The 57,671-nt window shown below is 50.1% G+C and carries 45 protein-coding genes and 7 tRNA genes (1 of these 52 running past the window's edge); 11 read left to right on the top strand and 41 right to left on the bottom strand.

Translation table 11 applies throughout. From position 1 onward, the window contains the following. The 3 genes in view from IC617_RS14855 to galU are tightly spaced (at most 50 nt apart) and all read right to left on the bottom strand, a layout consistent with a single transcriptional unit that may run on beyond the window. A protein-coding gene (locus IC617_RS14855; protein ID WP_191145772.1) for a UDP-glucose dehydrogenase family protein crosses the window boundary here: on the bottom strand, positions 1-1,206 show its 5' portion. The gene continues 132 nt to the left of window position 1, outside the view; 1,206 of the gene's 1,338 nt are visible here — the first part of the coding sequence; it begins with the start codon at positions 1,204-1,206; its stop codon lies beyond the left edge, outside the window. Between the two features lie 50 nt (positions 1,207-1,256). Further along, on the bottom strand, positions 1,257-2,273 hold the full coding sequence (gene galE / locus IC617_RS14850) for a UDP-glucose 4-epimerase GalE (RefSeq protein ID WP_191145771.1): 1,017 nt from the start codon (positions 2,271-2,273) through the stop codon (positions 1,257-1,259). A gap of 16 nt (positions 2,274-2,289) precedes the next feature. Next, the gene (gene galU / locus IC617_RS14845; protein WP_191145770.1) at positions 2,290-3,186 is read right to left on the bottom strand and encodes a UTP--glucose-1-phosphate uridylyltransferase GalU; all 897 of its coding nucleotides are present in this window, start codon (positions 3,184-3,186) and stop codon (positions 2,290-2,292) included. A gap of 266 nt (positions 3,187-3,452) precedes the next feature. On the opposite strand from galU, the gene IC617_RS19115 reads away from it, so the two are divergent. Then, entirely contained in the window at positions 3,453-3,752 is a 300-nt protein-coding gene (locus tag IC617_RS19115) for a ComEA family DNA-binding protein (protein WP_369410411.1), read from the top strand. 19 nt (positions 3,753-3,771) lie between these two features. On the opposite strand, the gene nlpI is transcribed toward IC617_RS19115, so the two are convergent. The 15 genes from nlpI to rlmE all read right to left on the bottom strand — a co-directional run bounded on the left by nlpI (position 3,772) and on the right by rlmE (position 19,433). Next, complete coding sequence (gene nlpI / locus IC617_RS14835) at positions 3,772-4,659, bottom strand: lipoprotein NlpI (protein ID WP_191145768.1); 888 nt, start codon at positions 4,657-4,659, stop codon at positions 3,772-3,774. Positions 4,660-4,754: 95 nt separating this feature from the next. Then, complete coding sequence (gene pnp / locus IC617_RS14830; protein ID WP_191145767.1) at positions 4,755-6,893, bottom strand: polyribonucleotide nucleotidyltransferase; 2,139 nt, start codon at positions 6,891-6,893, stop codon at positions 4,755-4,757. Between the two features lie 208 nt (positions 6,894-7,101). Further along, positions 7,102-7,371: a 30S ribosomal protein S15 gene (gene rpsO, locus IC617_RS14825; protein WP_087506777.1), complete on the bottom strand. Its 270-nt coding sequence runs from the start codon at positions 7,369-7,371 to the stop codon at positions 7,102-7,104. Between the two features lie 119 nt (positions 7,372-7,490). Beyond that, on the bottom strand, positions 7,491-8,438 hold the full coding sequence (gene truB / locus IC617_RS14820; protein WP_191145766.1) for a tRNA pseudouridine(55) synthase TruB: 948 nt from the start codon (positions 8,436-8,438) through the stop codon (positions 7,491-7,493). Further along, the gene (gene rbfA / locus IC617_RS14815) at positions 8,438-8,851 is read right to left on the bottom strand and encodes a 30S ribosome-binding factor RbfA (protein WP_191145765.1); all 414 of its coding nucleotides are present in this window, start codon (positions 8,849-8,851) and stop codon (positions 8,438-8,440) included. Before rbfA ends, truB begins: the two co-directional genes overlap by 1 nt. A 78-nt stretch (positions 8,852-8,929) precedes the next feature. Beyond that, positions 8,930-11,611, bottom strand: a complete 2,682-nt coding sequence (infB, locus tag IC617_RS14810) for a translation initiation factor IF-2 (RefSeq protein WP_191145764.1) — start codon at positions 11,609-11,611, stop codon at positions 8,930-8,932. Between the two features lie 30 nt (positions 11,612-11,641). Beyond that, positions 11,642-13,147: a transcription termination factor NusA gene (nusA, locus tag IC617_RS14805; protein ID WP_191145763.1), complete on the bottom strand. Its 1,506-nt coding sequence runs from the start codon at positions 13,145-13,147 to the stop codon at positions 11,642-11,644. A gap of 28 nt (positions 13,148-13,175) precedes the next feature. Beyond that, positions 13,176-13,631 carry a ribosome maturation factor RimP gene (gene rimP, locus IC617_RS14800; protein WP_191145762.1) on the bottom strand — a complete coding sequence of 152 codons (456 nt, stop codon included), beginning with the start codon at positions 13,629-13,631 and terminating at the stop codon, positions 13,176-13,178. 245 nt (positions 13,632-13,876) lie between these two features. Beyond that, positions 13,877-13,953, bottom strand: a tRNA-Met gene (locus IC617_RS14795). A 63-nt stretch (positions 13,954-14,016) separates the two neighbouring features. Continuing rightward, positions 14,017-14,102 (bottom strand) — tRNA-Leu (locus tag IC617_RS14790). Between the two features lie 8 nt (positions 14,103-14,110). Continuing rightward, the gene (gene secG, locus IC617_RS14785) at positions 14,111-14,443 is read right to left on the bottom strand and encodes a preprotein translocase subunit SecG (RefSeq protein WP_191145761.1); all 333 of its coding nucleotides are present in this window, start codon (positions 14,441-14,443) and stop codon (positions 14,111-14,113) included. A 139-nt stretch (positions 14,444-14,582) separates the two neighbouring features. Beyond that, on the bottom strand, positions 14,583-15,923 hold the full coding sequence (glmM, locus tag IC617_RS14780; protein WP_191145760.1) for a phosphoglucosamine mutase: 1,341 nt from the start codon (positions 15,921-15,923) through the stop codon (positions 14,583-14,585). Then, positions 15,920-16,732, bottom strand: coding sequence for a dihydropteroate synthase (folP, locus tag IC617_RS14775; protein WP_191145759.1), 813 nt, complete (start codon positions 16,730-16,732; stop codon positions 15,920-15,922). The genes glmM and folP overlap by 4 nt, the downstream gene beginning before the upstream one ends. 70 nt (positions 16,733-16,802) lie before the next feature. Beyond that, entirely contained in the window at positions 16,803-18,737 is a 1,935-nt protein-coding gene (gene ftsH, locus IC617_RS14770) for an ATP-dependent zinc metalloprotease FtsH (RefSeq protein WP_305080176.1), read from the bottom strand. A 63-nt stretch (positions 18,738-18,800) separates the two neighbouring features. Next, the gene (gene rlmE, locus IC617_RS14765) at positions 18,801-19,433 is read right to left on the bottom strand and encodes a 23S rRNA (uridine(2552)-2'-O)-methyltransferase RlmE (protein ID WP_191145757.1); all 633 of its coding nucleotides are present in this window, start codon (positions 19,431-19,433) and stop codon (positions 18,801-18,803) included. An 89-nt stretch (positions 19,434-19,522) separates the two neighbouring features. Between rlmE and yhbY the strand changes: the two genes are divergently transcribed. After that, positions 19,523-19,822, top strand: a complete 300-nt coding sequence (gene yhbY / locus IC617_RS14760) for a ribosome assembly RNA-binding protein YhbY (protein ID WP_191145756.1) — start codon at positions 19,523-19,525, stop codon at positions 19,820-19,822. An 89-nt stretch (positions 19,823-19,911) separates the two neighbouring features. Here yhbY and greA read toward each other — a convergent pair whose 3' ends face one another. From greA to yfcE, 8 genes are all read right to left on the bottom strand, one after another. Further along, on the bottom strand, positions 19,912-20,385 hold the full coding sequence (gene greA, locus IC617_RS14755; protein WP_191145755.1) for a transcription elongation factor GreA: 474 nt from the start codon (positions 20,383-20,385) through the stop codon (positions 19,912-19,914). A gap of 156 nt (positions 20,386-20,541) precedes the next feature. After that, positions 20,542-23,757 carry a carbamoyl-phosphate synthase large subunit gene (gene carB, locus IC617_RS14750; RefSeq protein WP_191145754.1) on the bottom strand — a complete coding sequence of 1,072 codons (3,216 nt, stop codon included), beginning with the start codon at positions 23,755-23,757 and terminating at the stop codon, positions 20,542-20,544. 21 nt (positions 23,758-23,778) lie between these two features. Continuing rightward, the gene (gene carA / locus IC617_RS14745; protein ID WP_191145753.1) at positions 23,779-24,906 is read right to left on the bottom strand and encodes a glutamine-hydrolyzing carbamoyl-phosphate synthase small subunit; all 1,128 of its coding nucleotides are present in this window, start codon (positions 24,904-24,906) and stop codon (positions 23,779-23,781) included. 230 nt (positions 24,907-25,136) lie between these two features. Continuing rightward, positions 25,137-25,946 (bottom strand): 4-hydroxy-tetrahydrodipicolinate reductase, encoded by an 810-nt coding sequence (gene dapB, locus IC617_RS14740; protein WP_191145752.1) that lies wholly within the window; start codon positions 25,944-25,946, stop codon positions 25,137-25,139. Between the two features lie 133 nt (positions 25,947-26,079). Further along, positions 26,080-27,429: an ATP-binding protein gene (locus IC617_RS14735; protein ID WP_191145751.1), complete on the bottom strand. Its 1,350-nt coding sequence runs from the start codon at positions 27,427-27,429 to the stop codon at positions 26,080-26,082. Beyond that, positions 27,426-28,094, bottom strand: a complete 669-nt coding sequence (locus IC617_RS14730; protein WP_191145750.1) for a response regulator — start codon at positions 28,092-28,094, stop codon at positions 27,426-27,428. Before IC617_RS14730 ends, IC617_RS14735 begins: the two co-directional genes overlap by 4 nt. Before the next feature lie 422 nt (positions 28,095-28,516). Continuing rightward, complete coding sequence (locus IC617_RS14725; protein ID WP_191145749.1) at positions 28,517-29,110, bottom strand: outer membrane beta-barrel protein; 594 nt, start codon at positions 29,108-29,110, stop codon at positions 28,517-28,519. A gap of 304 nt (positions 29,111-29,414) precedes the next feature. Continuing rightward, a complete protein-coding gene (gene yfcE / locus IC617_RS14720; RefSeq protein WP_191145748.1) occupies positions 29,415-29,960 on the bottom strand; it encodes a phosphodiesterase in 546 nt (181 codons plus the stop codon). A gap of 170 nt (positions 29,961-30,130) precedes the next feature. On the opposite strand from yfcE, the gene IC617_RS14715 reads away from it, so the two are divergent. Together IC617_RS14715 and IC617_RS14710 are read left to right on the top strand one after the other, a co-directional pair. Further along, entirely contained in the window at positions 30,131-31,882 is a 1,752-nt protein-coding gene (locus tag IC617_RS14715) for an autotransporter assembly complex protein TamA (RefSeq protein WP_191145747.1), read from the top strand. Further along, complete coding sequence (locus IC617_RS14710) at positions 31,879-35,613, top strand: translocation/assembly module TamB domain-containing protein (protein ID WP_191145746.1); 3,735 nt, start codon at positions 31,879-31,881, stop codon at positions 35,611-35,613. The genes IC617_RS14715 and IC617_RS14710 overlap by 4 nt, the downstream gene beginning before the upstream one ends. A gap of 15 nt (positions 35,614-35,628) precedes the next feature. Here the strand turns inward: IC617_RS14710 and IC617_RS14705 are convergent, their stop codons facing one another. Next, positions 35,629-37,041 carry an exonuclease domain-containing protein gene (locus IC617_RS14705; RefSeq protein WP_191145745.1) on the bottom strand — a complete coding sequence of 471 codons (1,413 nt, stop codon included), beginning with the start codon at positions 37,039-37,041 and terminating at the stop codon, positions 35,629-35,631. A 213-nt stretch (positions 37,042-37,254) separates the two neighbouring features. Between IC617_RS14705 and IC617_RS14700 the strand changes: the two genes are divergently transcribed. After that, complete coding sequence (locus tag IC617_RS14700) at positions 37,255-37,689, top strand: hypothetical protein (protein ID WP_191145744.1); 435 nt, start codon at positions 37,255-37,257, stop codon at positions 37,687-37,689. Here the strand turns inward: IC617_RS14700 and ggt are convergent. Next, positions 37,686-39,422 (bottom strand): gamma-glutamyltransferase, encoded by a 1,737-nt coding sequence (gene ggt, locus IC617_RS14695; RefSeq protein WP_191145743.1) that lies wholly within the window; start codon positions 39,420-39,422, stop codon positions 37,686-37,688. The genes IC617_RS14700 and ggt overlap by 4 nt on opposite strands. An 86-nt stretch (positions 39,423-39,508) precedes the next feature. Then, the gene (locus IC617_RS14690; RefSeq protein WP_191145742.1) at positions 39,509-40,147 is read right to left on the bottom strand and encodes a hypothetical protein; all 639 of its coding nucleotides are present in this window, start codon (positions 40,145-40,147) and stop codon (positions 39,509-39,511) included. A 173-nt stretch (positions 40,148-40,320) separates the two neighbouring features. Here IC617_RS14690 and IC617_RS14685 point away from each other — a divergent pair, with 173 nt between their 5' ends. The 3 genes from IC617_RS14685 to IC617_RS14675 all read left to right on the top strand — a co-directional run bounded on the left by IC617_RS14685 (position 40,321) and on the right by IC617_RS14675 (position 41,931). Beyond that, positions 40,321-40,566, top strand: coding sequence for a hypothetical protein (locus tag IC617_RS14685; protein WP_191145741.1), 246 nt, complete (start codon positions 40,321-40,323; stop codon positions 40,564-40,566). 63 nt (positions 40,567-40,629) lie between these two features. After that, positions 40,630-40,998, top strand: coding sequence for a dihydroneopterin triphosphate 2'-epimerase (gene folX / locus IC617_RS14680; RefSeq protein WP_191145740.1), 369 nt, complete (start codon positions 40,630-40,632; stop codon positions 40,996-40,998). 27 nt (positions 40,999-41,025) lie between these two features. Continuing rightward, positions 41,026-41,931, top strand: coding sequence for a TIGR01777 family oxidoreductase (locus IC617_RS14675; protein WP_191145739.1), 906 nt, complete (start codon positions 41,026-41,028; stop codon positions 41,929-41,931). Here the strand turns inward: IC617_RS14675 and IC617_RS14670 are convergent. From IC617_RS14670 to IC617_RS14660, 3 genes are all read right to left on the bottom strand, one after another. Further along, the gene (locus IC617_RS14670) at positions 41,928-42,986 is read right to left on the bottom strand and encodes a glycosyl hydrolase family 17 protein (protein ID WP_224746036.1); all 1,059 of its coding nucleotides are present in this window, start codon (positions 42,984-42,986) and stop codon (positions 41,928-41,930) included. The genes IC617_RS14675 and IC617_RS14670 overlap by 4 nt on opposite strands. Before the next feature lie 114 nt (positions 42,987-43,100). Beyond that, a complete protein-coding gene (locus IC617_RS14665; protein ID WP_191145738.1) occupies positions 43,101-45,581 on the bottom strand; it encodes an ABC transporter permease in 2,481 nt (826 codons plus the stop codon). After that, the gene (locus IC617_RS14660) at positions 45,578-46,270 is read right to left on the bottom strand and encodes an ABC transporter ATP-binding protein (RefSeq protein WP_191145737.1); all 693 of its coding nucleotides are present in this window, start codon (positions 46,268-46,270) and stop codon (positions 45,578-45,580) included. The genes IC617_RS14665 and IC617_RS14660 overlap by 4 nt, the downstream gene beginning before the upstream one ends. Here IC617_RS14660 and IC617_RS14655 point away from each other — a divergent pair. Beyond that, on the top strand, positions 46,269-46,892 hold the full coding sequence (locus IC617_RS14655; protein ID WP_191145736.1) for an arylesterase: 624 nt from the start codon (positions 46,269-46,271) through the stop codon (positions 46,890-46,892). The genes IC617_RS14660 and IC617_RS14655 overlap by 2 nt on opposite strands. Before the next feature lie 265 nt (positions 46,893-47,157). Further along, complete coding sequence (locus IC617_RS14650; protein WP_191145735.1) at positions 47,158-47,463, top strand: DUF3718 domain-containing protein; 306 nt, start codon at positions 47,158-47,160, stop codon at positions 47,461-47,463. Between the two features lie 60 nt (positions 47,464-47,523). Here IC617_RS14650 and IC617_RS14645 read toward each other — a convergent pair whose 3' ends face one another. Then, on the bottom strand, positions 47,524-49,539 hold the full coding sequence (locus tag IC617_RS14645; protein WP_191145734.1) for a methyl-accepting chemotaxis protein: 2,016 nt from the start codon (positions 49,537-49,539) through the stop codon (positions 47,524-47,526). 608 nt (positions 49,540-50,147) lie between these two features. Between IC617_RS14645 and IC617_RS14640 the strand changes: the two genes are divergently transcribed. Then, a complete protein-coding gene (locus IC617_RS14640; protein ID WP_191145733.1) occupies positions 50,148-50,489 on the top strand; it encodes a DUF3718 domain-containing protein in 342 nt (113 codons plus the stop codon). Positions 50,490-50,672: 183 nt separating this feature from the next. Here the strand turns inward: IC617_RS14640 and IC617_RS14635 are convergent. The 8 genes from IC617_RS14635 to IC617_RS14600 all read right to left on the bottom strand — a co-directional run bounded on the left by IC617_RS14635 (position 50,673) and on the right by IC617_RS14600 (position 57,386). After that, positions 50,673-50,748 (bottom strand) — tRNA-Ala (locus IC617_RS14635). A 9-nt stretch (positions 50,749-50,757) separates the two neighbouring features. Continuing rightward, positions 50,758-50,833 (bottom strand) — tRNA-Glu (locus IC617_RS14630). A gap of 95 nt (positions 50,834-50,928) precedes the next feature. Beyond that, positions 50,929-51,004 (bottom strand) — tRNA-Glu (locus tag IC617_RS14625). Between the two features lie 97 nt (positions 51,005-51,101). Further along, positions 51,102-51,177: transfer RNA gene (locus tag IC617_RS14620), tRNA-Glu, on the bottom strand. Positions 51,178-51,281: 104 nt separating this feature from the next. After that, positions 51,282-51,357, bottom strand: a tRNA-Ala gene (locus IC617_RS14615). Positions 51,358-51,509: 152 nt separating this feature from the next. Beyond that, on the bottom strand, positions 51,510-54,623 hold the full coding sequence (locus IC617_RS14610; RefSeq protein ID WP_191145732.1) for an efflux RND transporter permease subunit: 3,114 nt from the start codon (positions 54,621-54,623) through the stop codon (positions 51,510-51,512). A 2-nt stretch (positions 54,624-54,625) separates the two neighbouring features. Further along, the gene (locus IC617_RS14605; RefSeq protein ID WP_191145731.1) at positions 54,626-55,957 is read right to left on the bottom strand and encodes an efflux RND transporter periplasmic adaptor subunit; all 1,332 of its coding nucleotides are present in this window, start codon (positions 55,955-55,957) and stop codon (positions 54,626-54,628) included. Continuing rightward, a complete protein-coding gene (locus tag IC617_RS14600; protein ID WP_191145730.1) occupies positions 55,950-57,386 on the bottom strand; it encodes a TolC family protein in 1,437 nt (478 codons plus the stop codon). The genes IC617_RS14605 and IC617_RS14600 overlap by 8 nt, the downstream gene beginning before the upstream one ends. Positions 57,387-57,671: the final 285 nt, after the last annotated feature.

Here is a 57,671-nt window from a genome sequence, read left to right as displayed (position 1 = left end):
GTTGGCTGCGCGGAATACCTTCCACTCAGTACAAATCACCAAACAATCAGCACCTTTCAGCGCGGCGTCCTTGGTGCCGACAAGCTCCAAGTCGTCACGGGTGCCGTAGATGCGCTGCACTTCTTCCATCGCTTCTGGGTCAAAGGCTCGGACTTTAGCACCGGCCTGCCATAGCGATTCCATCAACACACGACTTGATGCTTCGCGCATATCGTCGGTGTTTGGTTTGAAAGACAACCCCCAAACCGCCACTGTTTTACCCGCTAAGTCGCCTTTGTAGTATTCATTCAAGCGTTTGAACAACACTTCTTTCTGGGCGTAGTTAACGTTTTCGACAGCTTTAAGCAGAGTTGACTCATAACCAATTGAATCAGCGGTGCGAACAAGAGCCTGAACATCTTTCGGGAAACAAGAACCACCATAGCCGCAGCCAGGATAAATGAAGTGGTAGCCAATGCGCGGATCAGAGCCGATGCCTTGACGGACTTTTTCGATATCAGCACCCAAGCGCTCCGCTAGGTTCGACATTTCATTCATAAAGCTGATTTTGGTCGCCAGCATACAGTTAGCGGCATATTTGGTCAGCTCAGCTGAACGAACATCCATGAAGATCATCCGGTCATGGTTGCGGTTAAACGGTGCATAAAGTTCGCGGATCAACTGACGGGCATTGTCATCATCGGTGCCGATGACGATGCGATCAGGTCGCATGCAGTCATTCACTGCAGCACCTTCTTTCAAGAACTCAGGATTTGAAACTACCGCGTAATCATGAGTCACGCCGCGTTGCTCCAACACCTCAGCAATTGCGGCTTTAACTTTGTCTGCAGTACCAACTGGAACAGTACTCTTGTCGAGCACCACTTTATAGCCATTCATGTGCTCGGCAATCGTGCGAGCAACGGCCAAAACATATTTTAAGTCCGCAGAGCCATCTTCATCAGGCGGTGTGCCAACAGCAATAAATTGCAATTCACCAAACTGCACCCCTTCTTTGGCATCGGTAGTGAAGTGCAATCGACCTTCTTTGTAATTGGTCTCAACCAGGGGCGTCAAACCCGGCTCATAAATTGGAATAATGCCCTTCTTGAGGTTGTCGACTTTGTTTTGGTCAACATCGACACACATGACTTCATGACCGAAGTCGGCCATAACCGCAGCCTGTACCAGGCCGACATAACCAATTCCAAAAACGGTGACTTTCATATTCAATCGCTCACTTTATAAAATTTATAATCTGGTTCAGCTGTGACTAGCTAGTCGCTATAACCATTCGGGTTATTCGACTGCCAGCGCCATGCATCTTCTGCCATTTCGGCTAACTCTCGTTTTGCCTGCCAACCAAGCTCAGCCGCGGCCAATGACGGCTCGGCATAACACTCGGCAATATCTCCCGGCCGTCTTGCAACCACTTGGTATGGGATAGCTACGCCACATGCTTTGGCAAATGCAGCAATCACTTCAAGCACCGAGTAACCGTTACCTGTGCCTAAGTTATAAATCACTAACCCCGGCGAAGTACTAAGTTTATCGAGTGCTTTGACATGACCTTCCGCAAGATCAACCACGTGGATGTAGTCGCGTACGCCGGTGCCATCTTTGGTGGCGTAATCATCACCAAAGACACTAAGCTGTTGTAATTTACCGACTGCAACCTGGGTGATATAAGGCGTTAGATTGTTCGGAATACCTGAAGGATCTTCGCCGATCAGGCCACTCTTGTGAGCGCCAACTGGATTGAAGTAACGCAGCAATGCGATATCCCAACTCGGATCGGATTTGGCGAAGTCGCTGAGGATTTCCTCAACCATTAATTTCGAGCGACCATAAGGGTTGGTCGCCGATGTGGGAAAACTTTCTAAAATTGGCACCGACGCAGGATCACCGTAGACGGTTGCCGACGAGCTGAATACGAGGCGTTTCACGCCAGCCTGCTGCATCGCTTGGCACAATGTTAAAGTGCCTGCGACGTTGTTTTGATAATAATCCAGTGGGATTTGTGTTGATTCGCCGACAGCTTTAAGACCAGCGAAGTGAATCACTGAAGCAATTTGGTACTGCGCAAACACCGCATCAAGGGCGGCTCGGTCGCGAATATCAACCTGATGGAATGGAATCTCATCAGCACCCGTAATTTGCTGAACCCGCTGCAACGATGTTGCACTTGAGTTGCATAAGTTGTCGACGACGATAGGCCGGTGACCGGCCTCGATTAATGCGATCAGGGTGTGGCTACCGATATATCCGGCGCCACCTGTGACCAATACGTCCATGTTAATGGCTCTCTAATTACAATTTAGCGGCAAAGTCTTTGACAAAGCTCGCGAACGATTCGCCGATATCATGATGGCGGATGCCATATTCCATATTGGCCTGCATATAACCCAGCTTACTACCACAATCGTGGCTACGCCCTTTCATGTAATAGGCGTTTACCGGCTCAACCTTCATCAAGGAGGCAATGGCATCGGTAAGCTGAATTTCACCACCGGCGCCCGGCGGTGTGTATTCCAGTAAGTCCCAGCACTCAGCGCTCAACACATAGCGGCCGACAACGGCTAAGTTGGACGGTGCGTCATCTGGATCCGGCTTTTCCACCGTTCCGATCATTTTGACCGATTCACCTGGTTTCAAGTCATAGCCACCCAGATCAACCACGCCGTAACTGCCAATACTTTCATGGGGAACGGCTTCCACCATGATTTGACTCGCGCCGGTTTCTTCGAACAAGCGGGTCATTTCAGCTAGGTTGTCTTTTTTCGGATCAGCATCGTACTTGTCGATGAGTACATCCGGTAGCACGACGGCAAATGGCGTTTCGCCAACCAGCGGCTTAGCACACAAAATCGCGTGGCCCAAGCCAAGAGCCGTGCCCTGGCGAACGTGCATGATGGTGACATCTGGTGGACAAATCTTCTGCACCTCGTCGAGCAACTGACGCTTTACCCGCTTTTCTAGGGTTGCTTCCAGTTCAAAGCTGGTATCGAAGTGGTTTTCGATGGAGTTTTTACTGGAATGGGTCACCAGCACGATTTCTTTGATCCCGGCTTTGATGCACTCTTCGACCACGTATTGGATCAGCGGACGATCGACAACAGGTAACATTTCTTTGGGGATTGCTTTGGTAGCGGGGAGCATTCGGGTGCCGAGGCCGGCGACAGGGATTACAGCTTTCCTGATTTGCATCTTGATATCCTTTCCTTACTTGCGGTCTTTCATTGTCCGCCCATCAACTGGCTTATTGGTCCCAATCGACAGCGCGATCACCGTACGTCAATACTTGCTGGAGCTAGGTTACACTGATTTCAAGGCAAGGTTAAGCCCCGACATTAGTCGATTTTCGGTGATATATGGATAAATTTGCCGGACTCGGCTTTTGCGTCTAAGTTAAATTTGTGTCGTGCAAACGACGCATGGATGACAATTTAATGAAATGCTTAAGGACAAGCACCATGAAAAAATTAATCGCAGTAACCATTGCGAGCGCGGCCTTGTGGCTAAGCTCACCAACCCTATCGAACGACATTGACACCAGCAGTGACTACCAACAACAGTTGCCAGCCGTCAATATCAACCATGCCGATGCCGAAACCATTGCTGATCGCCTGAGTGGCATTGGTTTGGTTAAAGCCCAAGCTATTGTCGATTACCGTCAACAGCACGGACCATTTCGCTCACTCGAAGAATTGACCATGGTCACCGGTATCGGTGAAGCCTTGCTGGACAAAAACAGAGCTTATCTGAGTCTATAAGCTTGTTGATTACCTGCCGTCAACCGGCGGCAGGCTCTTGTAACTTCTCTTGCGACAACCGCTTAAGTTCCAGCATGGCATAACGATGCTCAACAAAATCATAGACATTGGTTGCTAACGCCAAGCGGAAGAAATTACCGGCATAGATTGACTCATCGGTATGTGCGGCCAATTTACCGAGATAGAAATAGGCTTCGCAAAGGCGCTCGGCATACGCCTCTTCACTGCCAATGCCAACCGGCAAGGTGCGCATAAAATCATTGACGGAAATACGCTGCAAAAACAAATCAACTAAGTTGGTTGCCCAGTCATCATCCGATAGCTGCGCACGATGGCGAATAAGGTTGGCGTTCGCGGCTAACGGATCAACCTCGTATTCGGCCATGTAGAGCCACAAAACCCGATAGGGATCAGACTCCTGACGAAGGTAAAACTCAGTTAAATCTTCAACCGCTAAGGCGCTTCGTCCAGCATAATAGCGCGCAATACCACGGTTAAGCAGGGCATATTTGTGCTCAGGGTTCAACTCGATTGCAGAACCAAAAGCTTCAAAAGCCTCAACAAACTGCTCGCCTTGAGTGTAATGAATGCCAACAAAATTGTAGGCGTCGGCAAAATCGGCTTTCATCCGAAGTGCGCGGCTAAAATCGAGATGAGCCAATGCTTTTAAACCAAGAGAGTCATAGCGCACGCCGCGGTCATAAAACAAATGTGCTAAGCGGCCATCATCAACGTCGGACAAGCTAATAATTTCAGTCAGCTTGGCAATCGCGGCTTGTTGCTCAATACTGGGCTGTCGCGGCACCGCTAATAGCATTTCATGGGCTTGGGTCGGTTGCTTGGCGGTACTGGCACAACCGCTAATTACTGCCACAGTTGCCAGCAGTAACCACTTCAAATAAGACATATTTTCTGCCTGAATTAAAAAAGGCCAATCGAGGGATTGGCCTATTATTGCGGAATTACAAATCAGAGGCCAAAAAATATTGGCCTTTAACTGAATTATTCAGCTTCTGGTTGCTCGGCTACCGCTGCTGCCGGCTCTGCTGCTTTAGGCTCAGCAGGCTTGGCTTCTTTAATGCTCAAGCGCACACGGCCCTGACGGTCAATTTCAAGTACTTTAACATCGACTTGCTGGCCGTTTTCAAGGTAGTCAGTTACTTTCTCAATGCGTTTTTCGGCAATTTGAGAAATGTGTACCAGACCTTCTTTACCCGGCAGAATTTCAACGAAAGCACCGAAATCAACGATGCGAGTTACGCGGCCGTTATAAATGGTACCCACTTCGATTTCAGCAGTGATTTCTTCAATGCGCTTCAGAGCAGCTTTGGCAGCTAAGCCATCAACCGCAGCAACATTGATCGTGCCGTCGTCTTGAATATCAATGCTACAACCCGTTTCTTCAGTGATCGCACGAATGGTTGCACCACCCTTACCAATCACATCTTTAATCTTCTCAGGGTTGATCTTGATGGTGTGAATACGTGGAGCGAAGTCGGAAACTTCTTCACGGTGAGTGCCAATGGCCTCATCCATCACGCTCAAGATATGCAAACGAGCACCGCGTGCTTGGCGCAATGCAATTTGCATGATCTCTTTGGTGATACCTTCGATCTTGATGTCCATCTGCAAGGCAGTCACACCTTCGCTGGTACCGGCAACTTTAAAGTCCATGTCACCCAAGTGATCTTCATCACCCAGAATGTCAGACAGAACCACGAAGTCATCGCCTTCTTTCACCAAGCCCATGGCAATACCAGCAACCGATGCTTTAACCGGTACACCGGCATCCATCAGAGCCAATGAAGAGCCACATACAGACGCCATCGAGCTAGAACCGTTCGATTCAGTAATTTCAGACACGATGCGAACTGTGTATGGGAATTCGTCTTCATCTGGCATCACCGCGGCAACGCCACGTTTTGCCAAGCGACCATGACCAATTTCACGACGCTTAGGCGAGCCGATAAAGCCAGTTTCGCCAACACAGTACGGAGGGAAGTTGTAGTGGAACAAGAACTTGTCAGTACGCTCACCTGACAACTCGTCCAGAATTTGCGCATCGCGCTTGGTACCCAAGGTACAAGTAACCAAAGCCTGAGTTTCACCACGGGTGAACAAAGACGAGCCGTGAGTGCGCGACAAGACGCCAGTCGCAACATTCAAGGCACGAACCATTTCTGGGTCACGGCCATCAATGCGAGGCTCACCAGCGATGATACGTTGACGAACAACGTTCTTTTCAATTGAGTAAAGGATGTCACCGATTTCACCGGCATCCAATTCTTCGTCAGCTTCGGTCAATTGTGCAGTAACAGCTTTCTTGATTTCACCAACTTTGGTGTAACGCTCAGCTTTTTCAGTAATTTGGTACGCTTCAACAAATTGCGCTTCAGAAGCAGCTTTTACTTGGTCATACAGAGAAACGTTTTTCTCTGGAGCAACCCAGTCCCACTCAGGAGTAGCAACTTCGGCTTTCAATTCTTTAATGGCGTTGATTGCGGTTTGCAGTTGCTCATGGCCATAAACCACAGCTTCTAGCATCACTTCTTCTGGCAATACTTCTGCTTCAGATTCAACCATCAATACGGCTGATTCTGTACCGGCAACAACCAAGTCTAGCTTGGAGTTAGGCAACTCAGACAACAGCGGATTCAATACAAAGCTGTTATCAACATAACCCACACGCGCAGCGCCAATTGGGCCGTTGAATGGAATGCCTGAGATTGATAATGCAGCTGAGGTGCCCAGCATGGTGACGATGTCAGCTGGCACTTCAGGGTTTAACGATACGACAGTGGCAATCACCTGAACTTCGTTCAAAAACCCTTCTGGGAATAATGGACGGATCGGGCGGTCTACCAAACGAGCAATTAAGGTCTCGCCTTCGCTTGGACGGCCTTCACGCTTGAAAAAGCCGCCTGGGATCTTACCGGCTGCATATGCTTTTTCTTGGTAGTTTACTGTCAGAGGGAAAAAGTCTTGTCCTGGGTTGGCTTCTTTTTTACCAACAACTGAGACCAAAACTGATGTGTCATCCATGGTTGCCAGAACGGCAGCGGTGGCTTGACGTGCAATCACGCCGGTTTCCAGGGTCACTGTGTGTTGACCGTACTGGAATGTTTTTACAATCGGCTTCACGATTTATATTCCTGTTTGTCTTTTCAGATTTTTACTTTCAATTTTCGCCGCATAAGTATACTGGAATCCTCCCAATTGCCTAGCTTTCGGGCAATTATTTGGTACGCGCTGTGAAGCTGGTGTAGGCAGAAGTTTACGGAAGGCAATAAAAGTAGAAATGAGGCATTAAAAAAGGGGCTGAAATAGCCCCTTTTTGTTGAATCTTTGCTTAGCGACGCAGACCCAATTTTTCGATCAGGCTCTGATAGCGCTCTTGGTTTTTGCGCTTCAGGTAGTCAAGCAGTTTACGACGCTGGCTTACCATGCGCAGCAAACCACGACGGCTGTGGTGATCGTGGATGTGAGTTTTGAAGTGACCTTGCAAGTGGTTGATTTGAGCAGTCAACAATGCAACTTGCACTTCTGGTGAACCCGTATCGCCTTCGCCTTGAGCGAATTCAGCAACAATCGCTGCTTTCTTTTCAGTAGTTAGTGACATATCAGTCTCCTAAAATGTATAAAACCAGCGCCGATCACTAATTCAGCGGCTGGCAGAGGGCGCGTATATTACCGACTAAGTTAGCAAACAGCAAGCAATACCCGCCCACATCAACAAAGTTATTGCTGGCGAGCGCTAACAGGCACCACTAAACGCTTTGGCGCCAACTGACCTTCATCGGACACATCACCAACGCCGAGAAATTCGCCACTCTGTGATTTAATCCGAACTTGGCCCTGCGGGGCGGTAAATCCAACCTGCACCGTGCGGCCCTGTCGAACAAAGTCACAGCTTTGCGGATCGAGCTCAATTTCAGGCAAAGCAACAACCGGCGAATCCATCGGCAGCAACTGTTGATCTAAGAATTCACCCGCTGGCAATTCAGCATCATCAGCCTTATCACGCAATGCCTGCAATTGTTCCAGCGTCATCATTTGCTCTGTTGGGTAGTGAGCAACATGAGTCCGGCGCAGCTCAGCAACATGGGCCCCGCAGCCAAGTACTTCGCCTAAATCATCAACCAGGGTACGAACGTAAGTGCCTTTCGAGCAATGCACGTCCATGGTCAGCCAGACATCATTCAATGCCACTATTTCAAACGAAAACACATGAATCGGCCGCGCTGGGCGGTCAATGTGAATGCCTTGACGGGCGTAATGATATAACGGCTTACCTTCATGCTTGAGGGCCGAGAACATCGTTGGCACTTGCTTTATATCACCACGAAATTGCACTAACGCTTTTTCAACGTCTGCCTCAGTGACCGAAACCGGCTTTTCTGAAACTAACTCACCGTCTGCGTCAGACGTCGTCGTGCGCTGCCCCAAACGAGCAACGACACGATATTTTTTATCGGCATCCAGTAAAAACTGGCTGAATTTGGTCGCTTCACCCAAGCAAATAGGCAACATGCCAGTGGCCAGCGGATCAAGCGCGCCGGTATGACCGGCTTTTTGCGCCGCAAACATACCGCGGACTTTGATCATGACACCGTTACTGCTCATTCCGGTTGGCTTGTCGACCAAGATGACGCCATCGATCGGACGACCTTTTCTGCGTTTGGCCATTACTCCTTGCTGTCCCCAGCAGGTGCATCATCATCAGTGTTGTCGCCACGTTTGCGAGCATCTTCTTTGACCGCCGATGACACCACGTTGGACAGGCGCATGCCTTCGACTAACGAGTTATCGTAGATGAATTGTAGTTCCGGCGTCAGTCGCATTTTCACTTCTGAGCCCAGTAAGCTGCGGATATAACCAGCAGCCTCTTTCAATGCCTTCATACCGGTTTTGATGGCTTCATCATCATCAAATAAGAAGGTCACATAAACTTTGGCGTAGGCAAGATCGCGTGATACTTCGACATCAGAAACCGTCACCATGCCAATGCGGGGATCTTTGATCTCGCGCTGCAGAATCATCGCAATGGATTTTTTAACCTGCTGTGATACGCGATCTGTGCGTTTAAAAGCCTTTGCCATAAATAAAACCTCTCAAGACAAAAGCGGGGGCCTAAGCCCCCACTGTAATACTTGGTTTGAAACGATTGTGAAGGGCGATTACAGCGTACGCGCCACTTCCACCGTTTCGTAAACTTCAATCTGGTCGCCAACGCGAACATCGTTGTAGTTCTTCACGCCGATACCACATTCCATACCGTTGCGGACGTCCTGAACATCGTCTTTAAAGCGACGCAAGGATTCCAATTCACCTTCGTAAATCACTACGTTTTCACGCAGAACGCGAATCGGTGCAGAACGCTTGACGGTGCCTTCGGTCACCATACAACCGGCGATTGCACCCAGTTTAGGCGATTTAAAGACGTCACGAACTTCGGCCAAGCCGATGATTTCTTGTTTGAACTCAGGAGCCAGCATACCTGACATGGCTTGCTTGACTTCATCAATCAAATCGTAAATCACGCTGTAGTAACGTAAATCAACACTTTCCGCTTCAAGCAAACGACGCGCAGTCGCATCAGCACGAACGTTAAAGCCAAGTACAATGGCATTAGATGCCGCAGCCAAGCTAGCGTCGGTTTCGGTAATACCACCAACACCGGTACCAATGATCTTCACTTTCACTTCATCGGTAGACAGCTTCAACAAGGCATCAGTAATAGCTTCGAGAGAGCCTTGAACGTCTGCTTTCAGAACAATATTCAGCTCAGACACATCACCTTCGGTCATGTTGGCGAACATGTTCTCCAGCTTAGCTTTCTGCTGACGTGCCAGTTTCACATCACGGAACTTGCCTTGACGATAAAGTGCAACTTCACGAGCCTTACGCTCATCCTTAACAGCTGTCGCTTCGTCACCTGCAGATGGCACACCAGACAGACCAAGAATCTCAACAGGAATCGATGGACCAGCTGATTCAATCTCTTTACCGTTCTCGTCTCGCATGGCACGAACACGGCCATATTCGAGACCACAAAGCACGATGTCGCCTTTGTTCAATTGACCTTGTTGCACCAGAATCGATGCAACCGGACCACGACCTTTATCAAGACGCGATTCAATCACAATACCGCTGGCCATGCCGGTCGGTACCGCTTCAAGCTCAAGTACTTCAGCACACAGCAAGATACTTTCGAGCAGTTCGTCAACACCCGTACCCGCTTTTGCTGAGACGTGAACAAACTGGACATCACCGCCCCAGTCTTCTGGGATCACATCGTGCTGAGCCAACTCATTCTTAACGCGATCAGGATCGGCTTCTTCTTTATCAATCTTGTTAACAGCAACAACCAGCGGCACTTCGGCAGCACGAGCGTGCTGAATCGCTTCAATGGTCTGTGGCATCACGCCATCATCGGCCGCCACAACCAACACCACGATGTCAGTCGACTTAGCACCACGGGCACGCATGGCCGTAAACGCGGCGTGACCAGGAGTATCCAAGAACGTGACCATACCGTTGTCAGTTTCGACGTGATATGCACCGATGTGCTGGGTAATACCGCCCGCTTCGCCGTCGGCAACTTTCGCTTTACGAATGTAATCGAGTAGCGAGGTTTTACCGTGGTCAACGTGGCCCATGATGGTCACAACCGGCGCACGAGACGTTTTGTCACCTTGCGCCTCGGCTTCTGCCAATACGTTTACTTCGAGCTGATTTTCTTTAACCAGAACCACCTTGTGGCCCATTTCTTCAGCGACTAATTGTGCTGTTTCTTGGTCGATAACTTGGTTGATCGTCGCCATCACACCCATTTTCATCATGGACTTAATGACTTCACCACCTTTCACCGCCATTTTCTGAGCAAGTTCGCCGACGGTAATGGTCTCGCCGATACGGACATCGCGTTCCACTGGTTGAGCTGGCTTATTGAAGCCTTGCTGCAATGCTGAACCGCCTTTGTTGCCGCGACCACCGCGACGGCCGCGACGACCACCAGCGTTATCGTTGTCCACACCTTTGCGTTTCTTCGGACGGCGACGACGAGTTTCTTCTGAGCGATCTTGCTCGTCTTCCGCTTCCTGGGCATAGCGAGAGCTTGTTAAATGCACATCGGCATTTTCAGCTTCTTTCTGTTTGGCCTCTTGCTCAGCCCAACGAGCCGCGTTTTCTTCAGCTAACTTACGAGCTTCTTCAGCCTGACGAGCAGCTTCTTCTTCAGCCTTGCGGGCCGCTTCAGCTTCTTGCTTCGCCTTGATTTCTTCAGCTTCTTTGCGCGCTTCTTCGCGCACGCGCTCTTCTTCTTCACGCTTTGCTTTGGCTTCAGGCGTTTCGTTTGCTAACGCAGCTTGACGAGCGGCTTCTTTACGACGCTCCTCTTCTTCTGCTTTGGTTTTCGCTTCTGCTTCTGCCTTAGCTTGAGCTTCAGCCTTAGCCTTCGCTTCTGCCGCTGCCTTGGCTTCCGCTTCTAGGCGAGCTTTTTCTTCCGCTTCGCGCTGAGCTTGCTGCTCGGCTTCCAAGCGAGCTTGTTCAGCAGCCGGATCACGTTTGACATAAGTGCGCTTTTTACGCACTTCGACTTGAACCTGTTTGTTACGACCTTCGGAGCTTGTCACCTGCAAGGTACTTTTCTTGGTGCGGCGCAGCGTCATACGCTTGGGTTCCGCGTCACCTTCGCCACCGTGTTGCTTATTCAAATGAGCCAACAAGGTTTGCTTTTCATCTTCTGTGACCATGTCGTCCGCTTTTTTGCTGATGCCCGCTTCTTTAAATTGAGCAATCAAACGTTCAACATTGGTACCCACATCGGTCGCGAGCTTATTAATGCTTACTTCTGCCATGCTTCGCTGTTCTCCCGTTAATTTCTTTCTTTAGGCTTCGTCACTGAACCAACAAATCTGGCGAGCAGCCATGATCAGTTCACCGGCAGAAGTCTCATTTAAACCTTCAATTTCTGAAATATCATCAACACCTTGCTCGGCTAGATCTTCCAGAGTCACCACACCTTTCGCGGCTAAGCGGAATGCGACCTGGCGATCCAAGCCTTCTAATGCAAGAAGGTCCTCTGCAGGTTCAGCATTTTCTAATGACTCTTCATTAGCTAGCGCTTTGGTGGTAATGGCTGCTTTGGCGCGTTCGCGCAACTCTTCAACGATATCCTCGTCGAATCCATCAATTTCAAGCAGCTCATTGACAGGAACGAAGGCAATTTCTTCGAGGGTATTAAAGCCCTCATCAACCAGCACACCAGCAAACTCTTCATCAATATCCAGATCATTCATCAGTGCTTCGATGAACTTCTGAGATTCAGCTTGGTGCTTGGCATTCATGTCGTCTTGGGTCATTACATTCAGCTCCCACTCAGTCAATTGACTGGCAAGGCGAACGTTTTGACCATTACGACCAATGGCTTGCGCCAAATTAGAAGCTTCTACCGCAATATCAATCGAGTTGGCGTCCTCATCAACGATGATGGCCGCAACATCAGCTGGCGCCATGGCGTTGATCACGTACTGGGCGACATTGTCATCCCACAATACGATGTCAATGCGCTCACCGCCCAATTCGCCGGATACAGCTTGTACCCGTGAGCCGCGCATACCAACACAAGCGCCAACCGGATCGATACGACGATCGTTGGTCTTCACGGCGATTTTGGCACGACTACCTGGATCGCGCGCTGCGCCCAAGATCTCAATCATTTCTTCGCCAATTTCCGGTACTTCGACGCGGAATAGCTCAATCAACATTTCCGGCTTGGTACGAGAAACAAACAATTGCGCGCCGCGCGCTTCTGGACGCACTGCGTACAACAAACCACGAACCCGATCGCCTGGGCGGAATGACTCCCGTGGCAGCATATCTTCGCGGTACATGATGGCTTCGGCGTTGTTGCCCAAGTCCAAAATCACGCTATCGCGATTCACTTTTTTAACCACACCAGTGATCAAGTCGCCTTCTTGGTCTGCAAACTGCTCAACAACTTGCTGACGCTCAGCTTCACGTACCTTTTGGACGATAACCTGTTTGGCGGTCTGAGTGGTGATGCGGTCAAAAACGATTGATTCAATTTGTTCTTCGACGTAATCGCCTTCTTGCAACTCTTCGTTTTCCCACAGCAAACGAGCAACTTCCAACGAGTACTCTTTGGTTGGGAATTCAGAAGGCTGGTCATCGGCGATCACCAACCAGCGACGAAATGTTTCGAAATCACCGGTTTTACGGTCGATGTCGATGCGAACATCAATATCAGTTTCGTTCTTTTTCTTTGTCGCAGTAGCTAGGGCCGATTCAAGCGCCTGAAAAATCTTCTCTCGCGGCACTGCTTTTTCGTTAGAAACTGCATCGACGACTTGCAGAATTTCTTTGTTGTTCATTTATTAGACCTCTTCCTAACTACGCCGACTAAAACTTAGCAACCAGATGAGCTTTTTCGATATTGTCGATCATCAGCTCAACTTCGTGTTTAGCAGTTTCAACAACGGCCATGCCGTTATCGACTGCTTTAAGGATCCCTTGGAATTTACGTTGGCCAAACTGAGGCATGCGGGTCTTCACCGCAATCTCATGGCCAAGGTACATTTCATAATGCTGGGTTTTGTATAATGGCCGCTCTAATCCCGGAGACGATACCTCCAAGTTGTACTCAGAGCTGATTGGATCTTCGACATCCAACACCGCACTAGCCTGCCGACTTGCTTCGGCACAATCATCAACGGTAATGCCGTCTGGGCTGTCGATGAACAAACGTAATGTCGAATGCTTACCCGCTCGAACAAACTCCAACCCCCACAGCTCGTAGCCTAAGGCTTCAACTGCTGGTGTCAGCATGTCTGTGAGTCGAGATTCCAGTGTAGCCATATATCTCCCGGAAACAAAAAAAGGGCACAAGGCCCCAGTCAACAAGTCCCGGAGTACAAAAATTAACCGAGACTCACATAGCAAAAAGCCCCAAGTCACCCGGGGCTTAAGCTGCTTTACCCTTTCCTTCAAGGACGCTGCCCTTGACTGGAGGTGGTGCGGATTAATGTATTCCGCGGAGCTTATGAAGAGCTGAGCCTTGGCTCATAACTGACTCTTCATCCAAATGTTTCAAAGCTCAAATTTGGTTGCGGGGGCTGGATTTGAACCAACGACCTTCGGGTTATGAGCCCGACGAGCTACCAAGCTGCTCCACCCCGCGTCATTCGGGAACGAATTGTACTGAGTTGAACCGTGAGATTCAAGCCAACAATCCGTACTTAATTGGTGCCGAGAGCGGGACTTGAACCCGCACGTCCATAGGACACTACCCCCTCAAGATAGCGTGTCTACCAATTCCACCACCTCGGCGAAGAATTTTATTGCGGAATATCTGATTCCGGCGCAGATGCTGGTACGTCCTGCTCAATAACAACAGGAGCCGCATCAGTCAGGTTTTCCCATTCCTGACCTTGCTTAACGCGATTATTGGTGAGGTTACCAATGATCAGGCTAAGTACAAAAAAGATGGTTGCCAAAATACCGGTGGTACGAGTCAGGAAGTTGCCAGAGCCGCCAGAACCAAACAGGCTTGCAGAAGCACCCGCGCCAAAAGAAGCACCCATGTCTGCGCCTTTACCTTGCTGAATCAGCACCAAGCCAATAATGGCCAAAGCCACCAGCAGATAAACAATGATAATTAGTTCGTACATTCGTCACTCTCGAGCGCATTCTGCGCTGATTTGTCTCGTATTTATGCCCACCATCATCAGGGCGGGCGAGATATTAGCGAACCTGCTGCCAAGTTACAAGTTCATTTTCCTTGTTTTCTCTCGACAGCAGGTTAAGCGGTTATTCGCTAGCCAGTTTCACTTGTTCAGCAATGGCTTCTGCGCTGCTTTGCACCAATTCTTGGTTGTCACCTTCGACCATGACCCGAACGAGCGGCTCAGTACCCGATTTGCGCAACAGCACTCGACCGGTTCGCCCTAACTTTTCTTCAACATCAGCAACGGCTTGTTGTACCCGCTCGTCTGACAACGGATCGCTGCCCTCTTTGAAGCGAATATTAATGAGAACCTGCGGGAATTTTTCCATACCACGAGCCAATTCATGCAATGACAGCTCGGAATGGATGGATGCAGTCAACACTTGCAGCGCGGCAACAATGCCATCGCCGGTTGAGGTGCGATCAAGGCAAATAATATGTCCAGAGCCTTCGCCTCCGAAGAACCACCCCTTCTCTTGGAGCATTTCCATGACGTAACGATCGCCGACTTTTGAGCGAGCAAATGGAATGCCCAAAATCCCCAACGCCAATTCCATACCCAAGTTGGTCATTTGCGTACCAACAACACCACCTTTTAAACGGCCTTGACGCATGGCATCGCGCGCAATGATGAAAAGTAATTGGTCGCCATCGAGTACTTGACCGGTGTGATCGACCATAATGCAGCGATCACCATCACCATCCAATGCAATACCAACGTCGGCCTGCTCTGCCAATACCGTATCGACCAATAGCTGGGTATCAGTGGCACCACACTTGTCATTGATATTAGTACCGTTTGGTTTGACACCAATAGCAACCACTTCGGCTCCCAGTTCTCGGAACACCGCTGGCGCGATGTCGTAGGTTGCGCCGTTGGCACAATCGACGACAATTTTCATGCCCTGCAAATTCATGTAGTGGGGCACGGTACTTTTACAAAATTCAATATAGCGGCCAGCGGCATCTTCGATGCGAACCGCTTTACCCAAAGATGCGTTATCGACACAAGTCAGCGGTTTGTTCAGCTCGGCTTCGATTGCCAACTCCAAGTCATCATCCAGCTTGGTACCTTGGGCAGAGAAAAACTTAATGCCATTGTCGTAGTAAGGGTTGTGAGAAGCACTCAACACGATACCGGCTTCGGCTCGAAATGTTCGGGTCAAATAGGCAACGGCTGGCGTTGGCATTGGCCCCATTAGGTTGGCTTTTAATCCCGCTGCGGCAAGTCCCGCTTCCAATGCGGCTTCGAGCATGTAATTCGAAATACGAGTGTCTTTGCCAATCAGGACGTTTTTGGTGCCTTGCTTGGACAAGACTCGGCCGGCTGCCCAGCCTAATTTCAGGACGAAATCTGGGGTGATGGCGCCTTCGCCAACCCGACCGCGGATCCCGTCGGTGCCAAAATACTTACGTTCGCTCATGCTTTTTGCTCCTTGACGGCCTGCCACAATCGCAGGCTATCAGCTGCTTCTTTTACATCATGGACACGGAAAATATGTGCCCCTTGGTTCAAACTGATCATCATGCCAGCCAAGCTGGCCGCCAGTCTTTCATTTACGTCACGGTTCAGTAACTTACCGAACATGGATTTGCGCGATAAACCGATCAGCACAGGATAGCCCAAGGCCACCAACTCATCGACATGGGCCAATAACCGCAGGTTGTGCTCTAGGGTTTTACCAAAACCAAAGCCGGGATCGAGGACAATGTGCTCTGCAGGGATCCCCACTGCAATACAAGCTTGAGCGCGCTGTTGCAGGAACTCAGCGACATCTGTCTCTACCTGTTGATATTGTGGCTGTTGCTGCATGGTCCGCGGGCTACCTTGCATGTGCATCAAACACACAGGCACCTTGGCCGCAACCGCCGCCGCTAAAGCGCCAGGCTCCTGCAACGCACGGACATCATTGATCATGTTGGCGCCGGCGTTGACCGCTTCGGTCATGACGCGGGCTTTGATAGTATCAACGGAAATCGCAATATCGAAACGGCTTCGAATGGCTTCAATTACCGGAACAACTCGGTCTAATTCCTCTACCTCAGCTACCGCGTCGGCACCGGGACGAGTCGATTCACCGCCAATATCGATGATGTCAGCGCCATCCTTAATCATCTGCTCTGTTTGAAACAGCGCCGCATCCAGCGTATTAAACGAGCCGCCATCGGAAAAAGAATCAGGAGTGACATTCAGGATCCCCATGATCTGGGGTTGGCATAAATCAATGGTCATTCAGTGACAAATCTCAACGCTAATAAAAAGCCCCGCAAGCGGGGCTTTTTCAATGTGTTATTAGTATAGATTATTTTGCTTCGGCGTCTTCAGCGCCATCGGCTTTTGGCTCTTGTGGTTCATTGACATCTAATTTGGTGTCAGAATTACCACTCGAATCGGAGCCTGCCGAGTCGTTGTTGCTCCAATCCGCTGGCGGACGGACTTCGCGGCGAGCCATCAAATCATCAATTTGTTTCGCATCGATGGTTTCATACTTCATCAACGCATCTTTCATCGCATGCAAGATATCAAGGTTATCCTTCAGGATCTGCTCCGAGCGCTGGTAGTTACGATCAATCAATAATTTGATTTCCTCGTCAATCGCGCGGGCGGTTTCATCGGACATGTGCTTGACTTTAGCGGCCGTGCGGCCCAAGAACACTTCACCTTCTTCTTCAGCGTACAGCATTGGCCCCATCTTCTCAGACAAGCCCCACTGGGTCACCATCTTGCGAGCAATATCGGTTGCGCGTTCGATGTCGTTTGAGGCTCCGGTGGTCACTTTATCGTTACCGTAGATAATCGCCTCGGCAATTCGACCACCAAATAAGCTCGATACCATGCTTTCCAAATGCTGCTTGGAGTGGCTCACTCGGTCTTGCTCTGGCAAGTACATAGTGACACCCAATGCGCGGCCACGAGGAATGATCGACACTTTGTAAACCGGATCATGCTCAGGTACCAAGCGACCAACAATGGCGTGGCCGGCTTCGTGATAGGCCGTCATCGCTTTTTCATCTTCGGTCATGACCATCGACTTGCGCTCAGCGCCCATCATGATCTTGTCTTTGGCTTTCTCAAACTCTTCCATGCTTACTTTACGGCGGTTGCCACGAGCAGCAAACAGCGCCGCTTCGTTCACCAAGTTCGACAAGTCCGCACCAGAGAAACCCGGGGTACCACGAGCAATCACAGATGCTTCAACGTCATCAGCAATTGGCACTTTACGCATGTGAACTTTAAGGATTTGCTCACGGCCACGGACATCGGGCAAGCCAACAACAACCTGACGGTCGAATCGACCAGGACGCAGCAACGCTGGGTCGAGTACGTCAGGGCGGTTAGTGGCGGCGATGACAATAATCCCTTCGTTGCCTTCAAAGCCGTCCATCTCAACCAGCATTTGGTTTAGGGTTTGTTCACGCTCGTCGTGACCACCGCCGAGGCCTGCGCCACGTTGGCGACCAACGGCATCGATCTCATCGATGAAAACAATACAAGGTGCCGCTTTTTTCGCTTGCTCAAACATGTCACGCACACGCGAGGCACCAACACCAACAAACATTTCAACGAAGTCAGAACCAGAAATGGTAAAGAATGGCACCTTAGCTTCGCCAGCAATGGCACGGGCTAATAAGGTTTTACCCGTACCCGGCTGGCCAACCATCAAAATACCTTTCGGAATTTTACCGCCGAGGCGTTGGAACTTAGACGGATCTTTTAGGTAATCAACCAGCTCTGATACTTCTTCTTTCGCTTCATCAACACCGGCGACATCAGCGAAGGTGGTTTTGATTTGGTCTTCGCTCATGAGGCGCGCTTTGCTCTTACCAAACGACATTGCGCCCTTACCGCCACCGCCTTGCATTTGACGCATGAAGAAAATCCACACGCCAATCAGCAGTAGCATTGGGAACCAAGAAATAAAGATCTGAGAGATGAAGCTCGGCTCTTCTGGCTTTTTGCCGAATGCACGTACATCTTGTTTGATCAGGTCGTTTAGCAAGTCATCGTCATAAAACGGCATCACCGTTTCGAACGCTTCACCGTTGCGCTTGCTACCGGTGATGGTTTGACCGTCAATCGTCACTTCGCGAATATCACCGCGTCGAACGTCCTGCACAAATGCAGTGTAATCCAACTGTCCCGATGTGGATTCGCTGGGCGAAAAACTCTGGAACACGGACATCAGCACCACGGCGATGACTAACCAGAGAATTAAATTTTTCACCATATCACTCAAAGGAGTCTTCCTCTCTCAGCTACTTGTTTATTACGGCTTTCATTTAGGCCTAAGGACTAGAGATTACCGCAGTTTATATCCTGTCGCCACCATGAACACTTCTCTTGAACGTGACCGGGACGAATCAGGTTTACGAATTTTCACCGATTTAAATGACCGGCGAACCTCCGCTAGAAATTCATCAAAGCCCTCACCTTGGAAAACTTTAACGATAAAATTGCCGTTGGCGGCCAATACTTGGTGGCACATATCCAACGCTAGCTCAACTAAATACATGCGTCGCGGCTGATCAACACTGGGGTTGCCAGACATATTCGGTGCCATATCTGACAGCACCACATCGACCATGTCATCGCCAACTCGATTGAGCAATGCCGATAGCACGGCTTCCTCGCGAAAATCGCCTTTCAGGAATTCGACGCCAGCAATCGGGTCCATATCGAGAATATCGCACGCAATAACGCGGCCACTATCGCCAATTTGTTCAACACAAAATTGTGACCAACCACCAGGAGCGGCGCCCAGATCGACAACGGTATCACCACGGCGAATCACTTTGTCTCGTTGCTGAATTTCATCCAGCTTAAACACAGCTCGTGAGCGTAACCCTAGCTTTTGCGCTTCTTTGACGTATTTATCGTCAAAATGTTCTTTTAACCAACGCTTGCTACTGGCGCTACGTTTCTTATTCGACATGACAATTTTTAGTTTGTTGTAGGCTAAGTCAGGCAGATGGGGGTAAACTTAGCAGAATTCAAGTCCCTAACAGCGAAGAAAGCAGATTCATGCAACTTAGCAATAAGCAAAAACAATACCTTAAGTCCGAGGCTCACTCGCTCAAGCCTGTGGTCATGCTCGGCAACAACGGCCTGACCGAAGGCGTCATGGCAGAAATCGATTTAGCGCTGGCGCACCATGAACTCATTAAAGTGAAAGTTCTCGGTGAAGACAAAGCTGAGCGCCAGCTAATTTGCGACGCCATTTGCCGCGAATCAGGTGCCCTGTTGGTACAAATAATTGGCAAAGTTGCGATCTTCTTTCTGCAAGACCAAGACGAGTCAAAGTTCTCGTTACCAAAAGGCTAACGCGACGACTAGCTTACATTGGCGTCAGCATACAAAAAACCCGGCGATTGCCGGGTTTTTCATTTGTAAGCAAAAGTGAATCTGTGTCGTTAGACATACTTCACTTCGAGAATTTCGAATTCAACATCGCCGCCCGGTGTTTTGACTGTCACTTCATCACCTTCGGATTTACCAATCAAACCACGAGCAATCGGGCTGTTAATTGAAATCAGATTCTTTTTCAAATCCGCCTCATCATCACCCACGATGCGATAGGTGACTTCGGCATCAGTATCGATATTCAGCAAAACCACCGTGGCGCCGAAAATGACTTTGCCCGTTGCTTCCATCTTGCTGACATCAATGATTTGCGCGTTTGACAATTTTGCTTCAATTTCCTGAATTCGCCCTTCACAGAAGCCTTGCTGCTCACGAGCGGCATGATACTCAGCATTTTCTTTCAAATCACCGTGTTCACGAGCTTCGGCGATCGCTTCAATAATTTGGGGGCGACGGGTGCCTTTTAGGTAGTCCAGCTCTTCACGCAAACTATCCGCGCCCTGCACAGTCATTGGAATTTTCATATCTTCAAATACCACACTCTACGGCCAATCCGAGCCGTATTCTGATTCATAAAATAGAGACAAAAAAACCGCCTCTTACCATATGAAAAGAGGCGGCTTTTTTCAGCCGATTGGCCGATTCTATACTGAATCGGCAATCAAATCATCCGCAACTGCTCAGATCTGCTCGTGCAGCTCCTGAACAGAGCGAACAATGGCACTTGGATCAGCACTGTGGGCCATACAAGTTGCAAATGCACCGTTTAGCGTTGTGGTGTAGTTGACCTTGTGCTGCAATGCACCGCGACGCAACACTTTTGAGTCCTCAATCGCCTGACGCCCTTGGGTGGTGTTGACGATGTAGGAGTACTCACCATTCTTAATGCGGTCTAGAATATGCGGACGGCCTTCGTGGACTTTGTTGACCAAGCGGCAATTGATGCCCGCTTCACCCAGTACCACCGCAGTGCCGTGGGTAGCATCTAGCTCATAGCCTAACTCGACCAATTGCTTCGCTAGCTCAACAACGCGTTTCTTATCGCCTGGACGGACCGACAACAAGGCACGGCCTTGTTTTGGCACATCTTTAATCGAACCCAACTGCGCTTTGGCGTAGGCTTCGGCAAAGGTTTCACCAACGCCCATGACCTCACCGGTTGAGCGCATTTCAGGGCCAAGAATCGGGTCAACGCCCAAGAACTTGTTAAACGGCAGTACCACTTCTTTGACCGAATAATACGGCGGAATAATTTCTTCTTGGAAACCTTGCTCTGCCAGTGATTTGCCAGCCATCACACGGGCCGCCACTTTCGCCAAGGCAACACCCGTTGCTTTTGATACAAATGGCACCGTACGGGCTGCACGCGGGTTCACCTCAATCAGGTAAACTTCGTTGTCTTTAATGGCGAACTGAGTGTTCATCAAACCAATCACGCCCAGCTCAAAAGCCAGCTTCGAGACTTGATCGCGTAGAACCGCTTGGATTTCCGAACTCAGAGTGTATGGCGGCAACGAACAAGCTGAGTCACCGGAGTGAACACCGGCTTGCTCAATGTGCTCCATAATGCCGCCGATAACGACTTGCTCGCCATCACAAATGGCATCGATATCAACTTCAATGGCATCGTCCAAGAAGCGATCCAGCAGCACTGGCGATTCATTCGATACAGACACCGCTTCGTTGAAGTAACGGCGCAAATCTTGCTCATCAGACACGATTTCCATGGCACGGCCACCCAGTACATACGACGGGCGAACAACCAATGGATAGGTGATGCGTTCGGCTTCACGGACCGCATCTTCCAAATTCGTTACCGTGGCGTTTTCTGGCTGTTTTAGGCCTAAACGCTCAACCGCTTGCTGGAAGCGCTCGCGGTCTTCGGCACGGTCAATCGCATCTGGGCTAGTACCAATAATTGGCACGCCTGCAGCTTCAAGGGCACGAGCTAGTTTCAGTGGCGTTTGACCACCGTATTGAACAATCACCCCTTTGGGTTGTTCAACGCGAACAATTTCAAGCACGTCTTCGAGTGTTACTGGCTCGAAGTACAAGCGATCCGAAGTGTCGTAGTCCGTCGAAACTGTCTCTGGGTTACAGTTAACCATGATGGTTTCGTAACCGTCTTCACGCATTGCCAAGGCCGCGTGAACACAGCAGTAGTCGAACTCAATGCCCTGACCGATACGGTTTGGACCACCGCCCAAGACCATGATCTTATCTTTATCCGAAGGCTGTGACTCACACTCTTCGTCATAGCTTGAGTACATGTACGCCGTGCTAGTAGCAAACTCAGCAGCACAGGTATCGACGCGCTTATAAACCGGTTGGATACCTTCTTTCTTACGCAGCTTGCGCACTTCTTTTTCCGACACACCCAGCAATGCAGCCAAGCGCGCATCAGCAAAACCTTTACGCTTCAGCAAACGCAGCAAATCAGCATCCAAGCCAGACAGGCCAGCTTCAGCAACGCGAGTTTCAAGCTCAACCAATTCGTTGATTTGTACGAGGTACCAGCGATCAACCTTCGTCAGGTTGAACACGTCATCAACGGTGAAGCCATGACGGAAGGCATCGGCGATATACCAGATACGCTCAGCGCCGGCTTCTTTCAATTCGTACGTCAGGGTGGTTTTAGCTTCTGGATCGTCCAACGCTACAATTGGGTCGAAGCCGGTAGCGCCGACTTCTAAACCACGCAGTGCTTTTTGCAGCGATTCTTGTTGGTTACGACCAATGGCCATTACCTCACCGACGGACTTCATCTGAGTGGTCAGACGGTCATTGGCACCGGCAAACTTCTCAAAGTTAAAGCGAGGGATTTTAGTCACAACGTAGTCGATAGCTGGCTCGAATGACGCAGGCGTTGCACCACCCGTAATATCGTTAGCCAACTCATCTAAGGTGTAACCCACCGCCAGCTTGGCAGCGATTTTTGCAATCGGGAAACCAGTTGCTTTTGACGCCAATGCAGATGAACGGCTCACGCGCGGGTTCATCTCAATGATCACCATACGGCCATCATCTGGGTTGACACCAAACTGGACGTTTGAACCACCGGTTTCGACGCCGATTTCACGCAGAACAGCCATCGAGGCATTCCGCATGATTTGATATTCTTTGTCGGTCAGCGTTTGAGCCGGAGCAACGGTGATTGAGTCACCGGTGTGAATGCCCATTGGGTCGAAGTTTTCAATCGAGCAGACGATGATACAGTTGTCGGCTTTATCGCGAACAACTTCCATCTCGTACTCTTTCCAGCCAATTAACGATTCGTCAATCAACAGCTCGTTGGTTGGGCTCAAGTCCAAACCGCGAGTACAGATTTCTTCAAACTCTTCAACGTTATATGCGATACCACCACCAGTGCCGCCCATGGTGAATGACGGGCGAATAATACATGGGAAGCCGATGCGTGATAGCACGTCGTGAGCTTCTTCCATGCTGTGGGCAGTTTCTGCACGTGGCGTTTCCAGACCGATTGATTTCATTGCTTTATCAAAGCGGTCACGGTCTTCTGCTTTATCGATGGCATCAGCAGTTGCGCCAATCATGGTCACACCATACTTCTCAAGTACACCGTGACGGTCGAGATCTAAGGCACAGTTCAATGCAGTCTGGCCGCCCATAGTCGGCAGCACTGCATCTGGTTTTTCCTTTTCAATAATCTTGGCAACCACTTCCCACTGAATTGGCTCGATGTATGTGGCATCGGCCATTTCTGGGTCAGTCATAATAGTTGCAGGGTTCGAGTTAACCAAAATAACTCGATAGCCCTCTTCGCGAAGGGCTTTACAGGCCTGAGCACCGGAATAGTCAAACTCACAAGCTTGACCAATCACAATTGGGCCGGCGCCCAAAATCAGAATACTTTTAATATCCGTACGTTTTGGCATGTCTCGTTGTCTCGCTCGGTTTTAGGCGCGGGCCTGCATTAGTTCAATAAAGTGGTCAAATAATGGCGCCGCATCGTGCGGTCCTGGACTCGCTTCAGGGTGGCCCTGGAAGCTGAATGCAGGTTTGTCGGTGCGGTGAATGCCTTGCAATGAACCGTCGAACAAAGACACATGCGTGGCTTTAAGGTTATCAGGCAGGGTTTCTTCATCCACTGCGAAACCATGGTTTTGCGAAGTAATCATGACCACGTTGCGTTCCAGATCTTTTACCGGATGGTTGGCACCATGGTGACCAAACTTCATCTTCACCGTCTTCGCACCACTTGCCAGCGCCAGCAATTGGTGGCCCAAACAAATACCAAACACTGGGATGTCGGTTTCTAAGAAAGTCTTAATCGCTGCGATGGCATAATCACATGGCTCTGGGTCGCCAGGGCCGTTTGACAAAAAGATGCCATCGGGATTGAGAGCCAGCACTTCATCGGCAGGGGTTTGCGCAGGAACAACCGTGAGTCGGCAACCGCGTTCAACCAACATACGCAAAATATTGCTTTTTGCACCGAAATCGTAGGCTACGACGTGAAAAGCTTCGTTTTCTAGCTTGCCGTGACCTTCACCTAATTGCCACGTACTGTCAGTCCATGAATAGACTTTCTCGGTGGTCACTTCTTTTGCCAAATCCATGCCTTTAAGGCCTGGGAAACCTTTGGCTTCAGCTAATGCTGCTGCTTCATCGAAGCTATCCGCTGCCACAATACAACCAGCTTGAGCACCTTTCTCACGCAAAATACGAGTTAATTTGCGAGTATCGATGTCACAAATACCCACCACGTTACGGGCGCTCAGGTATTCGCTAAGAGTTTGTTCACTTCGGAAGTTACTGGCAATAATTGGCAAATCACGGATCACCAAGCCCTTGGCCCAAACTTCAGATGATTCTTCATCTTCTGAGTTGGTACCAGTGTTACCGATATGAGGATAAGTTAAGGTGACGATTTGGCGAGCGTATGATGGATCAGTTAAAATTTCCTGATAACCGGTCATTGAAGTATTAAAGACAACTTCACCGGTTGCCATGCCGTCTGCACCAATAGATGTGCCGCGGAAAATAGTACCGTCTTCGAGTACCAAGAGGGCAGCTTTAGCCAAGATAACCTCCACAGTTGTGGTCAGCTGTTCATGTCGTAGATAGAAGCGGCAGAACGCCTTATGACACTTCTATCTATCCCTCTTTGCCTTTGTGCTGGCAAATTGAACGCATTCTAGAGCAAAAACTGTTTGCCGTCCACGGCAATTTTAAAAAACTTCAATAAACGAAGCTTTCAAATAAAAAACGGCCCATTCGGGCCGAAATTTAAAATTAAGTTAACTAATAAAGCTTAATTCAGGCCGAGTACATCGAACATATCGTACAAGCCGGCATCCTTATCCATCAGCCAGCTAGCAGCGCGCATGGCGCCATTTGCATATGTTGCGCGGCTTGACGACTTATGGGTAATTTCAAGGCGCTCACCAATATCTGCAAACATCGCGGTATGCTCACCAATAATGTCGCCGGCGCGAACCGTAGCAAAACCAATGGTGTTACGATCACGCTCGCCGGTAATACCTTCGCGGCCATATACGGCGCACTCGTTGAGATCACGACCTAGGGTATCGGCGATCACCTGGCCCATTTTCAATGCGGTACCAGACGGCGCATCTTTCTTAAAACGGTGGTGGGCTTCGACAATTTCAATGTCGTGATCTGACATCACCGCAGCCGCTTGCTCAAGCAATTTAAACATCAGGTTCACCGCAACGCTCATATTCGGCGCCATCATCACCGCGGTGTCTTGGGCCATCGCTTCAATTTGTTGCTGCTGCTCTGCGCTAAAACCAGTGGTACCAATCACCAGCTTTTTGCCGTGCTCTTTACACCAAGCCAAATTGGCAAGGGTTGCCTCAGGAACAGTAAAATCAATCACCACATCGACTTTATCTTCAAGCCCTTGCAAACCCGCAGTCACCGGCACTTGGATCGCACCAAGACCCGCAAGTTCGCCCGCATCAACACCAATTAAACTGCTATCTGGACGCTCAAAAGCACCGCCAATGGCAACAAACTCTTTTTCGTGGCCAACTTCCAAGAGGGTTTTACCCATACGGCCCTGACAGCCTGCAATCGCTACGCGAACTTGATTGCTCATTGTTTCTTTCCTTTGTGGTGTTTGTTGGCCAGACGGCCTTGGGGCGGACAACTGTACTGGCTTCGTCGGCAAAAGCCAACTCTGGCCAGTACAATTATTGGGGTCTGTTACGCTTCGTCAGGTTGGTTTGGTGTTATTGATCCCACCAGCCTTCGACCGGTGGTAGCTCGATAACAAAGCAGGCACCTTCAAGCTCAGAATCTTCAATCCGAATTTCGCCGCGGTAGCTTTCAACAATATCGGCACAAACGGCTAACCCGATGCCCTGCCCTGTTGGTTTCTCATCTAATCGGACGCCGCGCTGGAACACTTGCTCGCGGCGCGATTCGGTCACACCCGGGCCATCGTCTTCAATTCGCAGTTGGACGCCACCATTGGCCAAGGGTAACTGACTGATGCGTAATTTGGAGATGGCATAACGGAAGCCGTTTTCCAGCAAGTTACCCATCACTTCCATCAGATCGTCACGCCCCATGGGGATCTCGTCATCTTTGGAAATGCGCTTATCCAGCTCGATCTTCTTGTCCGCGTATATTTTGTCGAGTAACTGATGGAGGTTATCGACAATCTCAAGTAAGGGGGTCGATTGCTTATTTAATGCCTGCTGGCCGGTCAAACCGCGTTTCAGCTGATATTGCACCATCGCGTTCATCTGACTCAAGTTGCTAAGCAGCTCAGTTTGAACATGTGGCGCAATTGAATTTTCCTGACATACCACATTCATCGCAGCGAGACGCGTTTTTAAGCTATGAGCCAAGTCATTCAAGCTATGGCGATAACGTTGCGAGCGATGAATATTTTCGCCCATCACACTGTTCAGGGCCGTCACTACAGGCTTTAACTCATAAGGATAGGATTCGTTAAGGGTGACTTGTTTCTGCTCAGAGACTTGCTGAAGCTCGGTTTCCAGCGTTTTTAGCGGCCGCATTGCCCAACGAAACGTCATGTACAAGGCGACTCCGGCGGCGACCAAAAACAAGATCACGGTGATCAGGGCTTTTTCCACCGATTCGGCGCGCCATTGCTCGTAAGCCTGGCCATCACGCAGCGCGACAAAGTCACCGCGGATGCCGTTAAAAGTGCCCGATAGGACATGGGCGAAGAACAATTTGTTGTCATCAACTCGCACCGGAATGGTCAAGGCGCTACTACTTTTACCCTGAACTTGTTGGCAAAGTGCGTTCAATTCGAAGGCTTTGGCCTGCACAGACTTCCAAATCACTTCGCCATAATCATCACATAAGGCGCCCATATAGCCTTGCAGCGGCATTTTCTCTGAAACCGTGTTTTCAAAAGAAACGCCTTGAGTCACCATGGTTTCAATCACCATCGGCAAGCGCTCAAGCAGGTCGCTACCGTACTCCAACTCCAAACTTTGTTGCTTGTCGTTGTAGTAAACGTTGGCCAGCGCTAACGTCACGGCAGTGATGATCAGCATCGAAACGAGAAAGTTTCGAAACCACAAAGATCCATTTGTTTTCATGTATTTATTAACCGATATCCTTGACCACGAATGGTACTGATAGGGACTTCAGGTAACACATTGGCAAGCTTTTTACGCAATCGACTAATCAATACCTCAATGGTATTGGAGTCGCCATCTCCGTCTCGATACAGGGTATCAATCAAGCGTTGCTTGGATACCACTTGTTCAGGATGACGAACAAAATACTCCAAAATTTGATATTCGAATGCAGTCAACTCCAGTACGTTACCGTCGACCGAAACCTCTTTGGTTAACAAGTTTAACGTAAAGCCAGCACAATTTACTTCTGCTTTTACATAACCAGCACTGCGGCGCACCAAAGCGTTCAGTCGCGCCAGTAACTCCGGCACTTCGAATGGCTTCACTAAATAGTCATCGGCGCCAGCATTGAGGCCATCAACTTTGTCTTGCCAATTGGCGCGAGCAGTTAAAATCAGAACAGGGAACGGGCGCTCTTGAGCGCGGAATTTTTTGATCAATTGAATGCCGTCGCCATCGGGTAAACCCAAATCGACAATCGCTAACTCGATCGGGTACTGCTCGGCGAAAAACAATGCATCTTTGACCGTGGTCACGGCATAGACCTGATTGCCAGCGTCCTGCAATTGCACAGTCAGATGGTGATTTAAAATTGGATCGTCTTCTACTACCAGTATGAGCATGTTCTATAAACCTTTTGTGTTACAGCGGCGACTGCAGCAGGTCAATCAGCAGAATTGCGTCATTGACAAGGTTAGCTTAAAAGGCAACCTCCGGCAGCTGGTGTCTTGAGCCTGTTGGTCGAAACGTCGCAATAAGCCATTGCAATGAGCCGTTAGTTGGCTAACTTAACTCGAACCATATTAGCGATTCAGACTGAACAGAAACTGAACTTTTTTTCAGCAATTCGGAGACTTAGAGAGCAAGCTTTAGGTGCAGTCGCAAGCCGCTTATAGTGCCGCATGGCACATCCATAAAACTAGCGATTTGGTGAGAATATGAGGAGAAATGAGCGCCCGCTCGCATCCATGCGAATCGACACGGTTGAACCGGGTTGATTGGCATCAACCGGCTCAACAGAACAAGAGAGTATTAAGTGATAGGCTTAGAAACGGTAGTTGACGCCCATGAATACCTGCTCGGTCCGGTCTAATTCAAAATTTTCACCGGTATTGGCATTGGTGCCGGAATAGTCTTGTTTCAGATAACGATAGCCAATCTCTGTTTCCCAACTTTGATTGATACGATAGTTCAGACCCGCCTGAGCACCATAGACAAAATCATTGGAGCTGCCAGCACCGGTGTAACGGGTATTGGCCATACCGGCGGTGACACCACCAAATGCTCGCCATTTGTTGTCATCAGTCAGGCTGTACATGTAGTCGTACGACGCCAAAATGTTTTTCTGTTTGTAATCACCGGTTTTACTGCCACCATCAGCTTCGGTGTAAGTCATCGTGGTCCGATGCTGGTCATTGTCGCCAAAATAACGACCCGCTTTTACTTCATAACCCCAGTCTCGATCCTTTTGATCAAACGAAGATGTATCGGCTGGTACAGCGCCCGGTGTTTGTTCACTTTTAGACATTTGCTTATTGATGGCACCACCGACAAACCAGTCATTGGTTGAATCGTTGGCAAGCACAGGAGCGGTGAGCAAAGACGCTGGAACTAAAGCCAATAGAGTTTTCTTATTCATAATTATTCCTTTCGAGGAGTTTTGTTAACGCGCCGCTAAGCTATCAACCAATGCTGAACCGAAACTGAATAAGAAACTGCCCAAACAAACAATTAACAGATTGAAAAACAGTACAAAAACAAAAAGCCCGGCTATTGCCGGGCTGACTAAAAATAAGTCCAATTCTACTATTCGAAGGGGAGGGATTACTGCGTTTCTAAGCGAATCAAACCTGCAAATTTGATGGCTCTGTGAAAACAGTGATTACATCTTATGACAGTTAACTTAACCGAAACTGAACCATTGTCAGCCGCCATCATCTCGTTCATGCTGGCCATCGACATGATTTCAATACCTCACCTGAATCCAGCTCAATGACACGAAACGATTTCCCGTCATAATGGCCCAAACTCGCTGGATGACCGCCTTTGGGTATGGTGATTGAGCCTGGGTTAAACAGCAGGACGCCGTCCTGATGCTCAGCCAATGGCAGATGAGTATGGCCAAATACAAAGCCTTCACCAGCCGCTAACGGCGGTAACTGCTCAGGATTATAGGTGTGGCCATGACTCAAACACAGACGCTTGCCGTTGATAATAAGCCAGTTGTATTCAGCCAATAATGGAAAATCGCACAGCATCTGGTCCACTTCGCTATCGCAATTGCCGCGAACCGCCACAATGCAGTCGGCATATTGGTTGAGCCTTGCTGCTACCGCCGCTGCCTGATAACCGTCAGGAATTGGATTTCTTGGGCCATGATTAAGCAAATCTCCCAGTAAGATGATTTGCCTAGCTCCGAGCGAAGCTTTGTAAGCAAGGGCCTTATCCAGCGCAGTAATAGAGCCATGGATATCGGAAATAATGAGCATGAGATTGGCCTTTCATCGGACAGATTTCAACGCCGGGCATCATATACCATATCGATATCGACATTTGCCTTGTCAGCGCAAACTCAGCGCTGATTTTTTCATCACGCGAACAAGGCAAATGTGGATATGGGTTGATATACTGGTCGCAACCCATTGGATTCGGAATCACCGTGCAGTTTCGACGTTTACTTCTTGTGTTCGCCAGCTTTTGGCTTGCCCTGCCTGTTCAAGCAGCCAATTTGTCCTTAGTGATTGATACGCCAACAAAAGAACAAAGAGATAATATTACCGCCCACCTCGGTCAACTGCCGGATACCGAGCAACACCGCGCAAGTTTTGTCTTCAACGCCGAATCTGCCACCGAAAAAGCGCTGGCTGCGTTGGGCTTTTATTCGCCCGTTATCGATCTCACCCTTGATAAACAAAGTGAACCGTGGAAATTATCCATTCAAGTGGATCCGGGCCCAGCCACCAAATGGAATCAAATCGATATTCAGATTGTTGGCGATGCCACTCAATTGGAAGAATTTCAGGGCATTGCCTTGCTCGAGGGGTTAATACAAGGTGAGCGCGTCATTCACAGCCACTATGACCAAACCAAAAGCCAGTTAATGGGTCAAGCCTTGCAGCTGGGCTTTTTTGATGCAGCCATGGTCACCGCTCGACTGGAGATAGACCGTAAACGCCACCTCGCCAACGCCGTGCTGCACTTTAAAAGCGGCCATCGTTATCGATTTGGTGACATTCGCTTTGAAGGTTCCGATCTTGAACCTGAGCTGCTGCAGTCGATGCTGAATTTCAAATCAGGCGACCCGTATAACATCAACCGCGTCACCCGTTTAAACCGCGCATTAGTTCGCAGTGGCTATTTTAGTGCGGTCAAAGTACTGCCTTTGGTTGATCAGCGGCAAGATGGCGAAGTGCCGGTACTCATCGACTTAATCCCAGCGAAAAGCCATAGCTTTAATGTGGGTGTTGGCTATGCGACGGATACCAAACAGCGGGTTTCATTCACCTGGCGCACTCCACAAATTAACCATTGGGGGCACTCGCAAGAGACTAAAATCGAATACTCTGATGTTAACCCCTATGCTCGGTTTCTGTACAACATTCCACTCAGCAATCCCAATAACGATATTCTGCAATTTGGTCTGGGCCTTGAAAGCAATGAGTATGCCGACATTGAGAGTGAGCTTCGCCACGCTCGGATCGGCAGAAAAACCATTCACGATGGCTGGATCCGGCAATATTACGTACGCCACCTAGATGAGCGCTGGGATATTCTTGAAGACAGCCAGAAAAGCCAATTCATTATGCCAGGCGTCACTTGGTCAAACACCAAACGTCAGGGCAATCCGGTCGATCCAGAAGCCGGTTTTCGCCAGTATTACTTATTGGAAGTGGCATCGGAGAAACTGCGCTCCGACGCTAACATTGCCCGGTTTGTCGCCCAACTCAAATGGCTCGATCGATTTGCCGAAAACCACCGCGTCGTCGCCCGTACGAATCTCGGCGCCAGCTATTTCGAAGATAAAGATCTGAGTGATGTGCCACCGTCACTGCGCTTTTATGCCGGTGGTGACGAGAGCATTCGTGGCTTCGGCTATCAATCACTGGGGCCAAAAATTAATTACACCGACGAAGAAGGCAATCAGAAAAAACTCACCATTGGCGGCCGCTACATGGCCACCGCGAGCCTTGAATACCAATATTATCTTAACGACAGCTGGCGAGTAGCGGCCTTTACCGATGGCGGTAACGCTTTTGACGATTTGGAAGAAACGGTTGATTGGGCCTACTCCGTTGGTGGCGGCATTCACTGGCTGTCGATTGTGGGCCCAGTCAAGCTCGATGTTGCCAGAAGCATTAGCAAAACCAATCCACAGTGGCGTTTGCACATCAACATCGGAGCAGAGCTATGAAGTTCAGCAATCTGCTGCGTTGGTTGGTGTACCTGCCCATTGGCTTACTGTTGCTGGTGGCCATTCTGGTCGCTACCGAATTTGGTAGTCGCCTGTTAATTCAAACCGTTGATGGCATGGTGCCCGGTCTCGAAATGGACTATAAATCGGGTCGCCTCAATAACCGCCTTGCGCTGGCAAAATTTTCTCTTGAGCTTGATGACCTAACAATCAGCGCCAGCGATATCGAAGTGGCATGGAACCCTTGGTGCACATTGACCCATAGTTTGTGCATTCACGATGCCAACGCCCGCGACTTTTCGTTAATCCTAATCACTGAAACGGAGACCGATAGCGAATCTGCTGAATCTGACGATGAGCCATACACATTGGCGCTGCCATTTACTATCGATGTCCGCAGTGCTGCGGTGGCCCAAGGCAAAGTCATCGTTGATGACATTGTCATTCAATGGACCCAAGGTGCCGCTTCGGTTTACCTGCAAGACGATCGGATTGATGTCCGCCGCGCCCATTTCAAGGATGGCCTGGTGCATGTCGATGCGGACGAGTCAGCGCCGGCTCAAACGGAAACAGCTCAGGCTGCCAGCTCAGCGTGGCCGTTCAGTCAGCTCGATGACACCCGGATCCCACTCAAACTATTGGTCAATAACGCCGTTGCCGAGCAATTCACCTTTGCTTATCAAGACTGGTTAAGCGAATCTTTCAGCAATATTTTTATCGATGCCAACTGGCAATTTATTGATGTCCAGATTGAGCGAATTGGCTTTGAGCATCAGCCCTATGGCGTTGTCGAGTTGCACGGCGATGCCCAGCTTGCTCACCCCTACCCCATGCAATTGGATGTGACACTGGAGCCACAACAAGCACCACTGTTTGCCAATCTTAAAGGCAGTCGCTGGCAAGCAACAATCGATGGCGATTTAGAAAATCTAGTGTTGGCAGCCAGTGAGCAGCAACGCTTGTTCTGGCAAATTAATGGCGATGTTGCGCTGGCCAACCCTGATATGCCATTCCACCTAAGTTTGGCTGGCAAACAGATGATCATGCCCGATGAGCTTACCGAGGTATTGCAATACCAAACGGTTTCGGCCAGTGCTCAGGGTAATCGTCATCAGCAAGAGTTTGAAATTCAGGGCCAGATCGACACCGAGTTTGAGCAACTGCCGATCAAGGTTCAGATCACTGCATCAGGCCAGCATGGCGATCAGCAACTGACGTTGGCGAATTTACAAATCACCGATCTGCTCCATCAAGGTAGCTTGTCTGGAGACGCCACCCTTGATTACCGCCAAGGATTAAGCTGGCTGCTCAATGGCAACTTTGAGCAACTGCGACTACCGCAATGGCAATTGCCGGACACGCCGGTGATCTCTGGCGATATTAAGCATTCAGGTCGTTGGCATGAGCACCAATGGCAGCTTGATTTCACGCCCATTAATATCAACGGCGATTACCTCGACATGCCGGTCTCGCTGCAAGGTAAGCTGAGCGTCAACAACAAATTGCAAGGCTATGCCGATGATGTCTCAATCGAAATCGCGGGCTCGCAATTGCAGTTATCAGGCAGAGTCGATGAACAATGGCAAGTCACAGGGAAACTACTTGGCAAGCAGCTCAACCGTTGGCTAGAGGGGGCCGTCGGCACCATCAACAGCGATATTGAGATCAACGGTCGCTACGATGATCCGCACATTGCCATCAAAGGTCAGCTAGAGCGGTTTGGTTATGACCAATCAATCCAAGCTGAATCGGCGACCATTGCAGCAAGTTACCGGCCGCTGAGCAATCATCAGCATCAGTTTGAGTTGGCGATGCGCGATACCGAACTCGGTCACCTTGAAAGCGAGCAAATCACCCTAACCAGCGCTGGCGATCTCAGTCATCATCAACTCAAACTCAGTGGCGCGGGCGATTTCATCCCGCACGTCGAATTGCAAGGCGGCTGGTCCGAGGCCGAGCAAAGCTGGACCGCTCAGTTACAAGCCGCGGATTTTGTCACCACAGCCGGTCACTGGCGGCTCGATCAGCCTGTCGATCTGCACTTTGGCCTTGCCCAGCAACAATTTGATATCGGCAAGCACTGCTGGCAAGCGCGCGACAGCTCGGTTTGCCTGCGCCAACCAGCAACACTGGGGCAAACCGGCCATGCCGAGTTGTCGATTGATATTTCAGGCCACGATTTAACTCGCCAGCTACTCCATCAGGACTATCAAGTATCGGGTCATTTGAAAGGCGAGCTCGACGCGCATTGGCGGCCAGAACAACGCCCCAATGCCGAGTTCCAGTTGACTTCCCAAGATTTGACCATGGCCTTTCATAGTCAGGTCGACAGCGATCAGCAGCAAGTCGACATCGGTCAATTAGATATTTCTGGAGCAATCGATGATCGGCAAGCCAAGGTCAAATTAGAACTGCACACTGGCCATGGCGCCAACTTATCGTTTCATGGCAGTGTTCAGCATGACGATACGGCCCTTGCCGGTCAGCTGTCGGTGTCATCCTTTGAGTTAGGCCATTTCAAGTCATTGCTTCCTGATATCGAGCGCGTAAAAGGCTTTTTAAATGGTCAGGCAAGCATCGCCGGTACCCTCAGCGATCCACTGATTGAAGGCGAATTTAACCTCAATGACGGCGAAATTGTGCTGCTGTCCAACCCGACGCCAATCGACAGGCTCAATCTGTCATTACAATTCAATCAGCAGCAAGCCAATCTCAATAGTCAGTTTCACCTTGGCAAAAATGCCGCCTCGCTGACCGCAGCTGCCAATTGGCGTGATCAGTTCACCCTGACATCGCGTTTTACTGGCGACAAGCTGGCGGTACTGTTGCCACCGGAATCCAGCTTGGTGTTAACTCCAGACCTCCGCTTCGATTTTGCCTACGGTACTCCTGCGCTGACCGGCACCATCGCCGTTCCCAAGGCCGAGATTGTATTCCGCAGTCTGCCCGATACCGGCATTGCGGTCAGTGACGATCAAGTGTTTATTGATCAAATTGATCCCCAAAGCCGCGCCGACGCTAACCTCAACGCCAAAATCAATATCGCGCTTGGGGATGATATTCGAGTCAATGCATTGGGCTTTATTGGCCGTATTGGAGGCCAATTGGAAGTGATTAAGCAGCCCAATGTGCCGGTGCAGCTATATGGCCCAATTGAGTTAACCAATGGTCGCTATCGTGCTTATGGTCAGCGGCTGGACGTACAATCGGGCTCGGCGGTTCACTTTAACGGCCCACCCGAATTAGCAGCATTAAATATTCGAGCAGCGCGCGAAATCAAATCCGCCGATGTCATTGCTGGGATCCACGCCACCGGCACAGTGAAACAGCCGATTATCGCGTTTTACTCCGATCCGGCGATGCAACAGCAAGAAGTGCTGTCCTACATCATTCGCGGTCGCGGCTTGGATTCAGATGATAGCAATAGCACCATGGCGGCGGCCACTGCACTGGGCGTTACCGCCGCTTCCTCGCTGGGGATCACCAATTCGATGGAGCAAATTACCGGTATCCAGCAAGTATCATTGGATACCGAAGGCGAAGGCGATGAAACCCAAGTCACCATTAGTGGCTACGTTGGTGAACGATTATTCTTGAAATACGGCATGGGCGTATTCGAACCCATTAACGAGGTCACGGTGCGATTCTACCTCCTCAACCAACTGTGGGTCGAAACAGTGTCTGGAATCGAAAACTCAGCTGACTTGTATTATTCATTCTTCATTGAGTAAGACCAATCCAGCTCGCTATTGAGCTGGCCAACTGGGCAGCACCACTACATCCGGCGTCGTTTTGCCGCCGAACAAATAGCGTTGCAACAACTGATAACAATCGCGATCAAATGACGGCTCAGGCGCCTGCTCTGGCAGCCATTGGTAAAACGCCTGCTCATCATTCAAGGTGACCAAATGGCACCATTGCCAAATCACATGAAACTGACGAATATCGCTAAAACTATCGTGTTCGCGAATACCGATGGGGCCATCCCAAGGCCAACTCTTAAGCTTTAATCCTTGCATCGCCAGTGTTACCCGGGTGTTGTAAGCAAGAACTTGTTCTTGTTGCTGACAAGCGCCTTTGCACTGCCCTAACTGCGCTTTAAAGCAAGCGCCTTGGCTTTGCTCAAGACCACACAAGGCAGGGCAAAGTTGATAACTTTTGACCAAGCCATTGAGCGCTTTTTCCGCTTCTTTCTTGGTTTTAAATAAACCGTAATGGGCTGGCAAATCACTCATATCGATATGGTGCTCAATCGACGCCGACAAATAACCATGCTGATTGGTTTGCAAGCGAATCGTTTTTAACTCTTTGGCTGCGCGGCTGCGGCGGTTGTGAATCGGTTTGAGGGTTTTGATTTGCTGCAATTCAAGCAGTTGCGCACCTAAATCTCCGGCGGTCTGGGTGTAATCAATATCAAAGATCTGTTGTGACAATTGCTGTGATTTATGTAGCCGATGGTCGTCTTGGAAATGACTGGTCACGCGCTGATAAATATTGACGCTTTTACCGACGTACAGCAGCGCACCTTGCTCACCCCAAAATCGATAAACACCAGGGCTAGTGGGCAGGCTATCAAAGATGTCTGGTGGCAGATTTGGCGGAATCGTCGGCCGCAGGATGAGTTTTTCGACTTGCTCGGAAATCCGCTCGGCGCCAAATTCGGCGATTAAGTGTTGATAGAACATCAGCGTGGCTTCGGCATCGCCCATCGCTCGGTGACGCGCCGAGCACGACAAATTATGGCGCGCAATCAACTGATCGAGACCATGCTTGCGATGCTCCGGATACATCGCCCGAGACAATTTCACAGTACACAAATTGCGAGCATGCCAAGCCCGATCAATCCGCCGGAACTCGTTTTTCAAAAAGCCGTAATCAAAGCGAGCATTGTGTGCAACAAACACCGCATCCGCCAGTTGCTGCTCGATCTCATCTGCCAGTTCAGCGAAAGTCGGCGCATCGGCTAGCATCTGATCAGTTAACCCCGTTAAGCGCTGAATAAACGGCGTCAGCGGCTGTTGTGGGTTCACCAAAGACGACCAGCGACAGACTTCTTCGCCATTGGCGATGCGGATCACGGCAATTTCAGTGATCCGATCTCGTTGTGCAACACCACCTGTGGTTTCTAAATCGACAAAAACTAAGTCCGAACTTGCCATGATATCTCGTTACGGTGAGCCCTGCGCAAAGAATACTGTATAAACACTGTATAAATCCAATCCATCTCGATATTTAACTGCGCTTGCCTGTCGCCCCCCGCAAGCAATAATTAGTGTTGTCAGGCGATCGTCAGTTGCCAAATAAACTACTATTGAAATACGCCCAGTGGCTGGGTATGGTTTTGCCATCTAATTCCCAATGAGAATAATTCCATGTGGCTTCGAGTCGTCACTTTTACATTAGCAGTTCTGGCCTTGGTGGGTTGTCAGGACAAGAAACCGCAACAAGATCCTGAGGATGTCGCGGTGGCATTTTTCAGCGCCATCTATGTTGAAGCAGACTTGGAAAAAGCAAAGAAATTATCAGGCCCCAAACTAGCGGAATTGCTCGAACATTACCGCAACATGGAAGCCATCAAACGCCATGTGGTTGGCATGGAAATGGTTAATCCAGAAATTGAAGTGAAAAACAGTAGTGCTGACTTCTTTCGCCGTTTAGATCAAGACGTTTGGGTTGAGCTTCACTTCACCTCAAAAGTCGGTCGCAGCACCATTATGGACGTCCGTGTCGTTCATTTGTCGCAGCAATTTGCCGACTCTTGGGTGGTCGACAAAATCGATGCCGACCCATTCGCTACCAATGGCTAGGGGCTGTTAGACAATCCCAAGGCCAATCCTTCGCGGCGCGGATCAGCGCCGCCAAGCCAGCCCTTTTCAACCCGTTGAATACCGTGCAAACCAGAATTCAAGTCGCGCTGCTGCAATTCATAACCCATTGCTTGCAGTTGCGAAACGGTTTGCGCTGACCAAGCGCCCTTTTCCAACGCCAGATAATCGTTTCGATGAGTCACTTTCGGCAGATTAATCGCCTGTTGAATATCTACCTTGCTATCGAGCACGGCAATTAAAGTCTGAGCAACATAATTGATAATGCGGCTGCCGCCAGGCGAGCCAAGCACCATATCCAGCTTACCCGCCTTGTCAAACACCATCACCGGTGCCATCGAGCTGCGCGGCCGTTTACCAGCAGCCACCGCGTTTGACACCAGCGCACCGTCTTTTGTTGGCGCAAATGAAAAGTCGGTCAGCTGATTGTTGAGCAAAAAGCCATTGACCATCAACCCCGAACCAAACGCCATTTCAATACTCGTGGTCATCGACACGGCATTGCCCTGCGCATCAACAATGCTCAGGTGCGAGGTGCTGGGTAATTCCGGTGAGACGCCAGCCGCACGCGGCGCGCTGATAACATGACCCGCTTGCGCCTTGCCCATGTCTTGATCTGGCTGAATCAGAGCGCGCCGCTTGCCAATGTAGCGCTCAGCCAACAGCTCAGCGATGGGCACTTTGACAAAGTCTGGATCGCCGATATAGCGATTACGATCGGCAAATGCCAAGCGCGATGCCTGAGCAAACTGATGCACCGCAGCAACGTCGCCAGAAGCAAACGCACTCATGTCGTGCTGCTCAATCAACTTCATTAATTGAGCAACTGCGAAACCACCGGAGCTTGGTGGCGCCATCGAGCACACTTGATATTGATGATAACCGGTACACAATGGCGCTCGATATTTGGCTTCATAACTTGCCAAATCAGCGGTTGTCAGATCGCCAGGGTTAATCGCTGCTTGACGCACCGCCGCGACTAACTGCTCGGCCAATTTGCCATGATAAAAAGCCTGCGAGCCTTCAGCGGCAATGGTTTTCAGGGTCGCGGCCAAGTCAGGATTTTTCAATAACTGGCCGTTTTTGAGTGGTTCACCGCCGGGGTAGAAATAGCTGGCGGCAGGCTCCAATTTGGTCAAACCAGGGTTGTAACGTTTTGCCAGTAAGCCAGCGAGGCGCGGCGAGACCTCAAAACCATGTTCAGCCAGCGCGATCGCCGGCTCTATCAGTCGCGACCACGGCAGCTTGCCGCTGCGTTGATGGGCTTTGGCCATCATTGCAACAACGCCCGGTACACCAACCGACTGGCCGCCGACGAGCGCGTCAATCCAGCGTTTTGGAGTGCCGTCGGCTGCTAAAAATCGATCGGCTTTGGCAGCGGCTGGAGCCGTTTCGCGGCCATCAAAGCTAAGCAGTTGCTGTTGCTGCTGATCGAACAATAACATGAATGCGCCACCACCAATGCCGCTTGACTGGGGCTCCACCAGCGTCAATACAAACTGAGCCGCAATCGCTGCATCAACCGCTGAGCCGCCTTCTTCGAGCATTGCCAGCGCCGCTTTGGAAGCATGGGGATTGGCGGTCACCACCATGGCCTGATTGGCAAATACCGCCTGATGTTGACTGACAGCGGTGGTGACTTCCGGATCAAGAATGGTGTCGGCGTAAACGCTCGGCACCATGAGTAACAGCAGCCCAAACAGAGCATTGATCATGGTGTTACGTGATGTCCTGAACGATATTTTAACTGGCGTTTTCGGCCAAACTTGAAGCAACGGCTTATTCATTAACATCAATCGCCTTATTGCTGCTTGGCTTTTTTATGATGAGCAATAATGGCTTGCTCAAGACGCGCGATCTCTTGCTCCGACAACTCACCCGATTCAATCAAGCTGGCAATGTGCTCCACATATTGATGCTGCATTTTGGCTAAAAAGCCCTGCGCCTGTTGTTCGGCTTCAGCAGCCATAGCAGCGGCATCGTCGCTTAGCTCTCCCATATTTTGTTCGAGCTTGCGTTGGTATTCATCGCCATGCTGCTGCAATTCTTGCTGCAAATCCGACAAATCTTCACCGAGTGATTTCAGCAAATGGTCGAGCGCATCGACACTGCGACTGAGACTTGGCGAAATTGGCTCTGGTGGTGGCGGCTCAATGCCTTCAAGCATTTCGATCACCTCTAAGCGTAACTCCCGGGGTAGCGGAGCCAACGACTTAGCCAGTTCATCGCGGTCGCCTAATACACTCGCTGGCAACTCAAACTGATAGCTGTTCTGGGATGACACAACCTCAATCACCATCTGTTCTGATTTGGGAAATTCAACGGATAGATTGGTCAATGTTTCTGGCTCTGAGCAACCAACAAGAGCGCTAATAACAACAACGAATGACAGCGTTTTGGCATGTTGCCAAGCTGACTGAAAAGCATTGAATGGATTCATAAAGGGTCCTGATTTAGCCACTGGCGGCAACAAGGTGATGTCGACTCAGTATACCTATGGATGTTTCTCTACCCAACCGTCATCAAGTGTTAGCGAGCAAACAAACTATGCATCTGCGGCTGTCATTTGATAGGTTATGCCAATCCATCATAAAACTGCTCAGGGAAGAAATTATGTCTGGTACTACTCTTGCGTTTTTGATTGTTGTCACCGTGGTCTTTGGCGGCGGCATCTTGCGCCTAATCGAGAAGCAGATGCGCTTTAAAGACGCGCCAAAGCTCAAAGAGCTCGAAGCAAAACTCACCGAAATCGAGCAAACCACCATCGCCAGTTTGCAGCAACGGATCCAAGTGCTGGAAAAAATCGTAACGGATGAAGGATATGAGTTGCGCAAAACCATTAACAAGCTGGATCAATAGCATTGGTTGAGGCCGCTCAATCTTCTCGTCTAATCACGATCCAGCACACACTAAGGACTAACTATGCAGGGCGCCATTGCCACCATTCGGATTAAAAATCTTCGACTTCGTACCTACATCGGCATCAAACAAGAAGAAATTGAAAACAAACAAGACGTGGTTGTGAACGTCACCATCAACTACCCAGCAGACAATGCAACCGAATCAGACAACATGGATGATGCCCTCAACTATCGCACCATTACCAAGAAAATCATTGCCTTGATTGAATCAAACCGGTTTTCGTTGCTGGAAAAATTGACCGCCGATGTCCTAGCCATCGCCACCGAGCATGCTTGGGTGGAGAGCGCATCGGTGGAAATCGACAAGCCCCATGCGCTGCGATTTGCCGATTCCGTTTCGATGAGCTTGAGTTATCACAAGCCCAAATAACATAACCACCAGCGGGGGTAGCAAACCATGCGTATTTTAGTGACAGGCGGTACCGGATTTATTGGCCAACATCTGATTGCTAAGCTACCCCAAGACAGCCAGATCACCGTGCTTAGCCGCCGCCCTGAACACGCCAAACAACTATTCGGAGCGAGAGTAACGGCACTTCAAGCGTTACCAGAGAGTGGTGAATTCGAGCACTATGATGCGGTCATCAACCTTGCCGGCGAGCCCATTGCCGATAAGCGCTGGAGTCCACAGCAAAAACGTAAGATCTGCGATAGCCGCTGGCAATTAACCGAACAGCTCGCCAGCGCGATTGCCACATGCACCAATCCGCCAGTATTCATCAGTGGCTCTGCCATCGGCTTTTATGGCGATCAACAGCAACGACCAATTGACGAGTCAAGCGACATTGACCAGCACACTCTGACCGACGATTTTGCTCATCAGGTTTGTGCTGAGTGGGAGCAACGCGCCAATCGCGTCAGCCAGCACACTCGAGTCTGCATCGTCCGCACTGGTATTGTATTGGCACCCGGTTTCGGCGCTTTGAAAAAAATGCTCCCCGCTTATCGGTTGGGGCTTGGCGGCCCAATGGGATCGGGTCAGCAATTTATGAGTTGGATCCACATCGACGATATGGTCAATTTACTGCTGTTTCTGCTCAACAATAATGAGGCCAGTGGTATCTACAACGCCACCGCGCCCAATCCGGTCAGCAATCGCCAGTTCAGCAGCCAATTGGCAGCGACGCTCCATCGCCCCCATTTGTTTTTTACCCCAGCATTTGTTCTCAAGTTGGCTTTTGGCGAAATGGCCAACTTGCTACTCACTGGGCAACAAGTAAAGCCAACGCGATTACTCGACGCTGGCTTTCAATTTCAATTTGCTGATTTAACTGACGCGCTGGAGGATTTACTACGCCACTAATCGCGTTCGGCTAGTGTTGGGAAATAAGCGGCCACCGCTTGTTTAGGGGTTCGGTCAGAGCGGAAGATGCCCCAGTTTTTCTCCGCGATGCCATCGGGTTTGTCCTCACCACCCTTCCATTTTTCATCAAATGCTTCAAACAGAAACGAGGCGATTTGACGCTGCTCTAGCCAAGCAGTGTACTCTTGCAAAAAGACCGCTTGCGCCCGTTCGCTGGCCTCTCCGATGATTAAACGCTCATCGCCATTGCTCGAAATTGAACTAGTCGCCCAACCCGATTCGCCCAGCACGATTTGCTTATCAGGGTAGCGAGCCTGAATATCATCATAGATGTTGGCCGTCCAACTGACTGCATTGTCCAACGTCTGCGAGTTCCACATGGCATAAGCGTGCAGGACAATGAAATCCAACTCCGCGGCAATTGCCTGACTCCAAGGCTTGTTCCAGAAATTATAGTCATCCGCTAATGTCACGGGCACATTAACCGCCTGCTTGATTTGGTGGATCCAGCCAATGTACTGGTCATAATCTTGCTGGCCGAACTTATGCCATGACCAATCGACAAAAATTTCATTGCCAGCATTTACCGCCACGATGATCTCGGGGTACTCGTTGGCAAGCCGGATCACTTCATCGATTTGTTCTTGATTTTTTTGTTCAGTTTGATGACCAGATAACCAAGCACCTTGCATTACTCGCACCGGCAGCTGATGTTTTTTAATCACCCGCAACACTTGTTCGCTTGCTGGATCGGCACCATACATACGGATCAGATGCCATGATTTTGTGCCCTTGGCCGTCAAAATCGTCAAGTCTTCGAGAATGTCAGCTTCGCTGCTGACACTGGCTTTATGGGGGCTCTCGCCATCTCGATAAGAACCATAGGAAATACCCAAGCCAATCCATTGACCATCAATCGTCGGGTTAAACACCTGCTGTGGCTGATTGTCTTGGGCTGGAGTTGCTGACGACTTCTGATCAGCTTCCGAAGTCATGCCACAACCAGCGAGCAATAAAACTGAAGCAAAACTTAAACTAGCAATTAATTTCATCATGTAAGCGCTTTCTTGAGAATTTGAGCGCAATAGTAGAGCAAGCCCGATCAGAATAATGTGATCCCATTTGAAGAAGCAGCACTTGGCTCTGTGGTCACCAAGTGCTGTATCCGCTTAGCCGCCGCTGATCTGCTGTCGTAAGCGGCTGAGCGCGCCTTCTCGCAGCATCCGTCGACACTGCAGCCAGCCAATGGTGGTAATGATCCCTGCGGCAAATCCTGGTCCCAATAGCCACAAGCTAAAGTGTGGTTGAGCGGAAAGCTTAAATAACAGCACAAACACACCTGCGAGCAGCATTTCACTGGCGATCACCGCAACGCCACCGGCGATCAATCCCAGCACCAAAAATTCAAACAAAGTACTTCGAATCAATACCGCACGCCCCGCTCCAAGGGTTTGCATGGTGATCAGCTCCTGTTGACGGGCATCCATACCCGCCCGCACCTGAGCAATCAGCAATAGTCCAGCCGCAGCGGTCACCAAAACTAACACCACCGTCATCGCCATCGAGGACTGTTTTAAAATCGATTCAACCCGAGCAATGGCTTCATCGACGTCAATCAGGGTGACATTCGGAAAAGCCCGAATCAGATCGGCCGCCAGCGATTTTTGTCGCTCAGCCAGATGAAAGCTGGCCAGATAACTGGCCGCAAATGGCGCCAATACATCGTCCGAAAGGATCATATAAAAGTTGGGTCGCATGCTATTCCAGTCCACTTGCCGCAGGCTGGTCACCGTTGCCGAGGCAGCAACACCTGCGATATCAAACGTCAGCACATCGCCCATTTCGATATCCAACCGCTCAGCCAAGCGGCTTTCAACAGAAACTTCGCCCTTGCCTGTTAAAAAGGTGCCCTGCTCGATTTCATTCCCTTCGGGTAAATCGGCGCGCATGGTCAGACTCAACTCACGGCGAATACTGCGGCGGGCAATTTCATCGTCTTTGCTAACCAGTTGCTGAATCGGCTCACCATTAATCGCGTCCAGCCGCCCCCGCACGATCGGATACATATAGCTGGTGCCGATCCCTTGTTGGCTTAACCAGTCATTAAAGCCCGCAACCTGATGCTGCTGAATATTAAGGGCAAAGCGATTCGCCGCCCCTTCGGGCATCTGGTTGCGCCACTGGTCAATTAAATCACCACGCACATAGTAAATACTCATCACCATCAGGCTGGCCAAGGTAAAACCAGCCAACAATAAACGGTTTTCTGTCATTCGCCGTTGCACATTGCGAACGGCTAATCGCCAGCTCAGTTTTTGCCCTTGCGACAACCGGCTGAGCGCCGCGATCAGCGCCAAGCTTGCAAGAGCAACCAGCACAATGCTGAGCGCCCCAGCCACCAGCAGCAACACCGCCAGCAACCAGCTTTTGGCAAAGCTCAGCAGCAGCGCGAATACCGCCAGCAATTGCAGCACTCGCCAGAGCCAGCTTGGTTTCAAGTTCAGCGCGCCATAACCTTGGATCAGTGCACTTGAGGGGGTCGCCAGCAGCTGTTTAAACGGCTGCCAGCAAAACAGAACGCAGCCACCACAAGCGGCAACAATGCTCAACAGCGCCGCCGAGGCAACAAGCTGCACTTCAAGGTTGGGCATAACTGTTGCGATTTGCTCTGCAAGCATCACCAGCAACCCCTGAGCTGCGCCAATGCCTGCAATGATGGCCGTGATAAAGACACTGATCATCAGCAAACTGTAGCGCGCAATCAAATCGCGGCGCGCTTGGCCAAAGGCTTTCAGTAAAGCCACTTCGCGCCGCTGGCGCTCGGTGAAGCGCTGACAAATCACCGCCATCGCCGCCAATGTCAGCAGTACGGTTAACAGGCCAGCCAAACGAAGAAAGGTATCGGAGCGCTTTAACGCACCGGACAATGCGAAGTCGTCATCGCTAACCCCTCGATAACGATAGATCTCTGGCAATTGCGGTTTCAGCCACTGATCAAAAGCCGATAATTGCTCGTCGTCGCCGGTGAGCAGATAACGGTAGGCTAAGCGACTACCCGGCTGAACGATGCCAGTCGCGTCAACATCATCTAATCGCATCAGTAGCGATGGCAAATTGCCGAATACGCTCAAGCCACTGTCAGGCTCTCGGATAATCCAGCCTTTGAGGGTAAATTGAGCTTGCCCCAATTCAATTTGATCGCCGAGCTCAACGCTTAATAATTCACGTAAACGTTGATCGGCATAAACAACGCCAGATTCAGGAAGCGTTGCTGTCATGCCGCTTGCCGTTTGCACTCTCAGCTCGCCTTTCGCTGGGTAGTGTTCATCGACAGCCTTGGTTGACACTAGCTGCATCGGCGCATCTAGCGACTCACCAGCAAACACCATGGAATTGAATAGCCATTGCTCGCTAATATCGAGCTGTTGCGACTCAGCCTTGGCTAACCATTCAGGCTGAGCCGGACGGGTCGCACTGAGAATGCGATCGGCCCCCATTAGCTCGGCGCTGGTTTTGATCAAGGATTGCTGCATCAACACGCCCACAGACGTCAGGCTGTAGCAGGCGAAGATCGCCAACGACACCGAGATAAACAGCAACCAAGTTTCAGTTTGGCGCCAGTGTTGCCAGATTGCTTTCAGCGCATTCATGGCGTGATCTCCGCCAGCACGCCAGCTTGCATGCGATATTGAAACTGACACTGCTGCGCTAAGCCGTTGTCGTGGGTGACTAAAATCAGCGTGGTTTGCTGCTCTGCATGGGTGTTAAACAACAATTCGTTGACCGCTAAACCCGTTTGGCTATCTAGATTACCGGTCGGCTCATCGGCAAACACCAACTTGGGATCGGTGACAAAAGCGCGCGCAATGGCAACCCGTTGCTGCTCGCCGCCTGATAGCTCAGACGGTTTATGACTCGCTCGGCTAGCCAGACCGACTTTTTCCAGCCATGCCATGGCGCGATCTTTGGCATCAGCCATGCCGTTAAGCTCTGCAGGCAGCATCACGTTTTCCACCGCCGTTAAAGCTGGCAGTAGCATAAAGGATTGAAATACGAAGCCTACCTGCCCGGCACGTACGGCCGCTCGGCCATCTTCATCGAGGTTATCAATTCGCTGACCAAGCAGGTTCATTTGGCCGCTCGATGGCCGGTCAAGGCCAGCTAACAAACTCAACAAGGTTGACTTCCCCGACCCCGACGCACCAACCACACTGGCGGTGGTTCCTGACTTGACTTTCAATTCAGTGGGTTGAAGTATGGTGAGTTTATGTGCCTCAGTGGCAACCTGTTTGCTGATGCCGTCAGCATGCAATACGAATTCCGGAGTTTGGTACGTCATGTGGAAAAGTCTTCTCGCTTGTTTGTTGTTTTTCTCTTCAACGTCATTTGCCGCCACTGTGCTCATTTATGGCGACAGTTTAAGTGCCGGTTACGGCCTCGAGCCTGAACAAGCCTGGCCGTCACTGGTTGCCAAACGCTGGCAGCAGCAACCTTGGCAGGTGGTCAACGCCAGCGTCAGTGGCGAAACCACCCAAGGCGGCCTCGCTCGCTTAGCAACCACCCTGAAAGCTCATCAACCGACGCTGGTATTTCTGCAACTCGGCGCCAATGATGGGCTGCGCGGCTATCGTCTTACTGACAGTAAAGCCAACCTTAATCGCATGATTGACTTAATCGAACAACAAGGCGCCGAGGTCATTTTGGCCGAAATCATGATCCCACCCAATTATGGGCCTCGCTACAGCCAAGCATTCACCGCCATGTTTACTGACATAGCACAGCAACAAGAAATTGAATTATTGCCATTTTTTCTGCAAACAATTGCGATTAAGCCCGACTTAATGCAAGCCGATGGGCTGCATCCTAATGCCTCGGCTCAACCGCTGATCGCTGACATCATAGAACCTGTGTTGCGCCGTCATATCAAGTCGAACCAAGGCAAAAATGACGTTCAAATGTAACCAGTTATAAATGGCCGGCCCGAAAAAACACATTCTGCGACTTAGAATAATCACTTTAAATCCAGCATTGTCGGGCCTTAGCCAGCCATTTCAGTGATTGCATACAACATACACATGTTTCACCGACACATTCACTCATTGTGTCGACATCCAATCTCACATTCTTCTCTCTACACTCTGCGCCATGGATAACTTCCTAGGCCACTTACCTGATCTGTCAAATCAATGCGGCCGCTAATCAACAACAGCTATGGAGAGAATTGTCATGATGAAGAAACTTGCTATCAGCGCACTGACCACCACCTTAGTGATCGGTTCCCAAGTGCAGGCCGCGATGGATCCCTACGTCGAAAAAGCGCTACAAGATGTTTGTCATTCGGCAACAAGTAATCGCGTTGCTGCGCTTCGTGAAACCATCAAAGCGTACCGTTTAGAAGTGGAAGATGTTGCCAATAAAGTGGTTTGCAACGGTTTGCCCATTGCCGAGTTTGCCGCCGAGCACAACTCCGACACCATTGCCCAATACCTCAATCAACGACTTGATAGTGGCCAAGTGTTAGCCATGAATTAAGTAACAGTCGTAGATGGATAGATATAAGGCTCACTGTTTGAACCAGTGAGCCTTATTTGGTTATTTGAGTTGAAATTCCGAAATGTGCTGATGCAGCATGGCCGCCGTTTGCTGCAAGCGCTGAGTGGATCGTGTGGTCTCCTCGGTTTTACCTTGAATCCCCCGACTATCATCCGATAGCGACGTCACCCGCTCATTGATTTCTTCCGCCACCGAGGTTTGCTCTTCGGTTGCGGTGGCAATTTGAATCGACTGCGCCATGATTTGGTCGAGCTCGACTTTCATCGATTCCAGCGCTGCCGAATTCGATTCAACAATGGTCACCGCACGAGTATTCTCTTGCTGTAGCGAGCTCATATTGGCGGTCACGGACTTTGATTCGGCTTGCAATTTTTCAATCTGGCTGCGAATCGTTTCGGTCGATTCTTGAGTACGATAAGCAAGGCTTCTGACCTCATCAGCCACCACCGCAAATCCACGGCCTTGTTCACCGGCGCGAGCCGCCTCAATGGCCGCATTCAAGGCCAATAGATTGGTCTGTTCAGCAATGCCCTGAATCATGGTCGCAACATCGGTGATCGCTTCGGTTTCTTTCACCAAGCGCATCATCACTTCTTGCGTATTGCCCAGCTCAACGGTCAAGCTATCCATGATTTCGCGGCTGGCTTGAGCATTTTCAAAGCTGGTCACCGACGACTGATGAGCGCGCTCCACCGCTTCTGACGATTGCGACGCCATGCTCGCAACTTCATTGATGGTGCTGGACATTTCATTAATCGCCACCGAAATACTCTCGGTCGCTTTGAACTGGTGCTCAGACAAGCCCACCGATTGCTCCATCAACATGGTCATCGAATCACTGGTGTCGTGAATGCTGTCAGCTTCTTCCTGAACATTGACCAGCGCCTGACGCAAGCGGCCTAGCAACTCATCAAACACCTGACTGAGTTCGCTCAGCTCATCCTTACCGCTGGTATCCAGAGTTACCGTCATGTCTTTGTCTTGCGCGACTTGGCGGAATACTCGGACCAGCCCAGAAAGCGGTTGGGTAATGCTCTTGGCAATCGTTGTCGACAAGAACACCACCACCACTAGAATGGCGACTCCCAGCACAGTGGCGCGAATGGCAACCGATTCAGCCTCATCAATCAGTTGATCCTTCGTGCGAATTAATTCATCAACAACTTGGCTGATGGCTTCGTCAAAGGCGTCAAACTGAACTTGGCTTAAGCGCTCCAAATCAACACCCGGATCAATTTGCAACGGCTTATTCTGGGTCTGATAGACGTTCGAGCGCGCTTTCAGAGCAACATCATCCCAGCGCTTCTGGTTGGCACTGTTCATCATGGCAGTTAAGGCCGCTGCAGACTCGGCTGTCGCAAAGCTAAAAAAGCGCACGTATGCTTTATTGTATTTTTGATAACCGCTCATGATCTCGCCAAAGATATAAATATCGAGGGCATTATCTTTGGCAAGGCCAATCATACTATTGTGGAACGTCGCTTCGACGTTCATGGCGATTAAATCAGTGTAAGCATTTGCAATTCGAGACACTTGCTCCTGCTGGGCAGCAACCACTGCAACTTGGCTCATCGAATCAGCAACTTTACGCACCATTTCATTAAAGAAGTACATGGTGTGAATATCACCACCAACTTTACTTTTGAATGCGCCATTCTTATGTAGTTTTTGATCGGCCGATTGCCGCACATACTGCATGCGCTCAATCAGTGGCAAAAAGATCTCAATATCATTCATCAACGCTTGGTACGTACTCAGCGTGCTCCGATTGTCCTCAATAAACTGAAGAAAGTTACGCTGATTTGACTCAGCTTGGCGCCGCTTCGCCAACATTTGCTGTTTAGCATTGGCAACGCTACTTCCCTGACTATCTAGGTAAATCCGCGTGTAAAAGGACTCTTGCAATGAAGCCGTAATGAATGGATAAGCCACATCGGCATAGTCCAATGCGGTATTGAGTTGCTGTAACTTATTGATTTGTTCCCGAGATTCCAGCACCGACTGCAATGACAGTCCGGCAATTGCCAATAACGGCAATAGGATCAGGAGGATCATTCTTGTTTGTATTTTTAACGATCGAAAATGTCGCATATAACTACCCGATATCGCCCTAGCCTTGCTACTCAGAGCGATATCAAACCACACCTAACGGTCATTAATCCGAGACTTGGCACAAAGTTTATTGTTAACAACATACATTAATTATTAAAAGCGTGGCGTAGTTAACAATGATGCAACATCAAGCTAGCAAAAAAAGGCGAATGGGTATCGAGCATAAGGCTAATACCCCTAACAGATGAAAGGTTTAAATTGGGCGATCAACCGTTCGGCGATGCAGAGCCGATCGTAAGATCACACCGATGAGAAGTTGCTTGATGAGGAATATGTCAAGGCTGATTCAATGATTGTCAGCAACAAATAGCAAGGTTTATCTGGTCAAAATGTAACCAATCATGAGTCTAGGTAACCATTTGTAAATGCGAGAATGCTTATCAATTAGCAGAGCGCGGCGCTAGCTTGCTGAGTATAGGAGCATTTAACAAAGTTGCATGCAATATACCCTAAATACCCGTGCTTTTATGTTACATGTGGCAACACCCAGAATCGCCGTTTTCGACTTTACTAGACGTGTCAGCAACCAACCAACAAGCTGGAGACACACAATGAACAAGGTATGTTTGACAGTCGCTGCGGCGACCATGGGTATGGCATCCGTTGCAACATCAACAGCAGCGATGGACCCGTATGTGGAAAACGCATTAGTCGATATTTGCCTAAGCAGTCAAAGCAATCGCGTCCACACGTTTAAGAGCACCGTGGCTAGCTACCGCATTGACATGCAATTAGTCGCCAATAATGTTGTTTGTAATGGTGAAGACATTGGCAGCTTTGCCGCTGAAGCCGGCGCCGACAGAACGGCTAACTATATTCGCAGTCGCCAAGAAGGTTATGTAGAGGTTCGCGATATCGCACAAAAATTGGCGGTCAGCGTGCCCCAAGCCTAACACTATAAATGACGACAACTGCGACCCAGTGAAAAACCAGAACCGCGGTTCTGGTTTTTTGTTGCCTATATCGAAAACCAACCCATGCCAACACGAGCTGACGAAGCCAACAGCAATAGGTGTTACAAAACGGGTGTTTTAGAGCAAAGAAGATAAACTAAAGAAGATTGCGCATAGAGAATTTGGTGGAGCTACGCGGGATCGAACCGCGGACCTCTTGCATGCCATGCAAGCGCTCTCCCAGCTGAGCTATAGCCCCAGAAAGAAATGGTATCCCGTAGGGGATTCGAACCCCTGTTGCCGCCGTGAAAGGGCGGAGTCCTAGGCCTCTAGACGAACGGGACACACAAGTAGTGCGACCTTTTTACGTCTGCCAGAGCAAACGCTGGCCTAAACGCATCGATTCAGTTCAGATACGAAGAACTTTCCTAAAAGGAAATGGTATCCCGTAGGGGATTCGAACCCCTGTTGCCGCCGTGAAAGGGCGGAGTCCTAGGCCTCTAGACGAACGGGACACACAGTAGTGCGACCTTTTTTACGTCTGCCAGAGCAAACGCAGGCCTAAACATATCGATTTAGCTCAGATACGAAGAGCTTTCCTACTGGAAAAAGTGGTATCCCGTAGGGGATTCGAACCCCTGTTGCCGCCGTGAAAGGGCGGAGTCCTAGGCCTCTAGACGAACGGGACACACGAAAATTGTGTCGTTTTACATCAACTTTTTCTCGTATTGAGAGAGGCGCCTAATTCCTCGTTGATGGTTTGCAGCGGACAAGTCCAATGCAAACGAAATTTGGTGGAGCTAGGCAGGATCGAACTGCCGACCTCTTGCATGCCATGCAAGCGCTCTCCCAGCTGAGCTATAGCCCCAAACGGCTGACTTGAGAGCGGATATGAACCCTAGCCCTCAAGAGCGAGGCGCATTCTAAGCAGCCAGCCTTTTAGTGTCAACACTAATTTTAATAATGCTGAAATGTTTCTCGAATTTGCTCAAACTCCGAGCAATCCAGCGCTTCGGCGAGCTACAGGTCATTGCTTTTATTCCCCAAAGGATAATAGTCACTGGCCTGAAACTGGCGCCATAAATCCCGCACTTCCAAGCTAGCCACATACAAGCAAGGAACAAAAACCAAGGTAATGACAGTGGCAAGCAATACCCCATAAGCCAGCGACACCACCATAGGCACCAAAAACTTAGCCTGCACACTATTGGCCCACATCATCGGCAGCAAGCCAATAAAGGTCGTCAGTGAGGTCAGCACAATAGGCCGGAAACGCAGCTTACCGGCGGCAATCACAGCATCTACTGCGCTCTGCCCCTTTGCGCGGAGCCGGTTGATGGCATCAACCAACACCAAATTATCGTTAATCACCACTCCTGCAGCGGCTAAGATGCCCAGCATGGAAAACATCGAATACACAGTGCCATGAAGCAAATGGCCAGCAATCGCCCCCATAAAGGCAAACGGCACCGCCGATAGAATCAGCAGCGGTTGCATATAGGAGCGAAATGCGATGGCCATCAGCATGTAGGACACCAACAACGCCAAGCCTTCTAAACGCATGACAGTGGCAATGAAATCATCGCGCTCCTGACCGCGATCACCAGAGCCAAACTTTACTTCCGGATGACGTTTTTGCCATTCAGGAATGAAGTTGTCACGAATATCGCGATTGACACTGTATTGGTCGGTACCACCGTATTCGGCTCGTAACGTGGCCACTTTTTCGCCATCGCGTCGGTAGATACGCTGGACGCCGGGGCGCTCGCTGACATCAACCACGCTCAATAGCGGAATTTCACGGCCGTCTTTGGTACGAATTCGCATGTGCTGCAAGGTATCAATCGATTCACGCTCTTGTTTGGAGTAGCGCACTTTGACCCGAACATCACCGGTCCAAGTCGCCAGCCGATCGACTTCCTGACCAAAATAAGCCTGTTTGACCTGCTTCGACACATCGCGCAAGGTGATGCCGAGTTGCTCTGCACCCGGCTTCAATGCGAACACCATTTCGGTGCTGCCTTTGTCCATTGAATCTCGCACCAGATTAATGCCCTGATACTTGGTCAGATGATGTTTTAAATCATCCAGCGCCAGTCGCAAGGCATCGGTATCGTTGGAGCGAATCCGGAAGCTGATTTTCGGCGAACTGGTATTCATGCTTGAACGAAATTCGATTTCCTCAGCATCGGGAATATCGCCAATTAAAGCTTGAAGAGTGTCGGATGCCTGCTCAATGGTCATGGCGCGCTGTTCGGCCCCAACCAATTTCAGCTCACTCATCACCCGAGTGCCCCAAACCTGGTTGTAGACATGCTCCACTAATTCGCCGCCGCTGGCCTCAACCTCGTCAATCAGTTGCTCGCTGCCGCGGTTGATTTGCTGCAGCACCTGCTCGGTGCGCTCATAGCTGGTATTGGCTGGCAAGGTCACCATCAGACGAATTTTGTCGCCGCTGATTTGCGGCATGAATGACTGCTGCACATAGTTGTTGTTGAGCAAGCTCATGCTGATCAGCAACATCCCGATAAACGCCGTAATAACGCCATATTTGTGGGCCAGCAGCCAGACAATAAAGCGACCATAGACAAAGTTCGCCACATACTGCATGCCATTGGCAATCCGCATTTGTAGACGACTGAATACGGATGGTTGAGCCGCTGTTGGTTTGCTTTTTAAATGCCGCAAATGGGATGGCAAAATGAGCAGCGCTTCAAAGAGTGAGAACGCCAGTGCCAACACCACCACTAAGGAAATCGAGCGCGTATACTCGGCGGTGCTGCCTGGCAGAAAAGCCATTGGCGCAAACACCACCATGGTCGTGAGTACCCCAAACAATACGGGCTTGGCGACCTCGCTGACTCCTTTGATAGCCGCTTCGTCGCCTTCTAAGCCCGACTCGTTGGCTAGATGAATGCTCTCGCCGATGACGATGGCATCATCAACCACAATGCCAATCACCATCAAAAAGGCGAACAACGACAGCATGTTCAACGACACATCGACGCTCGGCAACAGTGCAAACGATGCGGCGAACGCCACGCCAATACCAACACTAACCCAAAGTGCCACTGTGCGCTGTAAAAACAGCATCAATAAAATGAACACCAGAATTAAGCCGGAGGTAGCGCTATTTAAAATCGTCGATAACCGAGACTGATAGGAATCGTTCCAGTTTTCCCACAGCGTCAGCTTGAGTGTCGGCGGCAATTGTCGCCGTTTTTCGGCCAGATATTCCTCGACGCTGGCGCTCATTTTGACGATGTTCATGTAATCGGCGTTCATCACTTCAATCAACACCGCTTGCTCACCATCGAATACCGAGCGATTGCGGGCTTCCTGCACATCGTATTTGACGTCAGCGACATCCCCCAGATAAAGCGTGGCACCATTGGCTGAGCGGCGCAGCACAATGTCTTCAAACTGCTGCTGATGCTCGGCTCGGCTGCGAATGGTCAACTGCAAGCTGCCGGCATCATCGCGGATCATGCCTGACGATGAGTTTAATGAGCTGTTTCGAATGGCTGTGGCAATATCATCAAAACTGAGGTTGTAGAGGCGCATTTTCTGCTCAGAAATTTCGATCGACACCTCTTCTTTATTCGCGCCTTCAAGCCGTACGGTTGAAATTAGCGGTAACGCGGCAATTTCATTTTGGATTTGCACCGCAAGTCGATTGAGCGTTTGTCGGTCGGCATTGCCATGCAGGGCAATGCGCATCATTTCTTGGCGATTGACTCGCTCACTGACTCGCGGCCGGTCAGCGTCCCCCGGAAGCGAGTTCACCGCGTTGATTTTCTCCCTCACGCTGTCAGCAAACTGCCTTTTATCAACACTCTCTTTACCTTCAACCCTCACCGATGCAGACCCCTCGCGCGCCACCGAGGTGATGCTTTTGACATCTTCAACGCTTTTCAGGGCTTGCTCGAAACGAATCAGGATTTGCTCTTCAATGTCTTTCGGCCCCGCTCCCGGCCACGACATGCGAATATCCATAATGGGTTGTTTAACCATTGGAAATGGCTCTTTTTCAACCGCAAAGAAGTAACTCAGTAAGCCTGCAACAACCAACGCGACCATGGACAAATTTGCCGCGATAGGATTTTTAACCCACCAACGTAGCACTGACGTCATCGTTAAATATCTCCCGCCAGCTTGCCTTTGCGTAGTTCACGTTCAAGCTTTGCTGCGCGAACGGCTTTATCGCCTTTGCCCTTTTGCTCTCGCTTCTTCGGCACAATCTGGGTTTGCTCACTGGCAAGTTGATGCTCCAATGGCGAAATGGATTGTTCATTGGTCGGTCTCAAGCGCATCCCGATAGTGGCAATCGGCAAGCTAGAGGTGATCACACGGCTATCAGGTGCCAAGCCTTTAACCCAAGCCCTGCCCTGATCTTTGCTGATGATGGTGACGTCTGTGACCGCCAGTCGATTATCGGCATCGGCCAGCCAAATTTTGTTTTTATTGCGCAACGCCTTGCGCGGAATAACCGCCAAATCGGCCATCGACTGCCCTTTGATCAGGGCATTGACAAACAAACCGGCGAGTAATGGTGGCTGGTCGCTTGCTGGGTTATTCAGGCCATAAGGATCAGGCACCTCAACCACGAGTTGCACGGTTCGGGTTTTAGGATCAATGAGCCCCGAGCTTCGAACCACCTTGCCCTGCCAACTGACCTGCCGCGGCCCCATTTGGCTGGACAGCTCAACCTCGTAGCGAGATTCAGTAAAATTACTGCCATAGTTCAACGGCATGGCCAGTAACTGCATGTCTGACAAACTCAGCGACAGGGCTACTTCCATGAGATCATTGGCGAACATTTTGCCCAGATTGCTATTGCGGCTCACCAACTGGCCGATGCTGACCGACTCCGACTCAATAATGCCGTTGAACGGGGCCAAAATTCGGGTCCGGCTCAGCGCCAACTCGGCTTGAGCCAATGCTGCTTTGGCTGACTCAAGATCGGCCTCGGCATAGTTCAGTTGTGGAATACCGCGGGCCAGCTCCGATGCCTCATGTCGCCCTAACTCCATCAATTCCCGTTGGGCGCTGTGCGCTTGGGCATGGGCTTTGGTAAATTTTTCAGCCGCTTGAGCAACTTTTGCTTTGGCCTGAATAACACTGAGCTGGTAGTCTTTGGTCTCCAATTGCACCAGCACATCGCCCTGACGAACTTGGCCACCGTTGACAAAGTTCGGGTGCACCGCAACGACTTGACCTTCCACTCTGGCTTTGAGCTGGACCGAGCTTTTCGGCGTCGCTACGCCCTGCGCAACCACCTGCATGACATGCTCGCCAACCGCTACTTTTTGCACAAACACTTGGGTACGCTTTGGCTTTCCTTGGCGCGCTTCGGGAACCGGCTTATTGATATCAAGGAGCATCAAAACCAAATAGACCAGAACGGCAATCACCACCACTGACAGCGCTCGTTTGGCGATCACCGAATATTTGAAAGAATTAACCACTGACATGTTCCTTTAACTCCGGCCCACCCTCATGATGAGAAGACTGAGGGGCTGACAACGCCCGAGTATTTTGCTGAGATAACAGTTCTTGCTCATTGACGATGCCAATCGCCAGCATTAACGAAATTCGATTTTTCAAGCGCGCAATATTGGCAACGATCAACGCATTTTCATTGGTAATGCTACTGCGTTGAGTGGCCAGTAGCTCGAAGCTGGTAGCCAGCCCTAACTCATAATCTTGCTCTGTTTTGACTTCCGCCGCTTGTGCCTCAATGAGCGCCTCGGTTAGCAACACCTGACGCTCTGCCAAAAATTGCTCTTGGGTCAGGTTGTTTTCAATTTCCTGCCAGGCTTGTAACAAGCTTTGCTGTAACCGAGACAAAGCGATGTCTGCCGCCGCCTGTTTGCGCTCGACTTGCGCTTGTAACTCGCCGCGATAAAAAATCGGCTGCACTAAGGCCCCGGTGACGGAGCCAAGCCAATGGTTGAGATCAAACAGATCGGCAAAGCGCTCCTCGCTGGCGCCATAGTTGGCATTGAATGAGATTCGCGGCAGTTTCGCTTTTTCTGCGGCGTCGACTTCAAAACCGGCAGCCCGAACGGCTAACACGGCGGCTTCAATATCGGGCCGATTGAGCAAAATTGATTGTGGACTGTTGAGCACAGGCAACGGCAGCAGCTCAGGCAATTGAGTATTGACGGCGATGTTTCCATTTGGATACTGCGCCAACAACAATTGCAATCGACGCTTATCTGCTTTCAGGGAAATCTTTGAACTGGCTAAGTTAGCCCGCAAGCCCGCCAACGTATTGCGGCCATTACGAACATCGACGGAAGTCACCAACCCCAGATCCAAGCGCCGCTCCGATAGCGCCAAACGTCGCTGCTGAACCACAATGTTGCGCTCAATCAGCGCCTGCCGCTGCGTGGTTTCAATGACATCAAGCCAAGCAGACAATACTTGCCCTTGAATCGAAAGCTGCAACGCTCGCCAGTCAAGCTCGCTGATGCGTGCATTGAGCTCGGCAGAAGAAGATAAATCAGCCAAGCGCTGCCACAAATCCAGCTCCCAACTGGCACTCACGGCAAGGCTTGAAACATCACGTGATCGCTTGTTGCCATTGTCATCATATTGGCGATGGGATTGACTCGCACGAATATCGAATTCGGGCAGCAGCGCGGCTTCTCTGGCTTGGACATCGGCGTTGGCCTGTCGCAATCGAGCCACAGCAATTTCGATTGAATAGTTATTGTCGAGAGCTAATTGCAGAAATTCACTACTTTGCGGCGATAAACGAATGCCCCAGCGCGAATCAAAATCGATTGCCTGTTCGGCATCACCATGGGGCTGCTGCCATTGCTCTGGAGCAAGCTGTGATGACTGCTCGATTAACTGCTGATCAGAAGGCGCATGAGATGAGCAACTCACTACCCCTATTAGGGTAACGATCCAGCCGATTTGCTTAGCGCGGTGAAACCACATGGCGGTATTGGCAGTTCCTGATTGAAAAGTGAAAGAAAAGCATTGTAATCAATGTGCTTATTCACTGGCGTGTGAATAGCGCTAAATTTGATGTAAACAATTGTAAAGTTCGCCAATAAAAAACCCGGCAAATGCCCTGTCTTTCATACACAAATCCCTCGATGCAGATCGGGGGATTTTTTTTGAACTCATATTGCTTTTGCTGATCACAATAATTCACTCTATGCCAAG

Source organism: Neiella litorisoli (assembly GCF_014773395.1).
Taxonomy (GTDB): Bacteria; Pseudomonadota; Gammaproteobacteria; order Enterobacterales; family Neiellaceae; genus Neiella; species Neiella litorisoli.
This window is presented reverse-complemented; position numbering and strand designations above follow the sequence as displayed.

Bases quoted from the DNA above. Each gene is read 5' to 3' on its own strand.
- IC617_RS14655 (WP_191145736.1), top strand. From the start codon at position 46,269: ATGTGGAAAAGTCTTCTCGCTTGTTTGTTGTTTTTCTCTTCAACGTCA.
- folX (WP_191145740.1), top strand. From the start codon at position 40,630: ATGCAGGGCGCCATTGCCACCATTCGGATTAAAAATCTTCGACTTCGT.
- IC617_RS14725 (WP_191145749.1), bottom strand. From the start codon at position 29,110: ATGAATAAGAAAACTCTATTGGCTTTAGTTCCAGCGTCTTTGCTCACC.
- IC617_RS14650 (WP_191145735.1), top strand. From the start codon at position 47,158: ATGATGAAGAAACTTGCTATCAGCGCACTGACCACCACCTTAGTGATC.
- IC617_RS14700 (WP_191145744.1), top strand. From the start codon at position 37,255: ATGTGGCTTCGAGTCGTCACTTTTACATTAGCAGTTCTGGCCTTGGTG.
- rpsO (WP_087506777.1), bottom strand. From the start codon at position 7,371: ATGTCACTAACTACTGAAAAGAAAGCAGCGATTGTTGCTGAATTCGCT.
- IC617_RS14705 (WP_191145745.1), bottom strand. From the start codon at position 37,041: ATGGCAAGTTCGGACTTAGTTTTTGTCGATTTAGAAACCACAGGTGGT.
- IC617_RS19115 (WP_369410411.1), top strand. From the start codon at position 3,453: ATGAAAAAATTAATCGCAGTAACCATTGCGAGCGCGGCCTTGTGGCTA.
- greA (WP_191145755.1), bottom strand. From the start codon at position 20,385: ATGAAAATTCCAATGACTGTGCAGGGCGCGGATAGTTTGCGTGAAGAG.
- galU (WP_191145770.1), bottom strand. From the start codon at position 3,186: ATGCAAATCAGGAAAGCTGTAATCCCTGTCGCCGGCCTCGGCACCCGA.
- secG (WP_191145761.1), bottom strand. From the start codon at position 14,443: ATGTACGAACTAATTATCATTGTTTATCTGCTGGTGGCTTTGGCCATT.
- rimP (WP_191145762.1), bottom strand. From the start codon at position 13,631: ATGGCTACACTGGAATCTCGACTCACAGACATGCTGACACCAGCAGTT.
- IC617_RS14660 (WP_191145737.1), bottom strand. From the start codon at position 46,270: ATGACGTACCAAACTCCGGAATTCGTATTGCATGCTGACGGCATCAGC.
- IC617_RS14675 (WP_191145739.1), top strand. From the start codon at position 41,026: ATGCGTATTTTAGTGACAGGCGGTACCGGATTTATTGGCCAACATCTG.
- IC617_RS14685 (WP_191145741.1), top strand. From the start codon at position 40,321: ATGTCTGGTACTACTCTTGCGTTTTTGATTGTTGTCACCGTGGTCTTT.
- ggt (WP_191145743.1), bottom strand. From the start codon at position 39,422: ATGATCAATGCTCTGTTTGGGCTGCTGTTACTCATGGTGCCGAGCGTT.
- folP (WP_191145759.1), bottom strand. From the start codon at position 16,732: ATGACCATTGATTTATGCCAACCCCAGATCATGGGGATCCTGAATGTC.
- IC617_RS14665 (WP_191145738.1), bottom strand. From the start codon at position 45,581: ATGAATGCGCTGAAAGCAATCTGGCAACACTGGCGCCAAACTGAAACT.
- IC617_RS14735 (WP_191145751.1), bottom strand. From the start codon at position 27,429: ATGAAAACAAATGGATCTTTGTGGTTTCGAAACTTTCTCGTTTCGATG.
- yfcE (WP_191145748.1), bottom strand. From the start codon at position 29,960: ATGCTCATTATTTCCGATATCCATGGCTCTATTACTGCGCTGGATAAG.
- rbfA (WP_191145765.1), bottom strand. From the start codon at position 8,851: ATGGCAAAGGCTTTTAAACGCACAGATCGCGTATCACAGCAGGTTAAA.
- truB (WP_191145766.1), bottom strand. From the start codon at position 8,438: ATGGCCAAACGCAGAAAAGGTCGTCCGATCGATGGCGTCATCTTGGTC.
- nusA (WP_191145763.1), bottom strand. From the start codon at position 13,147: ATGAACAACAAAGAAATTCTGCAAGTCGTCGATGCAGTTTCTAACGAA.
- IC617_RS14710 (WP_191145746.1), top strand. From the start codon at position 31,879: ATGAAGTTCAGCAATCTGCTGCGTTGGTTGGTGTACCTGCCCATTGGC.
- glmM (WP_191145760.1), bottom strand. From the start codon at position 15,923: ATGAGCGAACGTAAGTATTTTGGCACCGACGGGATCCGCGGTCGGGTT.
- carB (WP_191145754.1), bottom strand. From the start codon at position 23,757: ATGCCAAAACGTACGGATATTAAAAGTATTCTGATTTTGGGCGCCGGC.
- infB (WP_191145764.1), bottom strand. From the start codon at position 11,611: ATGGCAGAAGTAAGCATTAATAAGCTCGCGACCGATGTGGGTACCAAT.
- IC617_RS14645 (WP_191145734.1), bottom strand. From the start codon at position 49,539: ATGATCCTCCTGATCCTATTGCCGTTATTGGCAATTGCCGGACTGTCA.
- yhbY (WP_191145756.1), top strand. From the start codon at position 19,523: ATGCAACTTAGCAATAAGCAAAAACAATACCTTAAGTCCGAGGCTCAC.
- IC617_RS14730 (WP_191145750.1), bottom strand. From the start codon at position 28,094: ATGCTCATACTGGTAGTAGAAGACGATCCAATTTTAAATCACCATCTG.
- IC617_RS14670 (WP_224746036.1), bottom strand. From the start codon at position 42,986: ATGATGAAATTAATTGCTAGTTTAAGTTTTGCTTCAGTTTTATTGCTC.
- IC617_RS14610 (WP_191145732.1), bottom strand. From the start codon at position 54,623: ATGACGTCAGTGCTACGTTGGTGGGTTAAAAATCCTATCGCGGCAAAT.
- rlmE (WP_191145757.1), bottom strand. From the start codon at position 19,433: ATGTCGAATAAGAAACGTAGCGCCAGTAGCAAGCGTTGGTTAAAAGAA.
- IC617_RS14640 (WP_191145733.1), top strand. From the start codon at position 50,148: ATGAACAAGGTATGTTTGACAGTCGCTGCGGCGACCATGGGTATGGCA.
- dapB (WP_191145752.1), bottom strand. From the start codon at position 25,946: ATGAGCAATCAAGTTCGCGTAGCGATTGCAGGCTGTCAGGGCCGTATG.
- galE (WP_191145771.1), bottom strand. From the start codon at position 2,273: ATGGACGTATTGGTCACAGGTGGCGCCGGATATATCGGTAGCCACACC.
- IC617_RS14690 (WP_191145742.1), bottom strand. From the start codon at position 40,147: ATGAATCCATTCAATGCTTTTCAGTCAGCTTGGCAACATGCCAAAACG.
- nlpI (WP_191145768.1), bottom strand. From the start codon at position 4,659: ATGTCTTATTTGAAGTGGTTACTGCTGGCAACTGTGGCAGTAATTAGC.